Here is a 55,586-nt window from a genome sequence, read left to right as displayed (position 1 = left end):
GCGACATGAAATCAATAGCTTCGACTTCAGAAAAAATTCTCGACATCGCGCAGTCTCTTATCGTGGCCGGAGGCTATAACGGCTTCAGCTATGCCGACATCTCCGCCGCGATCGGTATCCGGAAGGCAAGCATCCACCATCACTTTCCGACAAAGGCCGAACTGGTTTCGGTGCTCGTGGGCCGTTACAGGCAGCAGACGGAAACGGGTCTGAAGTCTTTGCGCGAGGGGATCTCGAGCCCTGCGGAACAGCTGCAGGCCTATGTGAGCTACTGGCATTCATGCATTCGGGACGCCTCGCTGCCCTTCTGCGTCTGTGCGATGCTCGCCAGCGAGATGCAGATGCTGCCGGAGGATGTCGCATCCCAGGTACGTGGCCATTTTCATAACCTTGCAGGATGGCTTGCGTCGGTGCTGCAGGCTGGAACCGAGAATGGCCTCTTCAAGCTGGACAAGCGACCCGAGGAAGAGGCGCAAATCCTGATGGCTTCGGTTCATGGGGCAATGCTCTCGGCGAGAGCTTTCGGCGATCCAGGACTGTTCATCGCAATCGTTGCACCCCAGATCGCCAGGCTTCAAGCCCCGGATTGACGGAGAATTGCCGGGACCAAACTCAAAGCGACGACGGCTTACGCCCACCAGTCTCAGGCTTTCGTGGCGAAAACGGTCGCCCCGATACTCGCGGAAACGACGAGCGCGGTGCCGAACATCTGAGACACCGTCATCGGTTGCGACAGAATGACAAACCCGGCAACGGCGCCGATGGCGGGTTCGAGGCTCATGAGGATGCCGAAGGAAGATGTCGGCATGCGTTTAAGCGCCACCATTTCCAGCACATAGGGCAGCAGCGGCACGAGCAACGCCAAGCCGGCTATTTCAAGAAGGCCGAAGGCCGTCAGATTAGGGACCGCAGAGGCATAGCCGAAGGGCGTGGAGACGACCGCTGCGATCAGCAGGGACATGGAAAGACCCTCGAGTCCCTCGAAGGCATTGCCGACCTTCTTCGTCAAAAGAATGTAGCAGGCCCATCCCGCTCCGGCACCGATGGCAAAGAGGATGCCGGGAAGATTGCCGACCCACTCTTCGCCATCATAGGCCAGCAGCAGAACGCCGATTGCCGCAAGGATCGGCCAGAGAAGCTGGCGGCTGAGCCCGAAGCCGAGGGTCGCGACCAGCAACGGCCCGAGAAATTCGATAGCAACGGCAAGGCCCAAGGGAATGCGCGCGATTGCCGAAAAGAAGGAGGTCGTCATCAGCGCCGATACGGTGCCGAGCGCCAACACGCCGAGCCATTGCGAGCGGCTGTAGCTCATGATCTTGGGCCGAACGATGATTGCCAGCGCGATAGAGGCGAAGACGAGCCGCAGCCAGGTCGCGCCCGCCGGCCCATAGGCATGGATGATCGGGGAGGACAGTGCCGAGCCGAACTGGATTGACGACATGGACATGACGCACATCAGCACGCCGGCGGCAATGCCACCGGTCGATGGCGCAACATCCGGATGCGGCATCAAGGCCGCGCCGCCATCCGTGCCACGCTCGACAAGCTTCTGTTCCATAACCTCTCCCATCCGGCGAGGCTTTTTAGAAGCTTAGACTTATGCTGACAAATTCAAACTTTTCATCCTGCAATCAGGCAGTTTGATGCAAGCATCTCTCAAGCCTCGAGACCCTTCAGCATATTTGCAACGTTGAGGCCGATTTCGGGCACGCCATAACCGCCCTCCATGCAGACGAGGACGGGCAGCCCGGCGGCCGCGATGCGCTCACCCATGCGGACGAAATCCTGCGAGGTCAGCTTGAAGAAGGAAATCGGATCGCGCTCGAACGTATCGACGCCGAGCGAGAGCACGATCGCCTCCGCGCCGAATAGCTTGACGCGGGCGAGCGCATCATCGAGTGCCGCCGACCAGACTTCCCATGGCGTGCCGCGCGGCATGGGGTAATTGCGGTTGGCGCCCAACCCATTGCCCTCGCCCTTCTCATCGGCATGGCCGAGGAAATAGGGAAAGGCATGGATGGGATCGCCATGGAGCGACGCCGTGAAAACATCGCCGCGCCGGTAGAATATGTCCTGCGTGCCGTTGCCGTGATGGAAATCGACATCGAGCACGGCAACCTTGGCGGCGCCATGATCACGCAGGCGCTGCGCCGCGACGCCGGCATTGTTTATGAAGCAATAACCGCCGAAGAGATCGATGCCGGCGTGATGGCCGGGCGGGCGGCAGAGGGCGAAAGCGAAGCGATTGCCTGCATGAAGCCAGTCGGCGCCGGTCAGGGCGCAACGCATGGACGCGAGCGCAGCCTCATAGGAGCCTTTGGTGATGGAGGTATCGGCAGCATTGGCATAGTGGCCGATCATTCCGACGATATTGTCGGGCACGCGCTGGCTGGTGCGCCTGACGGGAAAGGAGTTGGCGATCGCTTCGCCCTTGTAGCCAGCGGCGACCCAGCGCTCCCAGACCACGCCGAGAAAATCGAGATAAGCGGGATCATGGACCTTGCGCGCCGTTTCCAGCCCATTGGCTTCAGGCGCGACGACATCGTTAAAGCCGGCTTCTTTTACGGCGGCGAGGATCCATTCGGCGCGGAAGGGTGCCTCGAAGGGCGTGACGAGCTGGCCATCATGCAGCTCGGTCTTGGCATCCCTCAGCTTGTGATCCTCCGAATAAATGACGCGCATCGTCCCCTCCTCCATCGCCGGCATTGTTTTGCTGATAACACGAAGGCTTACATGCATCGCGCCCCGGAAAAAAGAGCGGGATGTGGCCTTGAATGCTGCTGCAAACAACTGCACCTTCCGCCCACGTTCGAGGAATTGGAGGCGGCGCATGAAACTCCTGATGGTCGATGTCGACGGCGTGCTGGTGCATGGCCGCCCGGGTGACGGACTGCCGCTGTTCACCTATCTGGAGCGCGATCTCGGCGTGCGGCTTGAGGCGCTGCAAGAGACATTCTTCAAAACCTGTTGGCCTGACATCGTCACTGGTCGCGATGCGCTGGAGCCGAGGCTTGCGGAGGTTCTCGGGAAGATTGCGCCCCACGTTAGCGCCCGAACCCTGATCCACTACTGGTTCGAGAATGACTCTCGCCTCGACCACGGCCTGCTCGAGGACCTCGCCGCACTGAGGGTCGGAGGAACGAAGATGTTCCTCGCCACCAATCAGGAGCATATGCGTGCCGCCTATCTGATGGAGAATCTCAGGCTCTCCGACTATTTCGACGGCATCTTCTATTCTGCGATGCTAGGTTACCAGAAGCCGGCGCCGGAGTTCTTCCGGCTGGCGACCGAGCTCGTCGGCATCGCGCCCGGCGACATCGCCTTCATCGACGATTACCTCGCCAATATCGAAGCCGCCCGGCAATTCGGCTGGAAAGCAATGCATTGGGCGCCAGGCTCGAAGCTGGAAGATGCGCTCGCGGCCTTTTCGCGCTGAAATTACGCGGAAATCCGCTTGTAAAAGATGGTCGTGTCGCAGAACCCGCCCTGCGGCCACAAGGCGTAATCGGGGACGACGCCGACGCGCTCCCAGCCGAGGCGGGGGTAGATGGCTTCGGCGTCGCTGCCCGTCGCCGTGTCGAGCACCAGCAAGGTCTTGCCGATACGTGCGGCTTCGCGCTCAGCGGCTTCCATCAACAGCCGAGCAAGCCCCTTGCCTCGCGCGGAGCTGTGCACCAGCAGTTTTTTGAGATCGCCACGATGCGGCTGGTTCGGCATCTGTGCGGCGCCGACCTGCACCGTTCCGACCACTCTGCTTTCAATTGCGGCGGCGAAAAGCAGTGTCGCGCCACTTTCGACGCTGTCGGCCACGCCCTGCCAATACGGCAATGCGTCGGCCGCCCCATAAGGCTGCATGAAGCCGACGGAAGCGCCGCAATTGACGCAATCGGCGAGCACATCGCAAAGATCCGGCAGAGCAGCACGAGCCTCGGCGGCGGAGAGAAGACGAATATCAGGCATGAAGAGATCCTTGAATGTTATGAACGGCCGCGATCGAGGATGACGCTGTAGCGCGCCGGCACCTCGCCGGGATTGTGGAAAGCGTGGCCGTCGCCGACGCCCATGAACAGACAATCGCCTGGCATCAGGCGATGGGTAACATCACGATGCGTCACCTCCATCTCGCCCTCGAACAGCCAGACATGTTGGGTCATCTCGGCGCTTGCGGCATTCGGCGGGAAGATGACGGACGCGCCGGCGGGGAAGATGACCTCGACAACATCGACCTTCGAACCCGTTGCCGGCGGCGAGACGGCGCGTCTGACATAGCCGGTTCCCGGATCGCGCCAGATCGCCTGCTGCGCATGGCGGGAAAGCGGCGACACCTCCTCGTCCTCCTCGGCAAAGAAGGCCGAGAGCGAAAGGCCAAGCGCTGCGCAAAGCCGCGACAGCAGCGAGGCCGTCGGGCTGGCCTCCGCCCGCTCGATGCGCGAGATCATGGCACGGCTGACGGCCGAGGCGTTAGCAAGCTCCTCCAGCGTCAGGCCGCGGGCGATGCGCAGCTCCTTGATACGCGCGCCAATCGCCATTTCCAGATCATCATCCGCCATTGCCTGTGTCTCACGCTTCGTAATTCTACTATAAGAGAATTACACGATCTCATGATGGAATCAAGCATCCTGAGTCGTTGATTGCGAAGGCGACATGTTCCCGAGCGTGAGCACTACTTTTCAACTAATTTGCCGACGCCCTACAACTCAAGCTTGGCACAAGGTCGCTCGCTCATGAACGCATCAAAGAGTTGGGGGATTCAAATGAAATTGTTCTACGTAGTTTCACTGGCCGCACTGGCGGGGTTGTCCGGCTGCACAACAGTTCAAGACGATGTTAAAAATAATCGCGATGGAGCAATAGCCGGTTGCGTGAAGCGCGTCGAATTGTCGAACGCCAAGTTTAAAGAGCATGCTACGGCCTACATGAGCGTGACGAAGGAAAGACTTCCGGGCGCGTTGTGCAGCCGGTTGGCGGATGGAGTTGCAAGTGGCCGTATCAATCAAAGCGACATCAACGGTTTGATTGAGACCGGGCAGCTGACTGCGAAGTTCAGATTCCTCAAGGGACACTGAAGACATCTCAGGTACCAGCCGAAACGTTTGCAGGCGCAAGCCTAGCGATAGATAACCTCAGCAAAACCCCGCTTTTCCGCTTTGCGGCGCGGGGCGGCGCTGCTATATGGCGCGCATGAGCACCAATTCCACCACTCCGCTTTCGCACATCCGCAACTTCTCGATCGTGGCCCATATCGACCATGGCAAATCGACGCTGGCCGACCGCCTGATTCAGACGACGGGCGGCCTTGCCGAACGCGAGATGTCGGAGCAGGTGCTGGACAATATGGAGATCGAGCGCGAGCGCGGCATCACCATCAAGGCCCAGACGGTGCGCCTGCACTACAAGGCCAAAAATGGCGAGACCTATATCCTCAATCTGATCGACACGCCCGGACACGTCGACTTCGCCTATGAAGTCTCGCGCTCGCTGTCGGCCTGCGAGGGCTCGCTGCTTGTTGTCGACGCCTCTCAGGGCGTGGAAGCGCAGACGCTCGCCAACGTCTACCAGGCGATCGACAATAATCACGAGCTCGTCACCGTCCTCAACAAGATCGATCTGCCGGCGGCCGAACCCGACCGCATCAAGGACCAGATCGAAGAGGTCATCGGCATCGATGCCTCCGACGCCGTTTTGATCTCGGCCAAGACCGGCCTCGGCATTCCTGACGTTCTCGAAGCCATCGTCCACAAGCTGCCGGCGCCGAAGAGCCCGGGCGGCGAAAAGGCACCGCTGAAGGCGCTGCTGGTCGACAGCTGGTACGACACCTATCTCGGCGTCATGGTTCTCGTGCGCATCATCGACGGCACGCTGACCAAGGGCCAGACCATCCGCATGATGGGCACGGACGCGAAGTACCAGATCGAGCGCGTCGGCGTTCTCACGCCGAAGATGGTCGCCGTCGACAGCCTCGGCCCTGGCGAAATCGGCTTCATCACTGCCTCGATCAAGGAAGTGGCCGACACCCGCGTCGGCGATACCATCACCGAGGACAAGCGCCCGACCGCCGAGGCTCTTCCGGGCTTCAAGCCGGCACAGCCTGTCGTGTTCTGCGGCCTCTTCCCGGTCGATGCCGCCGATTTCGAGGACTTGCGCTCGGCCATGGGCAAGCTGCGCCTCAACGACGCCAGCTTCTCCTTCGAAATGGAATCGTCCGCCGCTCTCGGCTTCGGTTTCCGCTGCGGCTTCCTCGGCCTGCTGCACCTGGAAATCATCCAGGAGCGCCTCGAGCGCGAATTCAATCTCGACCTGATCGCGACGGCACCTTCCGTCGTCTACCAGCTCACCATGACCGACGGCACGGAGATCGAGCTGCATAATCCGGCGGACATGCCCGACGTCGTCAAGATTTCCGAATTCCGCGAGCCGTGGATCAAGGCGACGATCCTGACGCCGGACGATTATCTTGGCTCGATCCTGAAGCTCTGCCAGGACCGCCGCGGCATCCAGACCGAGCTGACCTATGTCGGCAACCGCGCCATGATCACCTACGACCTGCCGCTCAACGAAGTCGTCTTCGACTTCTATGACCGCCTGAAGTCGATCTCCAAGGGCTATGCCTCCTTCGACTACAGCCTGACCGACTATCGCGAGAGCGACCTCGTCAAGATGTCGATCCTCGTCAATGCCGAACCGGTCGATGCGCTGTCCATGCTCGTGCACCGCTCGGCCGCCGAAAAGCGCGGCCGCGTCATGTGCGAGAAGCTGAAGGACCTGATCCCGCAGCACATGTTCCAGATCCCGATCCAGGCCGCCATCGGCGGGCGCATCATCGCCCGCGAGACGGTGAAGGCCCTGCGCAAGGACGTGACCGCCAAGTGCTACGGCGGCGACGCCACCCGCAAGCGCAAGCTGCTCGACAAGCAGAAGGAAGGCAAGAAGCGCATGCGGCAGTTCGGCAAGGTCGAAATCCCGCAGGAAGCGTTTATCGCCGCGCTGAAGATGGGGGATGAGTGAGGCTCTTATCAAATACAAATTATGCGCATATAATTTGCGCATAATTTGAGGAGTTCCTCATGACCCAGACCGCACGAAAAGCTGCAAATTTATCTCTCGACGAGAAGCTCGTTTCAGAGGCACGTGGCCTGAAAATCAATATCTCACGTGCTGCAGAAGACGGCATAGCGCGCGCCATCAAGGTTGAGCGCGAACGACTATGGCTTATGGAAAATGCTGAGGCAATCGAACAAGCCAATTCCTACGTTGAAAAACATGGCCTGCCGTTTGGAAAATATCGGCAGTTCTGATGGCAAGATTCCGCGTCTATGGTCTGAGGCAAAGTCGAACTCTCGTACTCGATCTTCAAGCTGATTTACTGGATAGGCTAAGCACGCGGATAATGGCTCCATTGCTTCGCGCGGAAGATGTGTTGACGCCAATAGCGAGGCTCAACCCGCAATTCACTATCGACGACGAGACTTATATCATGGCGACCCAGCTTATGGCGGCGATACCGCTCGCCGAAATCGGAGAGTTGATTACTGATCTAAGTTCGCACGGCGATCAGATTACCGCCGCAACCGACTTTCTTTTTCAAGGTTTCTGATCTTAGTTCGCAGCCATATATTCCTTCGTCAAACCCTCATACTCTTCCATCGCCGGTAGTGCGGCGTAGCTGTGCTTGGCTGGCGTCGTCACCCAGGGCAGCTTTTCGCTCGTCCAGGTCTCCATGAAAGGCGTGAACCAGCTGACGTTATCAAGCATGGTGGCGCGGACGTTGACGAACCAATCGACCCCTTCGAGCTTCGTGAACATCCAGCTCATGCAATGCGGGCAGAAATAGTGATGGATGACATCGCCGTGCAAGCCGCCGATGACGGGTTCGCCCTCAGTCACCTCGAAACCCTCCGTGGGTATGGCGGCGCTCAGCGAATAGGGTCCGGCCGTCATGCGCTGGCAGCCGGTGCAATGGCAGGCCATGGTGAGTATCGGCTTGGCGCTGATCTTCAGCCGCACCTGTCCACAACGACAACCGCCTTCGCATGGTAATTCCAGTGCACTCATGATGTCATTTCCTCCTATTTCAAACTGCCAGTGTATAACACATCGCCATCTGATTGATCGGATGTGCCCGATCATCGCCGATGCTCAGGCCTCTGCCGCCTGCGGAAGCTCTGCTTGCACCTTGATCGTCCGCACCCAGGCGCGCGCGATCGCAAGGCCGGCCGTCTCAGCCGCTGCGGAATGCTTGGCGACGAGCTCCGGATAGCGGTCGAGCCAGCCCGGCTCCTTGCGCTCGATCGTTTCCCTGAATTCGCCGCGCCAGCGCTCCACCACGGCGGCATTGGCCTCGAAGTGGAACTGCGTGCCATAGGTGGCGCGGCCGATGCGGAAGGCCTGGTTCGGCGTGACGCCATTGGCGGCAAGGCGCGTGGCTCCATCAGGCAAGGTAAAGGTGTCGCCATGCCATTCGAAGATGGTGAATTCGTCGCCGACATCGGCCAGCAGCGGGTCTGCCTTACCCTCTTCCGTGAGGCCGACCGTCTTCCAGCCGAATTCATGGGCGGTGCCGAGACGGTTTTCCGCCTCATAGGCGCGCGCCAGGATCTGGCTGCCGAGGCAGATGCCGAGCACGGCCTTATCCTCACCCTCGAAACGGCGCATCAGCCCCGCCAGCTCCGGCAGATAGGGATGGGTGTCGTCATCGCGGGCGCTCTGCTCGCCACCGAGCACGGCCAGCGCATCCCAGGATGACGTTTCCTTCGGCAGGGCCTCGCCGCTCCAGGGGCGGAACCAACCGATCTCGGCTCCAGCCTCCTCCAGCGCAATGCCAAGCGCGCCGAGCGGGGTGTTCTTCATATTCTCGATGATGGCGACGCGCATACCGTTGATTCCCGAGCGATGTTACCACCGGAGATGAGCATGAGGCGGCGGGAGAGGCAAGTGGCCGGAGCGCGTCAACATTCCACGGAAATGCCGAACGACTCCGGCCGTCTAATCCTGGCGCAATTCCGAACGGAAAACCGCCTGTCACTTTTCCTGGAATTGCTTTGGCTTGCAGCAGACTAAAGTTGAGCCTAAATCTCAGCAAACAACGAAGGATCAGGACGATGAGCGACAAGCCCCGCATCACCATTCTCTATTGCACCCAATGCAACTGGCTGCTGCGCTCCGGCTGGATGGCGCAGGAGCTGCTGCAGACCTTTACCGACAGTCTCGGTGAAGTGGCGCTGATCCCCGGCACCGGCGGCGTCTTCGAAATCCGCATCGACGGCGAACTGTTGTGGGAGCGCAAGCGAGATGGCGGCTTCCCCGGACCGAAGGAGTTGAAGCAGCGGGTGCGGGACATCATCGACCCCGAGCGCGATCTCGGCCATACCGATCGCGGATCGCTGGAAAGCTAGGCCCCTGCTGCTCAGGCATCAGTCGAAGGGCGAACGGCAGGGCTTGGTTCCATTATTGATCGTCGTATAGCTGTTGGTGCCGGGATTATAGGTGCGATAGCGCTCGGCACACCAAGTCTGGTGCTGCCTCAGCTTCTGGGCCGGCGAAGGATAGAGTGCCCTTGGCGGCGGTGCAGAGGTCTCGCGCGGGAGGATATGAACGCGCGGGCTGTCATCGCGATTGAGGCCTCCGGTATAGGGCGGTGTGACGGGAAGCGGCTGGCCGGGCCGGGTGTAGAACTGCCGCTGTCCGAAACCAAAGCAGCCGCGGGAATCGCAGATGACGGTATTGGTGCGCGGCGGCGTAATCAGCTTCCGGGAATCTGAAGCGGCGCCAGCGAAATCCGCCTGCGACAGCGAGGCAAGCGCGAGGACGCAGCCAAACGCGATCCTATGAAAAACAGCCATGACATGCTCCTGTTCCGCACGCTGCTAACCTATGGCGGGCCGCCACACCTCTTATCTTAGTTGGGGTCATGACGATGGCAAAACCAGTGCCGCCGCAACCGGAACGCTTCGACCCACGATGAGTTGATCGCCGCCACCGCTTGCGCCATAACAGCCCAACCATTGCAAGGGAGATTGCCAGTGAGCAGCTTGAAATTCGGCACCAGCGGCCTTCGCGGCCTATCCGCAGATCTCACCGGTCGGGCATCGGCGCTCTACGCGACAGCCTTTGCCCGCCACCTGCTGAAAAACGGCCATGCCAAGCCGGGCGATCTCATCCTCATCGGCCGCGATTTCCGCGAATCGAGCCCGGCGATCTCCGCCACCTGCATCGGCGCGCTGAAGCGGGCTGGCCTGACGCCGATCGACTGCGGCACATTGCCGACGCCGGCGCTGGCGCTTTACGGCCTGCAGCTGAAGGCGGCCTCACTGATGATCACCGGCTCGCATATCCCAGCCGACCGCAATGGCATCAAATTCTACCGGCCGGACGGCGAGATCGACAAGCGCGACGAAGTGGCGATCAGCGAGGAGGCGCTTGCGATCGGCGATTCGGCGCTCGACGAAACCCCCGCCGAGGCGGAAAACCGCACGGCGGAGACGGAGGCGCTGTTCCTGGAGCGCAACAAGGGCCTGCTGCCATCAGGCAGCCTCGCCGGCCTCACCATCGGCGTCTATCAGCACAGCACGGTGGCGCGTGATCTCTTCGGTGAGGTGCTAACCCATTACGGCGCCCGCGTCGTGCCGCTCGGCCGCTCCGGGAGCTTCATTCCGGTGGATACGGAAGCGGTCTCAGCCGAGACCATCCGCCTGATGAAAGCCTGGGCACCGGAACACGGGCTGGATGCCATCGTTTCCGCCGATGGCGACGGCGATCGGCCGCTGGTCGCGGACGAAACCGGCGAGCCGCTGCGCGGCGATCTGCTCGGCCTCATCGCCGCAAATTTCCTCGGTGCACAAGTGGTCGTTACGCCTGTTACCTCCAATTCGGGCATTGAGGCCGCCGGCTCCTATGCCGTCACTCGTACCCGCGTCGGTTCCCCCTATGTGATCGCCGGCATGGACGAGGCCATTGCGGCGGGCAAGGCCAATGTCATGGGCTTTGAGGCCAATGGCGGCACGCTGACAGCCAGCCGCTTCACTGTCGAGGGAAAACCCTTCGAGCCGCTGCCGACACGCGACAGCTTCCTGCCGATTCTCGCTACGCTTTATGCCGCCGCCAAGGCAGGCAATCCGCTCTCGGCCGTCGCCGGTAGCTACCGCCTGCCCTTTGCAGCCGCCGACCGCCTGGAGAACTTCCCCGTGGAAACCAGCGCAGCGCTGATGGCCTATCTGCGCGCCTCCGATGCCAATCTCGCGGATTTCCTGAAGCCCGTCGCGGCGGTCGCCTCGAAAAGCGACATCGACGGCCTGCGGGTGACACTTGTGGATAACCGAATCATCCATTTCCGCCCCTCCGGCAATGCGCCTGAAATGCGCTGCTATGTGGAAGCATCGAGCGAAAGCGAGGCAAAGGCCCTGCTGGAACAGGGACTTGGCCTGATCAGCGCATGGGCCGCAGCCCGGGCTTGACCCGGGCTTCACCCGCTTTTTTCGCGATTGACACTAAAACTTCAAAAACCCTGTTGACACCGGACGGCCACCCCCTTACATGCGTGTCCGTCGCCCAGATGGCGGAATTGGTAGACGCGCAGGTTTCAGGTACCTGTGCCGCGAGGCGTGGAGGTTCGAGTCCTCTTCTGGGCACCATTTCCTTTCTTGAGAAACGTAGATTTCTCAAAAATTTCAAAACATAACAGATGCTTTCGATACGCATTCCGGTTCGCCGGAAGCGCGTTCGGCTGGTTTTGAAACATGGCGGCAGCCTCTCCGAAGCCATCTTTAAATCATTGACTACCGAGGAAGAGAGCGACCTAATGGGGCAAACCCTGAGGGATGTTCGATGGACCACAAGAGCGACTGGTACGATCTGATCGTCGGCAACGGCAACGTCAATGAAGGGCTCGGGAGGATAATAGGCTTCATCCTCGCCGTGATCGTGATTCTCAGCCTGATCTTTTGGATGATCTGAGCGCTCCCGCTTTGGGTGGCCTGGCCGTGTCGTCGCGCCCTCTGGTACATATCGATCTAATGAAGGCTTCCAAGATCCGGCCTGACGCTAAGCCCCGCCTCCTGCGCCGCCTCCAGAAAAGCCTTCCGCGATTCCTCGGCGAAGGCCATTCCAAGTACGGCATCGAGGCATACGAGCACAGCCTCATCCACAACAGGTCCGCTGACAACAGGCCATTCCTCACTCATGCAGTTCGCTGCATCGAGCGCGCTGGTTATGATCGCATAATGCCCGGCGCCGCCGAGATCGACTATGACGGGATTGTTCCAATCGCCATATTCCATCGTCACGCCTCCTAAATGTTGAGCGCGACCAATGCTGCAATCAGAAGCGATCCAGTACCGTCCCATGCGGCCGCTGTCCTAGAATAATGCATGAAATCAACTCCTCGCTGACGCCATGAGGCGATAACGGCAGCGGCGGCGAGATGTTCCCGGCCGCGGATCTGCCGCCAGTTTTTCTTGAGCCTCATCGGATCCGGCGCGCTCACCGAAAGCTTCTTGCCATGCATTGGCGCCGATCACTCCTCCTGCGCTTCGCGCTGTGCGCAAACCTCCATCCCATTACGGCGCTAGCTTCCCCGCTTCCAACTGGTTAACTTTTGAAGCAGGGAGGTGAGACGAATAAGGGGAACAACAAAATGGACCACGTCTACAATCTGCTCTGGCTTGCTTTCAGCGTCGCTCTTCTCTTCGCCGCATTGAACCGGCGGCTGGCCGGAGATTTCGTCACCATGTGGTATCTGCTCGTCATCACAGCTGTGACCGTGATGGCCTGGGCGGGCTTCTTCCCGACCGATATGGCGAACCTGCGGGCCGGCTGATCTGCAGGCCGCAATCCCATGCCGACCGCTCGCAGCACCACCTCAAAGCGTCCCAGACGCGAAAAAACCGCCGAAAATCTCTTTCGGCGGCTTGGAGCGTGATCGAAGGACGGAGCCGCGCGTCGCGATCTTTCAGATTCGCTTCCCGCGCTTTAGGTCTTTCATTTTGCGCATGCCGTTGTCGCAAAACCGCTGCACACTTTTGCGCGACATGCCCTAAAGCTTCGGGTTCAGCGGCACGATGGCGGCAAAGCGTAGCCAGTCCTTCTGTGCCTTCGGCGTCCAGGCCGCCTCGGCAATACCAGGCAGACGCGGGAAGACGAGGCGGTTGAAATAGTCGCGGGAGATGAAATTCTCCTGCCAGATGCAGGCCTGGACGCCTTTCATGAGATGCTTCAGCTCATCCGGGAAATCGCCCTCGGCCTCGTAGGCATAGGTATGTGCCGGCGGCACCGTGCCCGCCCAACTCGCGCCCGGCTCCTGCCAGGCATCGGCCTGCACCATGTCGAGATAATAGGCCTGGCCCGGGGTCATCACGACTTCATAGCCTTCGCGCGCCAGATCGATGCCGACCTCCGGCTTTTCCCAGGCCATGAGCAAAGTGCCTTCCGGATCGACGCCGCCGCCATGGGCGACCTCGTTCCAGCCGGCAAGCTTGCGCCCGCGCTCGGTAAGCATGGCCTTGATGCGCTTTAGGAAATAGGACTGCAGCGCGAACGTCCCCGATATGCCCTCCTGCTCCATGAGCTTGCGTGCAAGCGGTGAAGCAAGCCAGGAACCATTGGCGACCTCGTCGCCGCCGATATGGATATATTCGGACGGAAAGAGCTCGACCATTTCGTCGAAGACCTTGGCGAGAAACTCGTAGGTCAGCTCGATGGCGGGGTTCAGCGCATTGTTCGGGAAGCCTTGAACGGAATGATAGCTGTCAGGAGCCTCCTGCCCGTCCGTCAGGTCAGGCAGGGCGACGAGGGTGGCGGTGCTGTGGCCGGGAATGTCGATTTCCGGGATCACCTCGATGCCGAGCGCCGTGGCGTGGGCGACGATCTCGCGAACATCATCCTGCGAATAGAAGCCACCGACCGGCTCAGCAGCATTGCCGAGTTGCGGCAGCAGCGGCTCGTCCGGCCCGCGCAGCACGCCCGTGGTGGTCAGCTGCGGATAGGCGCGGATCTCCAGCCGCCAGGCCTCGTCATCGGTGAGATGCCAGTGGAAGATATTGAGCTTCAGCCAGGCGAGAATGTCGAGCAGCCGCAGGACGTCGTCCTTTGGCGTGAACTGCCGGGAGACGTCGAGGTGGCACCCACGCCAGCCATAGCGCGGCCGGTCGGCGATCGAGCCCGCGACCGGAAAGCGAAACTTGCCGGGCTCGCGCCGTGCGCCATCGAGAAGCTGTGCCAGCGTCGTCAGACCGTAGAGGCGGCCTGCCTCGGCAGAGAAGGAAAGTACCACTTCATCCCCGGAGAAGGAAAGCTCATAGGCTTCCCGGGCCAGTGCCGGCCGTTCGACAAACCGCAGCGCCCTGCCCTGTGGCGCCGCAATAAGGCTGAAGGGGATGTGATTGGACGGAAAGAGGCGGCGGAAGAGCGCCTGCGCCGCAGCCAGCGCCTTGATGCTCGCGGCATCAGAACCCTCGGCCGGGTAGAGCGCAACCGGAAAATCTTCGCCCGGCTTGACGTCGATCTCTGCCGGCCACGGCTGGATCGCGTAGGGAAGCTCAAGCCTGCCTTCCGGCAGCAGCACCGGCGGCGGCTCGCTGACGCGATCGGCGAGCAACAGATCCGAAGTGAAGACGGTGACATGAGTGCCGTCTTCGAGCGTTACATAGGCGGATTTGGCGCCGTCGGTGCAATGGCGCGCTATGCGGTGAAGTGCCGAGACGGTGAACGTCCAGCTTCCTCCGGGTGCGATGGAGAGGCCGGCCGGCGGCGCAAACTCATGAAAATTGGCATTGCGGCGGACGAAGACGGCGTTGTCGCAGGCTTGGGGATCAACGAGGCGCGTCAGGGTCGTATAGGCGAGACGGAAATTCTCAAGAGGCGCATCCGAGAAATTGAAGAGGGTCAGTGTCAATCGACCATGCTTCCCGCCTTCGGGCGACCAGGTGTTTTCGAGATGATAGGAGGACGGCTGCATGATGTTCCCCTTTTGCCAGCGTGCGTCAGTAATGTTCGGACTGAGAGAAGGTGTGGGCGAGCTCCGCCTGCCCCGCCGTCAGGCCGCAATCGACAGGCAGGCACACGCCCGTGATCGCCGCGGCGAGCGGGCTTGCGAGGAACGAGACGGCGTTGGCGACATCGACGGGATCGACGACGCGCCGCAGCGCATACCAGCGCTTCGCCTCTTCAAAGACATTGGGATTGGCTGCGGCGCGGGCTTCCCAGGCCTGAGTACGAACGGTGCCGGGCGCGACCGCATTCGAGCGGATGCCGAACTTGCCGTATTCGACGGCAACCAGCCGGGTGAAATGCAGGAGTCCGGCCTTGGCGGCGCTATAGGCCGGATGGCCGAAGACGGCCATGCCGTTGACGGAGGCGATATTGATGACCGACCCCTTCGACGCCTTCAGCATGTCCTCGACGGCGCGGAAGCAGAGGAAAGCCGCCTCTAGATTAAGGGCATTGTCGGCGCGCCATATGGCAGGCGTCGTATCATGAAGACTGACGGCGCGAGCAGCACCGGCGTTGTTGACCAGCGTCCTCAGTCCACCCAATCCCGATGCCGCCTTGGCCATGGCGGCAACATCGCCGTCGCTGGTGATATCCGCCTTGAATGGCACGAAACGTTCCACAGGACCGAGAGCCTGCGCCGCCGTCTGCACTGCCGCCTCATCTATATCAACGAGCAGGATGACGTCATGGTCATCTGCCAGGCGTTTTGCGATGGTACGGCCGATATCGCCGGCCGCCCCTGTGACGATGGCAACGGATCTGCTCATATGGTTTCCTCTAGTTCGTTCCCGAGCGGAGGTTGCCGCTCATTGTTGTTTGCCGGTAGCTCCAGTCTAAAGCGCGTCGCGATCTTTCAGATTCGCTTTCCGCGCTTTAGGTCTTTGATTTTGCGCATGTCGTTGTCGCAAAATCGCTGCACACTTTTGCGCGACATCCTCTAGTCCCCCAGCAGCTGGCGATCGTCGCCGTCGCGGTGAGCGACGAGCTGCTGCTTGATGCGGCGCAGCGTCACCGTAGCCTGCGGCTGGATGCGATAGGCGACCAGACTGGCGAGAATGTCCACCACGGCGAGATAGGCGATGCGGGTCGATGTCGGCCGATAGATATTGTCACCTTCCGGAAGATCGACGGGCAACGTGATTTCCGCGGCCTGGGCGACCGGGCTGTTGCTCTGCGTCAGCGCTATGGTCGGAATCTTGGCTTCGCGCGCCAGCGTGAAGGCGCGCACCAGCTCGGCGTTACGGCCTGAGAAGGACGAGCCGATCAACACGTCCGTCGGCTTGGCGGCCGCCGCCATCATCAGCTGCATGCTGTGATCGGAGCTCGCGGTAATGCGGAGACCGAGCCGGAACAGGCGGTTCTGCAGCTCGGTCGCAATCATCGAGGAATTGCCGCCGGAACCGAAGGCATAGATCATCTCGGCGCCGGCAAGCCGGTTTGCCGCCCGTTCGATCGCCGCGACGTCCAGACCGCGATGCAGCAGGAAGAGTGCGTTCTGCGCCTTGGTAATAATGTCTTGTGCGACGTCGGCCGGGGCAATGCTCTTCGGCTCGGGCTTCAGATAGCGCATGCCCACATAGGCGGTACGCGCGAGCTGCACCTTGAAATCGGAAAAGCTCTCGCAGCCCAGACGCCGGCAGAAGCGCGTCACCGTCGGCGGCGAGACATCCGCCTTGCCCGCCAGCTCGATGATGGAAGCATTGACGGCGAATTCGAAATCATTGAGGACGATATCGGCGATGCGGATTTCCGATTGCGAAAGCCGCCCCCTCTCGTCCTGCATGGTCGTGAAGATATCCATCAGCCTCCCCTTTGTCGCTGGTTCACCCACGTTTGACACGTAGTCAGCGACGCGATCCATCTCAATCTTATCGAATCCGCCGGCGCCTGTGGACTGGCGTGGGCACAGATGGGGCTTGTCATTCGTTCCCATTTCGCCGGAACCGTGACATGCGATGGCCGCCATGCGGTTCCTGCAAATTATTTTCTTGATACGTTGACAAATGACCATAGAAAGCAGAATTTGACCAGTGAAAATCGCAAATTATGAAAAGAATTTAAATGACGGCGGATGCTATGCGTGATCCTTTCAAGAATCCCTTCCCTGCCAGCGATACCGCCAGGCATTCGATCTGGGAGATGCTTGTTCCGCGTGACATCGATGCCTTTCTTGCCGCCGACTGGTCGAAAGTCGCGGGTGATTTCGTCGAGGAAGGCTTCATCGGCATCGACGGAAAGCGCGAGGTCAGCCCTGATAAATGGCGTCTCGCCTTCCCAACCTTGTCGGCCTATCGTGACGAGTGGCTGCGCCAGGCGTGCGACTTCGCCACACAATCCTTTGCCGAAGATCCGCGCACGGCCATTTTCACCACCACGACGCTCGAAGACATCGAAATCGAAGGCGATATGGCGCTGGTGCGCAAGAAGTTCGACGGCAGCCTGAAGAAATCGGATGGCAGCATCGACGTGATGAAGTGGCAGACACTTTATTATTGCCGCCTGCATGAGGGACACTGGAAGATCTGCGGCTTTACCGGTTACCTGCCGAATCCCATGGAATAGAGGCGACAGCGTTGCGCATTTTCACCGCGGCCCTTGCGACCGAGACGAATACCTTCTCCCCCATCTGCGTTGATCGGCGCGCTTTCGAAGCCTCTCTCTATGCGCCGCCCGGCACGCACCCGGAAACGCCGACGCTGTGTACGGCGCCGATCACCGTCGGTCGTCGCATCGCGGCGGAAAAGGGCTGGGAGGTGATCGAGGGTACCGCCACCTGGGCTGACCCGGCCGGGCTTGTCAATCGCCGTACCTATGAGGAACTGCGCGACGAAATTCTCGAGCAATTGCGCGCGGCCACGCCTGTCGATGCCGTCGTTCTCGGGCTGCACGGCGCCATGGTTGCGGATGGTTATGAGGATACGGAAGGTGATTTCCTGTCGCACGTGCGCGAGATCGTCGGTCCGGATATCCTGGTGTGCGCCGAACTCGATCCCCACAGCCATCTGACGGCGAAGCGCCTCGCAGCCGCTGATTTCTTCGTCTATTTCAAGGAATTCCCGCATACGGATTTCGTCGATCGCGCCGAGGACCTCTGGCGTATCGCCATCGATACGCTGGAAGGCCGGGTCAAGCCGGTCATGTCCGTCTTCGACTGCCGCATGATCGATGTGTTTCCGACCTCGCGCGACCCCATGCGCTCCTTCGTCGACAAGATCATGACGATGGAAAAGAGCGATACGGACATTCTGTCCATCTCCGTCATTCACGGCTTCATGGCGGGCGACGTGCCCGAAATGGGCACAAAGCTGCTCGTCGTCACCGATAATAAGCCGGGTAAAGGCTCTGCAATCGCCCGCGATCTTGGCCTGGAACTCTTTTCGAAGCGCGGCACCTTCATCATGCCGCAGATCGATGAGAAGCAGGCGGTGAGCGAGGCGATGGCCGCTGCCTCAGGGCCCGTCGTCATCGCCGATCTCTGGGATAATCCCGGCGGCGGCACGGCAGGCGATGCTACGGTCATCCTGCAGGAATTGCTCGACTGCGGCGCTACCGATACGGCGATCGGCACGATCTGGGACCCGATGGCCGTCCAGATCTGCATGGCGGCCGGCGAAGGCGCGGAAATCCCGCTGCGCTTCGGTGCGAAATCGGCGCCGGGCACGGGTAATCCGATCGACGGTCTCGTCAAGATCGTTCGCCTCGTTCCCAATGCCGAGATGCGTTTCGGCGAGAGCTTCGCTCCCTTCGGCGATGCCGCGCACATTCAGCTCGACGGTATCGACATCATCCTGAATTCGACGCGCGCGCAGAGCTTCGATCCGAGCCTGTTTTCCGTTATGGGCATCGATCCCGGAACGAAGAAGATCCTGGTCATCAAATCGACCAATCACTTCTACGCATCCTTCTCCAAGATCGCATCGCAGATCCTTTACTGCTCCGCGGGAACGCCTTATCCCAACAATCCGGCGCGCACGCCCTACCGCCGCGCGCGAAAGGATATCTGGCCGATGGTGGCGGACCCCTTTGCAGAAGAACGGAAAGATGCCTGACATGGCTTCCAGTATCGCTCACGACATCGCCTTGGAAATCGGCCCCAAGCCCGGCGACACGATCGACAGCCTCTCCACGCCGCGCCCGATCATCGACGAAGACCGGCTGGCTGCGAACATTGCTCGCGTGCAGTCCTACATGGATGCGCATGGACTGAATTTCCGCCCGCATATCAAGACGCACAAGATCCCTGCACTGGCGCATGCCCAGGTCGCCGCCGGCGCAAAGGGCATCAACTGCCAGAAGATCACCGAGGCGGAAGTCTTCGCCAAGGCAGGCTTCGAGGATATCCTGATCACCTTCAATATCCTCGGGGCGGAAAAGCTGACACGGCTTTCGGCTTTGAACGACCGCATTGCCGGCCTCAAGGTGGTGGCGGATAGCATGGTGACGGTTGACGGACTCTCCGACTGGTTCGCCGTCCGCAAGCCGCTGACCGTGCTGGTGGAATGCGATACCGGCGGCGCGCGCTGCGGTGTGCAATCGCCCGCGCAGGCAGCCGCTCTCGGCAAGCATATAGCCGGCAAGCCCGGTCTCGTCTTCGGCGGCTTGATGAACTATCCGAAGCCGAACGACGCCGCCGCGACACAGGCTTTCCTCGTTGAAGCGGTAGCGCTGCTGAAGAATGATGGCATCGAATGCCCGATCGTCAGCAATGGCGGCACGCCGAGCCTTTTCGAGGCGCATCTCGTCACGGCCGCCACCGAGCACCGCGCCGGGACCTATATCTATAATGACCGCTCCATGGTGCGTGCGGGCCATTGCCGGGAAGAGGATTGCGCCATGCACATTCTCGCCACCGTCGTTTCGCGCCCGACCGAAGACCGTGCCGTCATCGATGCCGGCTCCAAGGCTCTGACCTCAGACCTTCTTGGTTTTGCCGATTATGGCCAAGTGGTCGGCTATCCCGATGCAATCATCAAAGGGCTATCGGAAGAGCACGGCGTCATCGACCTGTCGAACTGCGCCGGCCCTCGTCCTGAGATCGGCGACAAGATCAGCATTATCCCGAACCATACCTGCGTCGTTTCCAATCTCTTCGACCAGATGGTGTTCCATCGCGATGGCGTGGTGACGCGCGTAGAAGAGGTAGCGGCTCGCGGTCTGGTCTGGTAGGGCGATCCGCCACTCGCGGGTCGCATCGGGGCCACCCTCGTCCTTCGACGGGCTCAGGATGAGGGTGGAGCGAGTTCCGAGCATAAGCTGGGCGAGATTGATTAGCCCTCCTGGTGAGGAGGCCCAAAGGGCCGTCTCGAACCAAGAGGGCGGATGGGTTGCTTCCGGGCCTGCTCCCGTCAGGAGGCCGCCCGGTTCAGCAGGTCCATGTCGATTTCTGCCAGTTCCACCCGCCGCTCGAAGGCCTGGCCATTCTCGTCAAACAGGTGGCAATCGCCGAGGCGGATGCCGGTCTTGAGCGGGGCGTCCATGCGGATAGCCGCACTGCCCTCCAACGTCGCACAGAAATTCTCATCGATGCCATCGGCCGTGGCATAGGCGACCGTTTGAGCGCCGAGCCGCTCCACGACCGTCGGCACGATTGTCAACGTCAGATCGCCGTCCCCGAGCTGGACATGCTCCGGGCGGACGCCGAGTGTCAGCGGCTTGCCGGCAAAGCCGGGACGCGGCGTCACCGGCAGCAGGACCTTTTGTCCCTTGTAGTCCACCTCCACACCCGCATCGCTGACGCCAGTGCAAGTGACGGGCAGGAAATTCATCTTCGGGTTGCCGATGAAGCGGGCAACGAAGGTATTGGCCGGCTTATGATAGAGCTCCAGCGGCGCACCGACCTGCGATATCTCCCCGGCGTTCAAGACGACGATCCGGTCGGCCATGGTCATGGCCTCGACCTGATCATGCGTCACATAGATCATGGTTGCCTGCAGCTGGCGGTGCAGCTTCGCGAGCTCGATGCGCATATCGGCACGCAGCGCTGCATCGAGGTTCGACAGCGGCTCGTCAAAAAGGAAGATCTTCGGCTCGCGCACGATAGCACGGCCGATGGCGACACGCTGGCGCTGGCCGCCGGACAACTGGCCCGGCTTTTCCTGCAGGCGTTTATCGAGGTGCAGGATGCGGGCAGCATTCTCGACCTTGGCCTTGAGCTTGTCCTCCGCCATCTTCTCCACCCGCAGCGGGAAGGCGATGTTCTCGAACACCGACATGTGCGGATAGAGAGCATAGGACTGGAAGACCATGGCGATGCCGCGCTTGACGGGCGGCAGATCATTGACGCGGGCACCATCGATCTTGATGTCGCCGCTGGTCACATCGTCGAGACCGGCGATCATGCGCAGCAAGGTCGACTTGCCGCAGCCGGATGGGCCGACGAAAACGATGAATTCACCGTCATTGACGTCGAGCTCCACGCCCTTGATGACCTCGAAATGACCGTAAGATTTTTTGACCTGATTAAGGTGCAGCTTTCCCAAACTCTGTCTCCGCGCGGCGCCGCCAGGGGCGGGCAGGGCTCCAAAGGCCGCGCGCGATGCGCGCGGCCCGGTGACTTGCAAACTTATTTATACTGCTCGAGATCGGCCGCGGCCTTCTTCAGCGCATCCGCCGGCTGGGCCTGGCCGGTCACGACTGACTGGACCATGGCGATCATGGCGTTCTGGAAGCCCTTATAGTCCTTGAACAACGGCTCCGGACCACCATAGGCGATGCCGTCGATAAACGGCTTCCAGGAAGGGTCCTTCTTGACGAACTCGTCAACCATCGGAGACGGGCGTAGCGGCGTGAGGCCGGCACCGCCCTGGAGTTCGTATTCGCCCTGCGGGCCGGGAGAGGTGATGAATTTGGCAAATTCGATCGCCTTGTCCTCAACGCCAGACCCCTTGAAGACGGCAAGGCTGTCGGTGATGAGCAGCGTGCCCGGACCCTTGGCCGACGGGCCGAGCGGCAGCGGTGCCACACCCCAGTTGATCTTCGTTTCCTTGAGGCGGTAGGCAGCGCCGGAACCAGCCTGGAGCATGCCGACCTTGCCATCGAGGAAGATAGCGCGCATTTCGTTCTGCTCGTAGGCCGTCGGTCCTTCGACCGAATAAGGCGTGATGTCCTTGTAGGCCTGGAGAGCTGCCAGAACTTCGGGACTGTCGAGGGTGATCTTGTCGCCGTCGATCACCTTGCCATTGTTGGTGTAAACCCAATGCAGGAACTGGTGCATGGTGTTGTCGAAGGTTTTGGCCGAGAGGCCGTATCCGGGAATGCCGGTCTTTTCCTTGATCGCCTTGGCGTCGGCGATTTCCTCGGCCCATGTGGTCGGCGGCTTCTCGGGATCAAGGCCGGCCTTCTTGAAGAGGTCCTTATTCCAATAGAGCGCCTTGGTCGAGAAGGCGATCGGCGTGCCCCACTGCTGTCCATCGATGGTGACCGTATTCACGATCCCCGGATAATAGGCCTTCTTCTCGTCGTCCGTCATCGGGATCGGAACGATCAGATCGTTGTCAGCGAACTGCTTGAGCGTGCGCGAGCCGACATAGGCCATGGCGACCGGCGTGCCGGCTGCAGCCAGGGTTGTCGCCTTATCCTGGCACAATTCCCAGCCGACGAGCTCTGGCTTGACGGCCCAACCCGGATTCTTGTCTTCCCACTGCTTGATATACTTCACATGGATCGGATCGATGCTGTCGCCGCAATAGATCCAGCTGATTTCCTTGTCGGCCGCCTGGGCGTTCACGGCGCCAAGCGCGGTGGAGCCGAGCAAAGCAAGGGCGAGAAGCCCTGTCTTGAAATGGAATGTCACGTTTAAGCTCCCGTTCTCTCTGGTGGTTGATTTGATTTTATTGCTTCACCGCGCCGGCGGTCAGACCGCTGACGAGATACCGTTGCAGGAAGAAGATCACGACCAGAGCCGGCGCGATGCCGACGAAACTTGCGGCCATGAGTTCATTCCAGACGACCTCCTGCCGGCCGAAATAGGCGAAGAGCCCAACCGGCAGCGGCATGTATTCCGTCTTCGAATTGAAGGTAAGAGCATAGATAAACTGCTGCGCGTAGGCCTCGATGAACGAGGAAATCGCAACAACGACGATGCCGGGCATGGCGATCGGCAAGATGACACGCCGCAGCGTATAGAGCTGGCTTGCGCCATCCACATAGGCCGCCTCATCCAGCTCGCGCGGAATGCGGCGGATATAGGTGTGCAGCAGCCAGATTCCCGTGGGAATGATGAAGGCCACACCCGGCACGATCATGGCGAAATAGGTGTTCAGCACACCGAAGGAACGCATGAGCCGGAACAGCGGGATGAGCAGCACGGCGCCGGAAAACATCTTGACCGCAAGGAACGCGCCCAGCAGCAGGCCGGATCCCTTGAATTCAAAACGGGCGAAGGCGTAGGCGGCCGGCACGACGAGGATCAGCACGATGATGGTGATCGATCCGGAAACCAGAAACGAGTTGAAGATATACCAGCCGAAACCCGGCACGCTCGTCCACATCGTGCGATAGGCCGTAAAAGAGCCGTTCTCGGGGATGAAGCGGTAAGGCGACGAAAAGAGCTGGCTAAGCGGCTTCAGCGACACCAGGAACCCTTCGATGAAGGGCGCCAGCACGAAAGCCAGAAAGAGCAAGATTCCGGCATAGATGCCGATAAGCTCATACCACTTGTAGCGATGGATCATCGAAGGGTGGCTCATCGCTGCTTGGCTCCCGTGGAAAAGCGGCTGGTCAGGCGGAAATAGGCAAGGCAGAAGAGCGACAGGAAGATGCAGATCAGCACCGCACGCGCAGCGCCCTCGCCATATTTGTAGGAGCCGATCGCCGTTCGATACGTGTCGATGATCATCGTCGTCGTCTCGCCGTTCGGACCGCCGCGGGTCAGGATCCAGATGATGTCGAAGGAATTGAAGGTCGAGATCAGCGAGAGCATCGACATGGTGACCAGAGACGGCACCAGCAGCGGCAGCGTGATGCGGCGGAAGCGATAGAAGCGGCCGGCGCCATCAGTCCAGGCCGCCTCATAGAGATCGTGCGGAATCGCTTGCATGGCCGCCAGCATGTAAAGAGTAACCATGGGCACACCGATCCAGACGTCAGTGACAATCGTCGCCCAGAAGGCCGTACTGCCATAGGCCAGGAACGCGACGGGGCTGTCAACGATGCCGAAGCGCTGCAGCAGGCCGGAAATCATGCCGAACTGGCCATTATACATCCAGCCCCACATGAAGATGCCGATCGCCATAGGCACGATCCAGGGCGGCATGGTCAGCACGCGGAAGAGCGCGCGGCCCGAACGGCCGAGTTCAGGAGCGCGGCCCCTAAAGTGCCGATGATCATCTTGATCGACACGGAGAAGAAGGTCCAGATGAAGGTGCGGACGATGACGCCTGCGAAAGTGTCGTTGAAGATCTTCGCGTAGTTCTCGAACCCAACCCAATTCGTCACCTTCTTCAACGACGCATCGGTGAAGGACAGGATTATCGTGTCGACCAGCGGATAGGCGACGATGACGGTGACATAGAGGAGAGCCGGAAAAAGCAGGAGCCAGGCGAAGATGACCGTGCTGCGTTGAACACCCATCCCGCGCCCCTCCCTAGGCGGCTCTTGAATGAAGCGCTTCGTCGAACTCGTCCCAGATCGGTCGGAGATCGACGACAGCTCTCTTCATGCGCGCCTCGTCCATCGATAGCGCGAGAATGCCTGCCTCCAGCGCATTCTGGGTCGACACAGGCAGGTGCAGGCCCGTCTTGACGTGCGCGATGATATCGGCGGCCATCTGCTCGTCGGCGCCATAATGCTGCGAAAGCGTGGTGGCCGCGTAAGTGTTTTCGATCACCTTTTTGCCGGTCAGCATCTCGTGGACATTGAAGTAACCGCGGATGAAATCACCTTCGGCCATGCCGCGCGAGCCCATGATGGCAAAACGGCGGAACTGGTCCGGCACGTTCAGATTAGTGTGGAAGTTCATGCCGACGCCATTGGCATATTCGACGATCGCCACCTGGTAATCGATGATATCGCCGTCGCTGTCGAAGACCTTGTCCGATCCCATCCAGCCGCTCGGCTTGCGATGGAAGAGCTCAAGATCGTTGATACCTTCCCGTGCCGGATCGTTTTCCGGAATGAAACTCTTGCGGCCGCCGAAGCTTGCGACCCGCTCCGGCCGCGCACCGACCACACCATTGTAGAGATCGAGGTCGTGGCAGCATTTTTCCAGCATGAAGCTGCCGGAATAATGTTCGTAGCGGCGCCAGTCACGCATGAAAAAGGCGCCATGATAGGGCTCGATGTGCTCCGCCGCCTCGATCGAAACCACATGGCCGAGCTTTCCTTCGGCCTGAGCGGCCAGGAGATCGCGGTACATCGGCGAATAACGCAGCACCAGGCCCACGTTCAAGCGCTCATGGCCGAATTTCGCCATCAGGCGGGCGAGCTCGATGCTGTCCTTAATCGTCGTGACGATCGGCTTTTCGCAGAAGATCTTGAGGCCGGCTTCGAGGCCGACGCGAATGTGATCGAGATGCATGTGGTTCGGAGAGCCGATCATCAGGAGATCGATCTTCTCGTTGGCAATCAGCTCCTGGGGCGTCGCATAGGCCTTCCCCGCCGATATGCCCCGTTCGGTCAAACCGAGCAGGCCCGCCGGCGCCGGATCGACATAGCCGGCAATCTCGAAGCTCTCATCGATCGCCTTGAAGACATAGCCCAGGTAGCCCAGGCGGAATCCCAGCCCAATGATTCCAACGCGCATGCTTTTGAGTTCCCATTACGTAATTTATTTTCGTAAGCTTGGGACAAATTTTCGCATTCGTCAACGACGTTCGCGCATTTTACGAGAAACATGAAATTTATTTTCAGAAAATGACAAAACTTGCGCGACATTGACGCGCAAGCCACGCTCGCTTTGATTGCGATGGCGCTCAACGCTGCTGCTTAAATCGGCAAAGTGCCTGCGACCTATCTGTCCGGGCCGTTATACTGCCAATATTGGTAGTTCGGTTTTCTGGTGCTGCTGGAAATGACGCCATTCTGATCACAAACGTAACCGAGGCGCGGCAGGCCACGATAGAATGGTCCTTCGTGAAAATAATCCGCGTAGACAGTGGCAGTATGACATTGAAACTTCTCGTCATCAGCCATTTTGGGCGCAGTAACTCCGGGAAGGTCCTTGTAAGGATAGACGGGAGCGACATATGGCTTGGGCAGGAGCGGATTGTCGGCAAGGGCGACCGCCGGCATCAAGGCTGCAAAGGACAGGACAGCAATGGCGATTTTCGATTTGACCCACATGAACTGCTACGCTCCTTTGCAGATGCGAGCGCAACGATCATACGCCGCATACAATAGATATAGTGGGGCCGCAGTCATGCGCCAACGGGTTCTAGGACCAAAATCGCGCATAAGCGGCGGCTTCCCTCCAGCCGCGGCCGGCCATTCACGCTACGTTACACCAAAAAAAATGCTTTTATCTGCAAATACAACACAGACGTGCGGCAGCCGTTTGCGACAAGTCATAAGCATGTTATATAGTACGGAAATTGTCATCTCAGTTGCAGTCGCCGCGATTTCTGTTTGCAGGAGTAACAGTCATTCTCGAACAGACTAATCGTGTTCCTCCCTTCCCTGATCCCGGGACTGCTGACGATATCGCTCAGCAGGTTTCCATCTATGTCATCAACCTCGATCGCTCGCGTGATCGGTGGGAGCGGCTCTGCAAGCAGGCTGTCGAACTCGATCTGCATATTACCCGCATTCCCGCTGTCGACGGCCGCGTCATCGCTGACGCGGATCGCGTCGATTTCCACCCACCTTCATTCATGTATCATAACGGCCGTAAGCTCCTGCCGGGAGAATACGGATGCTATCGCAGCCATCTCATCGCCCTCGAGCAATTTGTCGCCAGCGGCGACAGGATGGCGATCATCATCGAAGATGATGTCGAGCTCAACGAGAGGCTGATACCGCGCGCGATCGCGGCGATGGACGGCGCTAAAGGCGCCCGTCTCGTCAAACTCGTTAACCATCGTCTCGTCGGCTTCAAACCGATCCACGGAACCAGTGAAAATGACGTTGTCGGCCGCTGCATGCATGGTCCGCAGGGCTCAGCTGCCTGTTACATCGTCAACCGCAAGGCTGCCAAGAAGCTGCTGACGACGCTGAAGCCCATGCTTCTTCCCTATGACGTCGCCCTGGAACGCGGTTGGTCCACCGGCGTCGAGACATTCACGACCTTTGAAAATCTTGTCGACTTCAGCCCCCATCGCGCCGATACCACGATCGGCAAGCGCGTACATTACCGCGCCGTAAAGCGGCACCCCCTGTTGCGGCTGACGGCACATTGGTTCCGCACCTGCGATCAGGTGCGCCGCTGGTACTACGCCATCGCGACGAAGCGGTAGCAGCGGCGCCAAGCCGGACCGGAAAATCGCTGCGCACTTTTCCTGGAATTGCTCCAGGAGGCGCCGGTATCGTGACAGGGCACGCGTCTATAGCTGCGCGACGTTATCAAGGTTCGGTTGGTCGACCGTCAGATCCGTCTCGCGCTCACGATAGACCAGATCGACCACTTCGCTGCTTGGCGTATAGCCGGAAACGAGATTTTGCAGCAGAGTTCTGGCCAGAGGAATGTCGTTTTCATCCAGCGCCGCCTCAAGTGCGGCAAGCCGCTTCGACAGCTCCGGCCATGGGAGAAAGTCTTCCTTGGCCTGCATGATGCGCGGATGACTGGTCGGCTGCGGGTTGTCGCCGATCAATAGCTCTTCATAGAGCTTCTCGCCCGGCCGCAGGCCGGTGATTTCGAGCTCGATATCGCCGTCAGGCTCGTCTTGATCCCGCACGGTCAGACCGGACAGTTCCACCATGCGGCGTGCGAGATCGGCAATGCGCACCGGTTCGCCCATGTCGAGCAGGAATACGTCGCCGCCGCCCGACATCGCGCCCGCCTGGATCACAAGCTGCGACGCCTCGGGAATTGTCATGAAATAACGGGTGATATCGGGATGCGTGAGCGTGATCGGTCCGCCGTCGCGGATTTGCTGACGAAAGAGGGGCACGACCGAACCGGAGGAGCCTAGCACGTTGCCGAAGCGCACCATGGCGAAATTGGTACTGTCGGTGCCGGGTTTGCGATCGGCGTCCATAGCCTGCAGCACCATTTCCGCCAGCCGCTTGCTCGCACCCATGATGTTGGTCGGGCGCACTGCCTTGTCGGTGCTGATGAGGACGAAATTTTCGACACCATGATCGCGCGCAGCCTCGGCCGCTATCTGCGTTCCCTGCACATTGTTACGGATGCCTTCGGCGGGATTGTATTCGACGAGCGGCACATGCTTGTAGGCGGCGGCATGATAGACGGTCTTCGGCCGCCAGGCCTGCATGATCTGCCTCATCCGCTGGCCATCCCGCACGGACGCCAGGAAGGGAATGATCCGTATATCGGCATAACCGGCGGAAGCGGCCGTCTTCTCCAGTTCGCCATGGATGGCATAAAGGGCGAACTCGCTCTGCTCGATCAGCAGCAGGGCGGACGGGCCGTTCTTCAGGATCTGGCGGCAGAGTTCGCTGCCGATCGAGCCGCCGGCGCCGGTGACCATGACGACCTTGCCGCGAATGTTCTTCTCGATCAGGCCGCGGTCGGGAGCGATCACGTTGCGGCCGAGCAGGTCTTCGATGTCAAGCTCACGCAGATCCGAAACCGCGACGCGGCCCTGCGCAAGCGCCGTCAGATCGGGCATGGTCCGCACGGTGACGCGGGCCTTGCGCATGTCTTCGAGGATTTCGTTGCGCCGCTGCCGCGTGGCGTTCGGCAGGGCGAGCAATACGCCCTTGATCTCGCCCGAGACAACGAGCGCCGGCAGATCGGCAGGATCGTAGATCGGCAGGCCGCCCATGATGCTGCCGTGCAGATTGCGATCGTCGTCGAGATAACCGACAACGTTCAGTTCGGCGCTGTTGGCAAGGGCGCCTGTAAGCTGGCGCCCGGAAGCACCCGCGCCGTAGACCAGCACCTTGCCAAGCTGATTGCGGTTGAGAAGGCGCTGATAGGCGTTACCGAGCCAGTAGCGCGTCCACATGCGCGACAGGCCGATCGCGATCAGCAATAGCAGCGGCTGCAAGATACCGACCGTGCGCGGCACGCCCGGCACGCTGATCGCGGTGAAAACCGTCATGAAGGCGAGCGCATAGATCGCCACCGCCTTGACGACCGTCACGAACGCCGAAAGACCGGCATAGCGGAAGATCGCACGATAAAGGCCGAGAACGATGAAGATCGGAATGGCGAGCAGAAGGGAGACGATGGCCGGCAGCCACTCGACGCCTTCGAGAATGACCCAATCGTCGAGGCGGAGACAGTAAGCAAACCAGACCGTCAGCACGCATAGGCTGGCATCGACCAGCAGCGCAAGCGCGCGCTTGGTAGAGCGCGGCAAAGCCAGAAACGGCAGAACGAGTTTATCCGCGGGCACCATCGGTCAGTTTTCCCTGGCGCCAGTCATCGGAGCAGCGCACCGCTTTTCTCGCATAGATTGTCTCACAAAGTATCATACAACGCGTAATGAGCAGATCGCGCTTCCATTAGCAAGATCCGATCATCTGCAGCGCCGATTTACATTTAGAACAGTCGGCGCGCAATTGCATCCTCAATGCTGAAAAAGCCGCCGAAACGAAAAGATGGAACGGCGGTCACTTGCCGAAATAGCTGCGGATAATCGGATGCCGAAACAGACCGATGAGAATGGCAAACGCCATGCCGAGACCGGCACCGAAGATCGCTCCGGCGATAAGACCGGCCACCATCATCACCTTGCGGCTCGGCCCATCGGCCTTCAGTGGCGCTTCCGCCTCGGAGATGACGCGGATATTGCTCTGCGACAGATCGTGAGCATCGCTCGCCTGTCCGGACCGTTTCAGAAGCGATTCATAAAGATCGCGCGCCGCGGTCGCCTTGCGCTGCAGCTCGTTCAGGCTGACGAGCTTGCCCGAGGTGTTGACCTGCGAGGCCTTCTGCACGGCAAGTTCCTTGGCGATATCCTGCTCGGCCTTCTGCGCCTGCTCGTAATCGGCGCGGGCCGATGTCATCTGCCGTTGCAGCTCCGCCCGGATTTCCGCGGCGAGGCTTTCCAGCGAGGACTTCGCGGCGAGCAGGCGCGGGTGGCGGGCGCCGAGCAGGCTTTGCAGGCTTCCGACATTGGCTGCCATCGTCGCATATTGCTGCCGCAGACTGCTCAATGCGGTCGACGTCACCCCCGACGAAGGATTGTTGGAGACGACTTCCTCGAAACTGAGCTTTCCGGCTGCATCGGCTCGGGCTTTCGCCTCGATCGTCTTCTGCTGGCTGGTGATAAGCAGGTCGTTCAGCGCGGTCAGGCGCTTGTCGGAAATCAGATTGCCCTCGACGGCCACCATATCGTTGTCGGCGCGGTAGGTCTCGACAGCCTTTTCGGCTGAGAGCACCTGCTGGCGCAAATCCTCAAGGCGGCTGTCCAACGCCGTATTGCTGCTCTTGAAGCTATTCGACGCCGCCTTGCTCTCTTCCTCCAGAAAGGAGGTGACGAGCTGATTGGCGATCCCAGCCGATTTCTGCGGATCGCCCGTCGTCACTTTCGCAGTCACGACATAGGTGCTGGATTCGCGGGCGATCTGAACGGCTTTCGCCAGGGCGGCCGTGGCCACATATTTTGCCGCCTCGCCGGTGGCGCCGCCATTGAATTTCGGGTCCTGATCGAGCCTCAATGCATCCACAACGCGCCCGAGCACCTTGCCCGAAGACAGGATCTGCGTCTGGCTTTCGATCATCGTGGTGATCAACTCAGGCGGCGTCGGCGCCTGCTGGGCGGAATCGGAGCCGCCGACCGGGCGGGGGTCGAAATAGAGGCTGGTCTCGGCGGTGAACTTCTGCGGAATAAGGGGAATGACAGCGCCGCCCAGTACCGCGCCGGCGCCTGCCAGGGCAAGAACCACAAGCTTCTTTGCCCAGATCGAAGCGATGGCCGATCGGAGATCGAGCAACGGCAACTTCACCGCCGGTACCGATGCCGTCGAAACAGCGGCAGACACCGGCGAAGCAGCAACCTGTTCGACGGTCGGGGTCGCCGCAGCAACAACCGGCTCGGCAATGGGGCCTGGTACCACCGGCTCCTCTGCATCGGATCGCTTCGGTGGGCTTTGCAGAACGCCGGCGTCCACGATAGGCGCTTTGGGCTCTTCGGAATGTGCTACGGGCTCGGCTGCGACAACGAAATCCCGAGGGCGCAAGACAGGACTGCGCGGGCGCACACCATCGCGCCGTCCATCAGACGGCTCGGTGTCGCGCCAACCCGCAAGTCGGTCCGATCGCTGGCTTCGTTCCATTGAGCTCATTACAGACTTTCAGTGCTTCGCAGGCGGATTCCACGCAGCAGACGCCTGAAGTTTAGAAAGGTTTGGCTAACGGAACATTAAGGACGCTTCCAGGAAATCGCGCCGCGGGCGTCAACGCAACCCATCCTTTCATCATTGCTCAACACCATGCTTCCTATGAAGAGCCATAGCCGCACGGAAGACAGGGACATGCCATGACCGCATCGATGAAGAAGTCTCTACGACGCCTGCTAGCGGCGGCCGTCATGCTTGCTTTCACGACGGACGCTGGAGGTGCATTCGCGGCCACGCAACTGTGTTATCGCGGCGTCAATCTCTCCGGAGCGGAATATGGCGAACGCGGTGGGGTCATCAATGTCAATTACACCTATCCGTCCGAACAGACCGTGCGCTACTTTGCCGAAAAGGGCATGAACACGATCCGCCTGCCCTTTCGCTGGGAACGGCTGCAGCCGGTGCTCGGGGCCTCGTTTGACGGTGACGAGCTGAAGCGCCTGAAGGATGCCGTCGACCTCATCCAGAAGCACGGAATGGCAGTCGTTCTCGACCCGCATAATTATGCCTATTACGACAAGACGCAGCTCAAGCAGCCTCCCGCGACGGATCTCGCATTCGGTGATTTCTGGGCGCGGCTCGCGGTCGAGTTCTCCAACCGCAAGGGCGTCGCTTTCGGCCTGATGAACGAACCGCACGACCTTAAGGCGCCCGATTGGCTCGAACTTGCCAATACCGCGATCCGCAGCATCCGTACCGTCGGCGCTCGCAATCTCGTTCTCGTGCCGGGCACGAACTGGACGGGCGCACACAGCTGGTCCGTCGATGTGCTTGGCGGTGGCGCAAATGGAACGGTCATGCTCGGCGTCAAGGATCCGCTCGATTTCTACGCCTTTGAATTTCACCAATATCTGGATTCCGACAGTTCCGGCACGCACCCGGTCTGCGATGGCACCGACAATGCCGTGAAGGGCATGAATGACGTCACCGACTGGCTGCGCAAGAACGGCAAACGCGGATTTCTGGGCGAATTCGGCGTCGCCGCCAATGATGGTTGCCTCGATGGCCTGGGGCAGATGCTCCACGTCATGGACGCCAACAGCGACGTCTGGCTCGGCTGGACCTATTGGGCTGCCGGTGATTGGTGGCCGCCTGAGGAACCACTCAACGTCCAGCCGCGCAATGGTCGCGACAAGCCGCAGATGAAGGTTCTTGCCGAGGACCTGAGCCGAAAGTCGCCCCTGGCGGCCTCATGCGCGCTGGTCAGGCCGGCGAAATGACCGCTGACGGGCAACCCGGCCCTTTGTCGCGAATCATCGGGCTGATATGTTGCCGCGGCCAGTGAAGACGCCACGACCTCGGATATCTCATGCAACGTTCAGGCGAAAAGCAGCCGATCAATTTCGTCATTCTCACGATTTCGCTGCTGGCGGTCTGCTATAACTGCATCCTGGCCTTCATCAATCACAATATCACGCCGTTGACGCCGAGCGCGGTCGTCTTGTCCGAAATATTGCTGCAGGTCGCCGCTTTCACCTATCTGCTGACGAAGGGCATATATGAGGAGGACATAGCGCCGCTCCTTTACCTGCTGCTGACGATCGTGCTGACGATCTTCGTCATCGCCATCAACAAGCAGGCCTATATCGATCATCTCCGCAATGTGATGATCATCTTCGCCTTTTCGATCATGGGGCGGCTGGCCAACGAGCGCACCGTCAAGCTCGCATTCAAGATTTCATGCTTCATCGTGCTTGCCGTGCTTGTCCTGGAAATCGTTTCGGTCAAGGAATATGTCGCGCTGTTCCATCCGGCCGAATATTTCCAGAATACGCGCGGCGTGCCGCCGGCGACCTATAGCGATATCGGCCTGTTTCGCGGCGCGCTCGGCTTCGAGGGCCGGTTCTCCTTCGGCCTGATCGACCACCGATCGTCCTCCATCTTCCTGGAGCAGGTCTCGCTTGCCAATTTCTGCGGCGTGATGGTGCTGTATCTGATCAGCTTTTCCAATCGCCTGGGATTATTCGACCGTCTGCTATTCTTCTCGACGGTCGTGCTGATCCTACTGACGAATGACACGCGCACGATGCTGATATTCAGCCTCGTCTGCGTTGCCGGCTATTTCATCTATCCATGGCTCCCGAAGACACTCGACCTACTGACGATGCCCGGGATCATCGTAGTCGGCTTCGTCATTCACGCGCTCGAGCCGAGCGTGACGGGCGATAATTTCGTCGGGCGCATCAATGGCACGGTGAAAGCGTTCCTCGGCATGGATCTGCAGAGCACGATCGGCCTGCAGCTCGATCAGGTCGGCATCTTCTTCGACAGCGGATATGTCTACATCATCTATGGCGCCACCATCTTCGGCCTGATCCTGTTCTGGCTCTACGCCTCGCTCTATCCGGGCGGTGAAACGGTCAACCAGCGACGCCTTGGCCATGCGCTTTCCCTTTTCCTCTTCCTCAATCTGATGATCGGCTCGACGGCGATCTTCTCCATGAAGACGGCCGGGCTCGTCTGGCTTCTTGTGGGATTCCTAAAATTCAACGAGGGAAGTCTGGCGAAACGGCCACAAGAGCTTTCGCTGGCAACCAGCGGCTGAGGCGGGGATACGCCGTTCGAAGACGCAACGGGAACGGCTTTTTGCCCGTCATCCTGCCTAAATATCCGTCGAAACATGACTGGGGGGAGGTATTTCCCAGACCTCCGATTTCATCTAAGCAGGCGGACATCCTCGGGATAGAAGAGAAGAGACATGACGAGCTATGTATTGACAGTTGCGTGCAAATCGACGCGCGGGATCGTTGCGGCGATCTCGAACTATCTGGCCGGGCAGGGCTGCAACATCGTCGACTCCAGCCAGTTCGACGATCTCGACACCGGCATGTTCTTCATGCGCGTCTCCTTCATCTCGGAAGAAGGTGTCGGTGAGACGGCGCTGGCCGAAGGCTTCAAGCCGATCGCCGAGAAGTTCGCCATGGACGTCGAGATCCACGATGCCAAGAAGCGCATGAAGGTGCTGCTGATGGTGTCGCGCTTCGGCCATTGCCTCAACGACCTGCTCTATCGCTGGAAGATCGGCGCCCTGCCGATCGACATCGTCGGCGTCATCTCCAACCATTTCGATTACCAGAAGGTGGTGGTCAATCATGACATCCCCTTCCACCATATTCCGGTGACCAAGGCCAACAAGCCGGAGGCGGAAGCCCGGATCATGGACGTGGTCGAGCAGACCGGCACCGAGCTGATCGTGCTGGCGCGCTACATGCAGATCCTGTCGGATTCCATGTGCCAGAAGATGTCGGGCCGGATCATCAACATCCACCATTCCTTCCTGCCGTCGTTCAAGGGCGCGAACCCCTACAAGCAGGCCTATGAGCGCGGGGTGAAGCTGATCGGGGCGACGGCGCATTATGTAACGGCCGATCTCGACGAGGGTCCGATCATCGAGCAGGATACGGCGCGCATCACGCATGCGCAGTCCGCAGAGGACTATGTCTCGATCGGCCGCGATGTGGAGAGCCAGGTTCTCGCCCGCGCCATCCATGCCCATATCCACTATCGCACCTTCCTCAATGGCAACCGCACCGTCGTCTTCCCGGCAAGCCCGGGTTCCTATGCCTCCGAGCGCATGGGGTGAGGCACCGAGGCTCGATTTGGGCCACCTTTCTTTCCTTTTCGCTCCGGCGCGCGATTTGATATCACCGTTCTCGAATCGCCCGGAGACTAAGGAGAGGACATGTCATTCTACCGCAATGGAACGCTGCTGCTCGCGGCGTTCCTTTTGAGCGCGCCAGCGTCGCATGCAGCAACAACGCAAGATGACCCTTCCAAGATCGATCTCGCCAAGCTGATCGAATGCACGACATACGACGTGCCCAGCTACAATAATTTCGCTCTATGGCTGACCGGGCCAGAAAGCGCCAAAGCCATGAAGCAGTTCGGTATGAGCGAGCTGCCGTCGGACAATCCCTTTCTGCGCGAATTCCAGCTTTCGTTGCCTGTGACCGTCTTCGGACGGCGGACGAACAGGATCGTCTTTACCTCCACAGGCCCCCTCGCCGTGCTCGATGAGGCAGATTCTCATTCGCTGGCCAAACAGCTTGGCGTGACAGCCTCGGTCGATCAGCCGAACAAGTTTCTTGGCGAGAAGGTCGTTCTGTCACACAAGGATCAGCAGGCAAATTCGGACACCGTGTTGGAAACGCGCATCTCGCTCAACGTCTCCACAGTCGATACCCATCCCGGTAAGACGCTGGCCGGTTGCAGCTATTCCATCGAGGTCGAATAGGCCCTTACGGCTAGCCGGCTGCATTCCGTGGCCTATCTTCCGTCCCATCGCTCGACAGCCCTATCTGCTTTGGGTAATTTTCTTTAATATGGAATGGTTTAGTGTCGATGCAAATGAACCATCCGGGGGGATGCCATGGCCGACGCCACGCTCGTGAACCGTATGCAACTGCCGAGACCGGACGTGACGCCGGACGAGGCGGCCGAAATCCTGCAGATGCATTACGGCCTGAGCGGGACGCTGACCGAGCTCGGCAGTCAGCAGGACCGCAACTACCGCATCGATGCCGGCGATAATGCCTATGTGCTGAAGATCTGCCGGGCGGAATACGAGCTGGTCGAGCTCGAGGCGCAGAACGCCGCGATCCGTCACCTGCACGCCAAGCCGGACGCGCCGCGCGTGCCTGAAATTGTGCCCTCTCTCAATGGCCGCGATATTCTCACCGTTACCCTTCGTGAACAGGATTATCTCGTTCGGCTGCTCGGCTTTCTTCCGGGCCAGACGCTGACGCGGCGCAGGCATCTGTCGCCTGCCGCAGCCGCAGGCTTAGGCGCACTTTCGGCCCGGCTTGCCCGAGATCTTGCCGATTTCGACCATCCCGGTCTTCATCGAAACCTGCAATGGGACCTGCGGCGCGCCGGGCCGGTCGCCGTGCAGCTGCTGTCGGCGATCACGGACCACGAGGCGCGCGACCGCATCGCCAAGGCAATGGTGGCGGCCGTCAAGCGCATCCAGCCGCTGGCAAGCGAATTGCGCGTGCAGCCCGTGCATCACGATGTCACCGACGACAACGTCGTCAGCCATCCGGATGCTCATGGACAGCTCGTCCCCGACGGCGTTATCGATTTCGGTGATATCATTCAGGGCTGGCTGGTCGGCGATCTCGCCGTCACCTGCGCATCATTGCTGCACCATGCGGACGGCAACCCCTTCTACATCCTTCCCGCCATCAAGGGCTATCATGCGGTCTATCCGCTGACAGAGGCAGAGGGCAAGGCGCTTTGGCCGCTGATCGTCGCGCGCGCCGTCATCCTTACTGCCAGCAGCGAACAACAGCTTGCCATCGACCCCGACAATGAGTATGTGCGCGGCAATCTCGATTTCGAACGTGAGATTTTCGATGTCGCGACCGGCGCACAGCCGGATGTGATGGAAGCCGCGATCCTCAAGGCGATCGGCTTCGATGTCGCGCCAATCGCGACTGACGGCTGGGCGCCGCTACTGCCCGACATCGATCCCTCGCAGATTGCCGCGATCGATCTTTCCGTCACCGGCCCCGACTTTATCGACGGCAACTGGCAGAAGCCGGATATGGACTGGCGGCTGCTTGCCCAAGCGGCAATCGCCTCCGGAACTGCGGCGACGCGCTACGGTGAATTCCGCCTGTCTCTCGCCGCGCCGCTTAACATGATACAGCCGCAGAATTTCGCCCTGCATTGCGATATCTGCCTACCGGCGGGCGCCGCTGTCGCCGCACCCTTTGCCGGCCTGCTGCAACGGCAAGGCCAGCATTTCGTGCTGGTCGGCGACGAAGTGAGCCTGCATCTCGACGGCATCGAGAGTGCTCTTGAGGATGGAGCGGCCGTCGAGCAAGGAGCTACAATCGGGACCATCGGCAGCGAGGGCTCGGCAATCGGGGGATTGCGCATCCAGCTTTGCCGCGTGCCCGGCCTTGTGCCGCCGCTCTTCGCGACAGCGGATCAGGCAGAGGGCTGGTCAGCCATCTCCCCCTCGCCTGCTGCTCTCTTGAACCCGGCCTGCGAAGCGCCGCGGCCGGATCCATCCACGCTGCTGTCATTGCGCAACGCCCGCTTCGCCAAGCCGCAGAAGCACTATTACGAGTTCCCGCCGCAAATCGAGCGCGGCTGGCGCGAATTCCTGTTCGATACGCAGGGACGCTGCTACCTCGACATGGTCAACAACGTGACGACGCTCGGACATGCCCATCCGCGCCTGACGGCAGCAATCGCCCAGCAATGGTCTCGCCTCAATACCAACTCTCGCTTCCACTATGCCGCTGTCGCGGAATTCTCCGAGCGGCTGGCGGCGCTGGCGCCTGATGGACTCGACAGCGTCTTCCTCGTCAATAGCGGCTCGGAAGCCAATGATCTTGCGATCCGCCTCGCCTGGGCGCACACGGGCAAGAGGAACATGCTCTGCCTGCTGGAGGCCTATCACGGGTGGACCGTTGCGAGCGATGCCGTCTCCACCTCGATTGCCGACAATCCGCAGGCGCTGACGACACGGCCGGAGTGGGTGCATCCTGTCCTGTCTCCCAATACCTATCGCGGCCCGTTCCGCGGCCCAGATTCGGGGATCGACTATCTCAACGATGTCACGGCCAAGTTGCAGGCCATCGATGAAAAGGGACAGGGGCTTGCCGGCTTCATCGCCGAGCCGGTCTATGGCAATGCCGGCGGTATCGCGCTGCCGCATGGCTATCTTGCCGGCGTCTACGATGCAGTACGGCAGTGTGGCGGCCTTTGCATAGCCGACGAAGTGCAGGTGGGCTACGGCCGGCTCGGCGAACACTTCTGGGGCTTCGAAACCCAGGGCGTCGTGCCCGATATCATCACAATCGCCAAAGGCATGGGCAACGGCCATCCGCTCGGCGCCGTCATCACCCGACGCGAGATCGCCGAATCGCTGGAAAAAGAAGGCTATTTCTTTTCTTCCGCCGGCGGCAGCCCGGTCAGCTGCGTCGTCGGCCTCACCGTGCTCGATATCCTTAGGGATGAGAATCTACAGGAAAATGCCCGCGTCATCGGCGACCGGCTGAAGGCCGGGCTGATCGCTCTCATGGATCGCTTCCCGCTGATCGGCGCCGTGCATGGCACGGGGCTTTATCTCGGCGTCGAATTCGTGCGCGACCGCGAAAGCCTGACGCCGGCCACCGAGGAGACGGCTGCGATCTGCGAGCGCCTGCTCGATCTCGGAGTCCTCATGCAGCCGACTGGCGATCACCTAAACGTGTTGAAGATCAAACCGCCGCTATGCCTCGCACCGGAGAGCGCCGATTTCTTTGTGACGGCCCTGGAAAAGGTGCTGGAAGATGGATTTTGACGATCCCGGCGCGCCATTAACCATTTAGGTGTTTTAGCGGCAGGTGAATTTTAATGCGCCGGGGCATTGTCGAATCTCGCGGCAGCTCCTATCTCTGTCCCGGTGATCGGCGAGCCTTACCGGGCACGGGTGGCAATGAGAAGGCAATTAAGACAACCTTCCCTGCAACCTCCGGAGCTCGGAATTTTATTTTCCCGATCGTCGATATTTTGACATCTTTCGGAATATGTTTCTGAAGATGCGGCTGCTATTATCTACTAATACAGTGGATAATGGTGCACTCACCGGGTCTCTGCTACTGGGGCCCTAACAAGTACAACGCCAATTGAGGAAGTGACATGCTGAATAGAAAAGTCATTGCTTCGTTCCTTGGGCGGCCCGTGCTTGGCAATGACCGTTCGGGCGCGCTCTCCCGCCCGTGCTGTCGAATGTGACGTTCGTCCTCCTTCCCGGAATAAGACAGTCAATTCGCCATGTCTGCGCCGTGCGTGCGCAGAGGGAGTCTATTTATGAAGAAGCAAGTCATCGAATACGCCGGCGTTCCCGTCGGCATCGTCGTTCCTGATCAGGATCGGCTCAAGTTCATCGCCGTAAAATATCATGTCCATGATCTGGACGAGCAGCATTTCAGAAATGCGGACGAAGTGAAGCTTGCGATCCGCGATCTCCTTTCCCGCCAGCAGGCCAAGCCGATCCATGTTTGATGGGTCGGATTACCTGCGCTTTTACTCAATCCCATCCCCAGCCCTCACCCTTTGATAGAATCAGGGTGGGGGCTTTTTCTTGCGCGCAAGTCGCCGTACCGGCTTATGTCTCATGCCCGCGTTCATATGCGAATGCCCGTAGCCCTAGCTTAAAAGGCGCATGGTGACACGCCTCTCGACCAAACCCATCTTGTCTTTTCACCCTCTTTACGGTCCTATCGCCATGACGACCTCGCGTTGTAAGCGGCGAAGGATTTTTTATTGGCTGACCTCCTCAATCTCCTGACCGATATCGAAGGCGTTGCCGTCGGTCACTCCACCGATCTTGCACTCGGCTCGGGCGTCACCGCCATCGTCTTCGATGAGCCGGCTATCGCCTCCTGTACCGTTCTCGGCGGCGCGCCAGGCGGGCGAGATACCGCATTGCTGGACCCTGCAATGACGGTCGGCACAGTGGATGCTCTCGTGCTCTCGGGTGGATCGGCCTTCGGGCTCGATGCCGCAGGCGGCGTGCAGGCAGGCTTGCGGGAGATCGGCCGCGGTCTGCAGGTCGGCGATGCGCTGGTGCCGATCGTGCCGCAAGCGATCCTGTTCGATCTCATCAACGGCGGCAACAAGGATTGGGGACTGCACTCGCCCTATCGCGATCTCGGCTATGCTGCCTTCAAGGCCGCAGATAAAGGACCGTTTGCACTTGGAAGCGTCGGCGCCGGTACAGGCGCCACCACGGCAACGGTCAAAGGCGGCCTCGGCTCGGCAAGCGCCGTCAGCAGCAGGGGATACAGGATCGCCGCCATCGTCGCCGTCAATGCACTCGGTTCCGCGACCATCGGCGAGGGTCCGCATTTCTGGGCAGCTCCCTTCGAGCAAAATGGCGAATTCGGCGGCCTCGGCATGCCGCAGGTGGCCGATTCGCGCTTGCGGCTGAAGGGCACGAACATCACCGCCACGACCATCGGCACAGTCATCACCGACGCCCAGTTGACCAAGGCGGAGGCGCATCGCCTCTCCATCTCAGCCCATGACGGCTTCGCCCGGGCACTCCTGCCGACGCATCTGCCGCTCGACGGCGATACCGTGTTTGCCGCCTCTACCGGCAAGCATTCCCGCGACGATATGCCTGGTTTCATGGAGCTCTGCCACCTTGCCACTATCGTCATGGCGCGCGCCATCGCCCGCGGCGTCTATGAGGCGACGGCGCTGCCGGTCGAAAGTGGGCAAGCGGCGTGGCCGGATCGCTTCGCCAAGCCCGCCGTCTAAAGGGAGATCCCGCGCATGCAGATCCGCGCGTTGATCTATTTCGACGAGCTGGTGCGCACCAATTCGATGCGCCAGGCGGCTGAAAACCTGAACGTGGCGCCGACGGCCATCAGCCGCCAAATCGAGAACCTCGAATATCACTTCGGCACGCAGCTGGTCGAGCGCAGCGCCCGCGGCATCAAATTGACGGCTGCCGGCGAATTGCTGGCGGAGCGCGCCGGCCGGACGCTGCGCGAGCTCGACCACGTTCACCAGCTGATCGAAGATCTCAAAGGCCTGCAGCGCGGAACCGTCAGCATCTATGCTAACGGCGCGTCGGTCGCCAATATCCTTGCTCCGGCGCTGGCCGAGTTCAGCCTGCGCTATCCGCATCTGCGCTTCGAAGTGACGATCACCAGCGCCCGCGGCGCCATCGAAGCCGTCAGCAATGCCGAGGCCGACATCGCAGTGACGCTGTTTGCCCCGCCGCTTTCCGGCACAAAGGTACGCCTGCGTTCCGAGCTGATTTATGACGTGATCGCTGCCGCCTCTCATCCGCTTGCGAGCGTCAGCGAGATCACGCTTGCGGAAATCGCGTCACACGCGCTTGCCGTCCCCGATCGCTCCTTCGGCGCAAGGCAGGCCTTCGACGCGCTGTTCGAACGTGAGGGGCTGAGGCTCGATCCAGTCTTTGAGACCGGCTCGCTGGAAATGCAGAAGGAGCTGGTGCTGCGCGGGGCGGCAATCACCATGCTGCCGGCACTCACCGTTCAAAGGGAGATCAAGGCGGGGCAGCTCGTCGCACGGCCCGTTGCGGGCGGCATGGGGGTGCGGACGCCAGTCGATCTCTGTGTCGCGCCCGATCGCCAGCTCTCCTTTGCGGCCGGCAAGCTGCTCGACTTCATCGAGCGCTTCATGCGTCAGCAACTTTCCGCCAAGGGGAGGCAGGATTGAATCCAACATTGTAGAAGACAAACCAGTGTAGCGATTTCGGCTACACCGAGCACACATCTTCGGAATTGTGTGTGCGCCTATGAGATGACACTATCCTGAAAAAGACCGCAGCCGGAGGGAAGCCGGACATGCGGGCAAAAAGCAAGGGAACCGACATGACCAAGTTTTCACGCCCGAGCCTGGGCGACGTCGCGCGCCGGCTTGCCTATGGCGCCACAGTTTCCGCCGGCCTGCTGCTGATGATGGGCCTCACACAGGCTGAGGCCGCGAAGACGACACTCAATCTCGGCATGAGCGTCGAGCCGACAGGTCTCGACCCGACGATCGCCGCGCCCGTCGCGATCGGCCAGGTCACCTGGCAGAACATTTTCGAGGGCCTGGTTGCCATCGACCAAAACGGCAAGATCGTGCCGCAGCTTGCCAAGAGCTGGGAAATCTCGCCTGACGGCCTGACCTATACGTTCAAGCTGCAGACCGGCGTGAAATTCCACGACGGCGAAGCCTTCGATTCAGCTGCCGCCAAGTTCACGCTCGATCGCGCTCGCGGCGCCGATTCCGTCAATCCGCAGAAGCGCTTCTTCTCAACCATCGCCTCGATCGACACGCCGAATGCGGAAACGCTTGTACTGCATCTGTCCTCGCCGACCGGCAGCCTGCTCTATTGGCTTGGCTGGCCGAGCTCCGTCATGGTCGGGCCGAAATCCTCGGCCAACGACAAGACGACACCCGTCGGCACTGGTCCGTTCAAATTCTCCTCCTGGACGAAGGGCGACCACGTCGACCTTGTCAAGAACCCGGACTACTGGAACAAATCGGTCGACATGAAGCTCGAGAAGGTAACCTTCCGCTTCATTTCCGATCCACAGGCCGAGGCCGCCGCGCTGAAGGCCGGCGATCTCGATGCCTTTCCGGAATTCGCCGCGCCAGAGCTCATGAGTTCCTTCGAGGGCGACGTCAGGCTGACGACCAAGATCGGCAATACCGAGCTCAAGGTCGTGGCCGGCATGAACAATACCCGCAAGCCCTTCGACGACAAGCGCGTGCGCCGGGCGCTGATGATGGCGCTCGACCGCAAGACGATCATCGAGGGCGCATGGTCGGGTTTCGGTACGGCGATCGGCAGCCACTATACGCCGAACGACCCCGGCTATAAGGATTTGACCGGCACGCTGCCCTATGACGCCGCCAAGGCCAAGGCGCTGCTTGCCGAAGCCGGCTATCCGAATGGTTTCACCTTTACCATCAAGACGCCGCAGATGGCCTATGCACCGCGCAGCGCCCAGGTCATGCAGGCCATGTTCGCCGATATCGGCGTGACGATGAACATCGAGCCGACGGAATTCCCGGCGAAATGGGTGCAGGACGTCTTCACCGGCCGCAATTACGACATGACCATCGTCGCCCATGCCGAGCCGCTGGATATCGATATCTATTCGCGCGACCCCTATTACTTCAACTACAAGAACCCGGCCTTCAACGAGTTGATGAAGAAGATCCAGCTGACCGCCGATCCCGCCGAGCAGAACAAGCTCTATGGCGAGGCGCAGAGCATTCTTGCCGAAGATGTGCCCGCCCTCTTCCTCTTCGTCATGCCGAAGCTAGGAGTGTGGGACAAGAAGCTGAAGGGTCTTTGGGAGAACGAACCGATCCCGTCCAACGTGCTGACCAACGTTTCCTGGGAAGATTGACCGCTCCGACAGTTTGATTGGGCATGATCTTGGTATTTCTTTCGCGCATGACCACCAACTCCTTCTCCCCAGCGGGGAGAAGGTGGCCCAAAGGGTCGGATGAGGGGGCTGCCACGCCGAAAATTGCCTTTTGCTTGCGCTCAAGGCACTCAGGATTTCATCCCTCGTCCCCCTCAACCGCCCTATCGGGCACCTTCTCCCCGGTGGGGAGAAGGAGGTTTCAAAGGTCGCACCAACTCTACATTCCTAGCCGGATTAGCCTGGCCATGGACTTGCTATGATCGTACTGCTCACCCGCCGGATTTTCGGACTTGTGCTGACGCTGATCGCGGTCTCGCTGCTGCTCTTTGCCGTCATGGCGCTGCTGCCGGGCGACCCGGCCGCCATCACGCTCGGCACCTCGGCGACGCCGGAAACGCTGGCCGCGCTCCGGCATAATATGGGGCTCGATCAACCGCTGATCGTGCGCTACGGGCATTGGCTCGCCGGCGCGCTGGTGGGTGATCTTGGCACGTCCTATACCTATGGTGTTCCGGTCGCAGGTCTCATTGCCGAGCGGCTTGCCGTCACCCTGCCGCTTGCGCTGCTTGCCATACTGTTGTCGGTTCTTGTCGCCGTACCGCTCGGCGTTGCGGCAGCGGCAAGACGCGGCGGCGTCTTCGATATCATCGCCACACTGTTTTCGCAGATGGGCATTGCCGTGCCGGGCTTCTGGGTCGGCCTCCTGCTGGTGCTTGTGTTTGCCACATCGCTCGGCTGGATGCCGGCCGGCGGTTTTCCCGGTTGGGAGAGTGGATTCTGGCCTGCCGCAAAGTCGCTGGTGCTCCCGGCCGCTGCCCTTGCTCTGCCGCAGGCGGCGGTGCTGACCCGTGTGACGCGCTCGGCCGTGCTCGACACGCTGCATGAGGATTTTGCCCGCACGGCGATCGCCAAGGGCCTGTCGCGCAGCCGCGTGCTCTGGGGTCATGTGGTGCCGAATGCGCTGGTGCCAGTGCTGACCATTCTCGGACTGCAATTCACCTTTCTCGTCGCCGGCGCCGTGCTGATCGAAAATGTCTTCACCCTGCCCGGCCTTGGCCGCCTCGCCTATCAGGCACTCAGCCAGCGCGACGTCATCGTGCTTCAGGATGTCGTGCTGTTCTTCGCCGCCCTCGTCATCGTCGTGAATTTTCTGGTCGATCTCTCCTATCTCGTCATCGATCCGCGATTGCGAGCAGGAGGTGCGCGATGACTGCAGTCGAGACCAAAATTGCCGCGCCGTCTTCTCGCCGTCGTTTTCGGGCGCTGCGGCGGATGAATCTCATCGTCGGTGCCATCATCATCCTTGCACTCTTCTGCGTCGCTCTCGTCTCGCAGTTCTGGACGCCAGTGCCGCCGGCGAAGATGCAAATCCTCCACAAGCTGCAGCCGCCCTTCGGCTTCGGGCTCCTCGGCACCGACCAGATCGGCCGCGACGTCCTGTCGATGCTGATGGCGGGCTGCTGGAATTCGCTTTCCATTTCCGTATCATCGGTCACGATCGGCGGGACGATCGGAACGATCATCGGTGTCGCCGCCGCCGCCCAACGAGGGTTATTCGAGGCGCTAGTGATGCGGGCCTGCGACGTGATCTTCGCCCTGCCGCCAATCCTTTCGGCCATGATCCTCGGCGCATTTCTTGGGACGGGGCGCTCAACGGCAATTATCGCCATTGCCGTCTTCATGGTGCCGGTCTTTGCCCGTGTCGCGCTCGGTGCGGCCTTGCAGGCGTGGAGCCGCGACTATGTGCTGGCGGCGCGCGCCATCGGCAATACGCAGCTCTCCATCACGCGCCGCCATGTCCTGCCAAACATCATGGGCAGCATCATCGTCCAGGCGACGATCCAGCTCGGCCTTGCGATCCTCACGGAAGCCGGGCTCGCCTTCCTGGGTCTCAGCGTGCCGCCGCCGGCACCGACCTGGGGGCGGATGCTGGCCGATGCGCAGACCTATTTCCACGTTGCGCCTTGGCTCGCCCTGCTGCCGGGGCTTGCCATCGCGCTCTCCGTGCTCGGCTTCAACCTGCTCGGCGACGGGCTGCGCGATCTCCTCGACCCCCGTGAGGCGACGCGCTGATTGCGACATAAAGAGTATAGATCATGACCGAACCTACCGATCTTTCCATCCGAGACCTCAGGCGCCAATTTGCCGACAAGAGCCTGTCCCCCAGCGAATACTGGCTGGCGCTCGAGACGCATATCGAGGCATGGGAGCCGACTATCGCTGCTCTCTATGCCTATGATCCCGAGGATGCCTGCAAACAGGCCGCGGCCTCCACGGAACGCTGGGCCAAGGGTGCGCCGCTTGGGACCTTGGACGGGATTCCGGTGACATTGAAGGAGCTGATCGCCACCAAGGGCCAGCCCGTGCCGCTCGGTACGGCGGCCGTCGAGCTCATTCCCGCTGCCGAAGACGCCCCGATCGCCGCCCGCATGCGCGAGGACGGAGCAGTGATTTTCGCGAAAACCACCTGCCCCGATTACGGCATGCTCTCCTCCGGCCTTTCAAGCTTTCACAAGCTCAGCCGCAATCCTTGGGACCCCAGCCAGAATCCGGGCGGCTCCAGCGCCGGCGCATCGGCGGCGGCGGCAGCCGGCTACGGACCGCTGCATATCGGGACCGATATCGGCGGCTCGATACGCCTGCCAGCTGGCTGGACCGGCATTTTTGGCTTCAAGCCGAGCAATGGCCGTATTCCGATCGATCCCTATTATCTCGGGCGATGCGCCGGACCGATGACCCGCACGGTCGAGGATGCCGCCTTTTCCATGGCGACGCTCTCGCGCCCCGACTGGCGCGACAGTACCAGCCTGCCGCCGAATGAGATCGACTGGATGGATCTCGATATCGACGTCCAGGGCATGAAGATCGGCCTGATGCTGGATGCCGGCTGCGGGCTGCCTGTCGAGGACGAGATACGCGATGCCGTCGCTGCTGCCGCCAAGCGCTTCGAGGAAGCGGGCGCCATCATCATCGATGTCGCGCCGGTGCTGACGAGGCAGATGCTGGATGGGCTCGACGCCTTCTGGCGCGCCCGCTTCTGGGGCGACATGACGGCACTGAGCGAGGAGCGCCGCAACAGCATTCTGCCCTATATCTATAGCTGGGCGAAGGGCGGCGCAGAGATCAGCGGCGTCGATGCCGTTCGCGGCTTCAACCAGACCTACGAGATGCGCAAGAGCTGCGCCAAGCTCTTCGCAGAGGTGGATGCCGTGCTTTCGCCGACCAATCCGATCGTCTCCTATCCCGCCGAATGGGCTTCCCCTACCAACGACCCGGCGCGACCTTTCGAGCACATCGCCTTCACCGTTCCGTGGAACATGTCGGAGCAGCCGGCCGCCTCGATCAACTGCGGCTTTTCCCGCTCCGGCATGCCGATCGGCATGCAGATCGTCGGCCCGCGCTTCGACGACATGCTGGTGCTTCGTCTCTCGAAGGTCTTCGAGGACTGGAGCGGCGGCGTGACGAACTGGCCGAAGCGGCCGAGTTGACACCGTTGGCCTGTGAATAAAGACCAGACTGGAGCGAGGAGGCTCTGAAATTGCAGAATACAACTGTAGCCGCGCTTCTGTATGAGTTCTTGTTTGAGGTTAACCGGAAAATAGACAACGACCAAGAACACGCCGACATTTACTCATTCCCCGACGAGAATGGCGTCCTTCGTGAAGCATTCAGCCATGAATATATGGGCAATTGGGAGTGGCCAGCTGGAGCGCTTGAAGACGTTGGTGTCCTCAAGCCTATCAAATCAAATTCGCACTTTCCGGGACCGTACTTCCACCCAGTCATGACCTTGGACGAATGTGCAACGGCCGACTTTTCGCAATATGAAACATTCGACAATTATTGTGTTGCAATGTTCTCCTTTGAATACCTGCACAGTCACTTTTCCTATAACTTGAACAAACGGTCGCCGCGCTTTCTAGAAGCTGTTGTTTTCAAGGATGATATTTTTCGGACCCAGGACGACGGAGAAGTCATCTTTGACAACGCGCGCTTTCAAGAGAAAGTCATGGCGCATTGGGATGCAATAGATGTTCGTCGCATCCTTCCCAGAAGCGGCGCTTAGCCTCGCTGGATGCACGCTCCAACTAATCGCGCCGCAAAGGCACGGAAAGACCGACCTTCACCCGATCCATCGTGACGAGCGACTTGAATTTCGTGACATTCGGATTGTCATAAAAAAGGCGCCGGGCGACGTCCTCATAGGCAGACATGCTGGTGACGACGACGATCAACACGAAGTCTGCCTCGCCGGTGACACCGTAGCATTGCTGGACTTCGGGCGCTTCGAGGAAGCTGCGCTTGATCGCATTGATGAGGTCGTAGCGTTCGTTTGCGATATGCACCTCGACGACGATGGTGATCGGCAAGCCCACGGCCGCCGGATCGACGACGGCGATATTGGCCTGAATGACGCCGCTTTGCTGCATCCGCTTGATACGCCGCTGCACGGCGGGGGCCGACAGATTGACCCGTTCACCGATCTCGCGTTGCGGAACGGTATTGTCCTTCTGAAGAATCTCAAGAATTGCCAGGTCGAACTCATCGAGATCGGCGGGTTTGCGCATTTCAATACATCCTTACCGCAATGAGGAAACAAAATTGCATGAAAGCCGTCAAAATGGAGCCAAATCCTCTTTCCTTATGTACTAGCTTTGCGCCACACATCATCTGACTTGCAAAGGCACGAGAATGTCACAGCCGGACACCGAATACGATATGCGCAGCCAGAGCCTCGGTGAAAGCGACGATACGAAGGGCTTTCTCCTTGGTCTCGTGGCGATGATTCTCGCGGCGCTGGCCATGAGCATTTCTCCGAGCCTCGTGCGTCTTGCCGATGTCGGGCCTTTCGCCAGCGCCTTCTGGCGTGTCTTTCTGGCGCTGCCGATCCTTTGGATATGGATGCGATACGCGGAGGTCGCGGAGCCCAATGCGCCTCGCGCCAGCTTTACGATACCGACGATTCTCGCCGGCATTGCCTTCACGGGCGACCTGTTCTTCTGGCATCTCTCGATCATGCGGACGACGATTGCCAACGCCACCTTCTTCGCGACGATGGCGCCGCTATGGGTCGTGATCTTCGGCTGGCTCCTGCTGAGGCAAAGGGTCGGTCGCGCCACGCTTCTTGGCCTCCTCGTCTGCCTTGCGGGCGGCACGGCGCTCGTCGTCCAAAGCCTGGCATTCAATCCGGACCGAGCCGTTGGCGATGCACTCGCGATCATCACCGGCGCGTTCTTCGGCCTTTATTTCCTGGCGGTCGGCGCAGCGCGGCCAGGGACCAATGCCGCGCGCGTCACTTTCGAATTGAGCGTCATAACCTCGGCGATCCTGTTCCTGATCGCCTTCTTCTTCGAGCCGCGCATATTGCCGCAGTCGATCTCGGGATGGTGCGTGCTTCTGGCGCTTGGCCTCATCAGCCACGCCGGCGGACAAGGCCTGCTTTCGGTCGCGCTCGGAAGACTGCCGACCGTATTCTCCTCGCTCGTCATTTTCCTGGAATCGATCGCGGCCGCTCTTTTCGCCTGGTTCCTGTTCGGGGAAAATGTCACGCTGCTGCAGGCTCTTGGCGGCATCGTCATCGTTGCCGGCATCTGGATAGCACGCCCTCGCACGCCGTAAGACCGCCGCCACGGCAAATGCCGGATGGGTTGTCGCAACAGGGTTTCGGAGCGCAGTCAGTCGATGAAACGGCGATAGCCTGTCGGTCTTTCATAAAGCCAGCCGATGCGCTCGATGGCGGCGGCGAAATTCTCACGGGCGACGGTCATGGTATGGCCGTTGGCGTGGACGATGGTTTCGGGATCTTCCATGATCGCGACATGCCCCTTCCAGAAGACGAAATCGCCGCGCTTCAACTCCTCGCGCTCGATTGGCTGGCCGAGGCCGGCGGCCTGCATGTCGGTATCGCGCGGTGCGACGCGGCCCGTCATCGACAGTGCCAGCTGTACCAGCCCTGAGCAATCGATGCCGAGGCCCGAGCGGCCGCCCCAGAGATAGGGTGTCTCGATGAAGCGTAAGGCGACATCAACGAAGTCGCCGCCCTTGTTGTAACCAATCGGCTGGACGTGCTTTGCGAAGATCGCGGTTCCATCCTCCAGGACGACATAGTGATTGCCCCGCGCCTCTGCCGGGCCGGTCACATGTACGAGACTGCCCATGGAGAGGATCGCAGCATGTGGCTTGCGCAGCTCCGGCTCGGGATAGAGGAAAGTGCGCTGCGGGACGACGATATGGGTCGGAGCCGCCGCGCCCTCCTTGATCGCCGTTTCCGGAAGATAGCCGACATAGCCGTCAGACAGAGCCTTGATCCAGCACCAGCCGTCGCGGCGCTCGAATATCGTCACCTCTTCGCCCATCAAGAGCTCGGTATCGATGCCCGAGGCGAGATCTGGCTTCGGCCGGAGCGCAACGACCGGCACGGCAACGCGCGCGCCAATACCCTCGACGAAACGCTCGGCCTCAACCTTGCCTTTGAGAGAAACCTCGGCAAGATCGGGTCTGAAAGCATTGAGACGGCGGTCGAGCATCATGGTGAAATTCCTGAGGTTACAATTTTCGACCGTGCTCGATGATGAGATCGCCGAGTTTTTCAAGATAGAGCGCGCCGGTGACTGTTCGCTTAATGATGACATTGCGGCGATCGCGATCGTCGCGTACGCGGTCGACCAATCCCATCACTCCCATGGTGTCAAGCGCCCGGGTGATGACCGGCTTGGTGACGCCGAGCGTAGCGGCCAGGCCGCGTACGGTATGCGGCGGCGGCACAAGATAGATCTGCAGCAGAATCGCCGTCTGCCGCAGCGTCAAATCATGATCCTCGCGGCGCACCTGAGCGAGCGTCACGCCATGCCAGAGGCCGAGAGCCTGCGAGGCGGTGAGTTCAAGCGGCAAGAGCAACCCCGAAATTCGTTACGCTGCCGTTCCAGTCTCGACCAAGATCGTGGCGGTTTCAAGGGGAATTCACCGCCCTTCCCCGTAACGCGCGGAGAAGGACCGGCAGCCACCTACCGTACGCTCTGCCTGATATAGTGATAGAGCGCCCGGATCGCCTGAGCCTCGCCGCCGCCGGGCGAATGCGGACGTTCGCTCGGTGCCCAGCCAAAGATGTCGAAATGCACCCAGCTCGGTGTCTTCGTCACGAAGCGCTTGAGAAACAGGGCGGCCGTAATGGCGCCGGCCATGCCGCCTGATGGAGCATTGGTGATATCGGCAAATTTGGTGCGGATATCCTTATCGTAGCCCATATAGAGCGGCATGCGCCACAGCGGATCATCCGTCTCCAGGCTCGCCTCGGTCAGATCGCTGGCAAGTTCGCTATCGTCGGTGAAGAAGGGCGGCAGGTCGGGGCCGAGCGCGACGCGGGCAGCACCCGTCAGCGTCGCCATGTCGATCATCAGGTCCGGCGCGTCCTCGTCGGCATAGGCAAGCGCATCGGCGAGGATCAGCCGCCCCTCGGCATCGGTATTGTCGATCTGCACGGTCAGGCCCTTGCGGCTCTTGTAAATATCGCCAGGGCGGAAGGCATTGGCCGATATCGAATTCTCGACGACCGGAATGATGACGCGCAGGTCGACCTTGAGCTTGGCGTCCATGATCATCAGCGCTAGGCCCATGACGTTGGCGGCACCGCCCATGTCCTTCTTCATCAGCAGCATCGAGGATGCCGGCTTGATATCGAGGCCGCCGGTGTCGAAGCACACGCCCTTGCCGACCAGGGTGATGCGGCGATGACCCTTCTTGCCCCAGCGCAGCTCCAGAAGGCGCGGCGCATCGGCGCTCGCACGCCCCACCGTATGGACCAGCGGGAAATTCTCCTTCAGGAGATCATCGCCGATGATGACGGACATCTCAGCCTTGTAGTGCTCGGCCAGCGCCCGGAAGGCGGCTTCGAGCTGTTCCGGACCCATGTCATTGGTCGGCGTGTTGATGAGATCGCGGGCGAGAAAGACGCCTGCAAGCTGGCGCTTGATATCGGCGGCATCGGCATCGCGCGGGATCATCAATGTCGGCGCCGCAGCTTTTTCGGATTTGTAGCGGTCGAAGCGATAGCTGCCGAGACCGAAACCAAGCGAGAGCCGGTTCGCCGTCAGCGGCGCCGTCTCAATATGCCAGGCGCCGGCCGGCAGGCTGCGTGCCAGCTTGCCTGTGAGGAAGGGTTGTTCGGACGGATTGGAGCCGAGACCGAACAGAGCTCCGCCAAGATGCCCTTCAGCGGTCGGGATCAACAACAGCGAGCCGCTCTCTGCCTTGTAGCCCGCCTTGCGTGCCCAATCGAGCGCGATGGGATCGATGGTACCCGTCTCGATATGCGCCGGGGTGACGGCAAAGATCGGCAGGGTCGCGCCACCCTTCGAATTGAAAGGCGTCGCGCGCTCGATGAATTGAAAGGGGGCCATGACTATCCTTTGGCGGTGACTGAGAGGAATCGAGAGTTAACTGTCTGTTAGGGTTAACAGATTATTGCTGGAGCGAACATTGCGTCGAACCTTTCCCTGTTCCGATTCTAGGCCGGGCGCAAGACTATAGGAATTCAGGGATCAGCGTCATGCCCGCCGTCTCAGCCGCGTCTTCATTCAGAACCTTTCTTTTGCAGGGAGCTTCCATCGCACTTCTGGCGCTCGCGCTCGCAAGCTGCTCGACGACCGGACAGGACAGGATGACGACGGGCTCGATCCCCAAGACTTCGAAATCTGTCGATACGATGAACAGCACCGAGCTGGCTCAGGCGACCGCGACGTTTGGCAAGGCCTATGATGCCAATCCCAAGGATCGCGATGCCGGCGTCAACTACGCCAATGCGCTGCGCTTGAGCGGCCGCAACAATCAGGCGCTTGCGGTCATGCAGCAGGTTGCAATCGCCAATCCGACCGACCGCGGCGTGCTGGCGGCCTATGGCAAGGCCCAGGCGGCGGCAGGCCAGCTCGACGAGGCGCTTTCGACAATTGACCGCGCCCAGCTTCCGGATCGGCCGGACTGGCGCCTGGTTTCGGCGCAGGGCGCTATCCTCGATCAGCTTGGGCGCTCCCAAGATGCGCGCGCCAAATATCGGGATGCGCTGGTGTTGGCTCCAAACGAGCCGACCATCCTTTCCAATCTCGGCATGTCCTATGTGCTGACCGGCGATCTTAAAAATGCGGAAAACTATCTCCGCACAGCCATCTCGCAGCCGGGCTCCGATAGCCGCGTACGACAGAATCTGGCGCTGGTCGTCGGTCTGCAGGGCCGGTTTGCGGAAGCCGAACAAATTGCGCGGCAGGAACTGACGCCGCAACAGGCGAACGCCAACGTTGCCTATCTGCGCGGCATGCTGGCGCAGCAGAACTCCTGGCAGAAGCTTGCCGCCAGCGGCAACGGCAGGAAAGTCGCCCAACAATAGGGCCAGCGCGAGCGGCCATAACGGCTTGCCTGCGCACCTTTCGCACAGATAAACCGGCCGCGCGCCAATTCAGGCGGATACCCGGCAGCTCGAGGCACTTAACGCCAGATCTGGCGCGGCAGCCCCTCGGCCACAAGCCGCGCTCCAAGGGCACCGATGACGGCACCCGCCACCCTGTCGATCCAGAGCTTTGATCCGACATAAAGTGCACGTGGGCGGTTCGAGGAGAAGGCAAGCGTCACCACGGTATACCAGCCAGCCTCGACCAGAAAGACTGCGGGCGGAACCGTAAAGAGCAGCCACGGAGGCGGAGCAGCCGGCAGGAGCGCGGCGAAGATACTGCCGTAGAAAATGGCTGTCTTTGGATTGCTGAGCTGCGTGCCGAGCGCAAAGAGGAAGTTGCGCATCACACCGCCCTCCGCCGGCGTTGCCGGGGCATCGATGGGAAGATCATCCGCCGCGCTGCGCCAGATCCGGATGCCGACGTAGATCAGATAAAGGCCGCCGCCGATTTTCAGCGCGAGATACAGCCATTCGACCTTCATCAGCAGCGCGCTCAAGCCAAACAGGGCCAAGGTCGCGAAAATGACGCTGCCGGTTCCCATGCCGAAAGCCGCGGCAAGCCCCGCCTTGCGAGAGCGCGAAATGGCGATGCGCGAAACGAGCACGAAGCTCGGACCGGGACTGACGGCTCCGATGAAGACAGCCGCCATGACGCTGAAAAATATAGCCAGGGATGACATACGAGACCTCCAAGGACGCTCGGTACGAACGACTTGCGCTTGCCGCAACACACGCCAGACGCACTCGACGACATTACATACAACTAACCATGTCTCCGCGTGGCGGGCAAGCAGGCAATTTAGAACTTGTCCATGGCTTGGATGATCGCCGGGCCGAGAATGACAGCCATCAGGACCGGCAGGAAGAAGATGATCATCGGCACGGTCAGCTTCGGCGGCAGCGCGGCGGCTTTCTTTTCCGCCTCGTTCATGCGTTCGTCGCGGCCCTCCTGCGCCATGACGCGCAGCGCCTGCGAGAGCGGCGTACCATAGCGTTCTGCCTGGATGAGCGCTTGCGTCACCGATTTGACGAGATCGATCTGCGTGCGGGCGGCGAGATTGTCAAAGGCGGTACGGCGATCCTGCAGGAAGGAAAGCTCGGCCGTGGTCAGCACCATTTCCTCGGCAAGCGCCGGGGATTGCTCCGCCATTTCCTCGGACACGCGATGCATGCCTGCCTCGATTGAAATGCCCGACTCCACGCAGATCAGCATCAGGTCGAGAGCATCGGGCCAGGCGCGCTTGATCGATTTCTGGCGCTTGCTCACCAGATTGGAGATGTAAATGTTCGGCGTATAGAAGCCCAGATAGGCGAAAGCGATGACCCCGAGCAGGCGGATCGGCAGGGGCTTTGCGGCGAACCAGCCGAGAACGAAGACGACGACGATCGCAACCGCGAGAAACAGGAACGGCAGCAGGAATCGCGCCACCAGGAACATGTTGAGCGCATTTTCCGATCGCAGGCCGGCGGCCCGCAAGCGATTGACGGTATTGGCGTCGACCAGCGCGTTGCGCAGGTTGAACCGCTCGACGATCTGCCTGACGTTTCGATTGTTGTGGCTGCGCAGCGATGTCTTGCCGCCTTCCGCACTCAGCCGTGCCCGCTCGCGCGCACGGATCTGTTCACGCTCCGTCGATACGGCCTTCATGCGCTTGCTGAGATCGCCGCGTTCCAAAAGCGGTATCGCAATCGTGTAGAAAGTCGCGAAGACGGCAATGGCGACCACGACGGCAAGAAGAGTGCCGGGATCGGTTAAACGGGCAGCGAGATCGGTCATGGGCTACGCGGCTCCTTCCCGCTCAGATCTCGAAATTGACCATGTTGCGCATGATGAAGATGCCGATCGACATCCAGATGCCGGCTCCGAGCAAGATCAGATGGCCGCGCGGATCGGCGAATAGGATCATCATGTATTGCGGCGAGGTCAGATAGACCAGCAGCATCACCACGAAGGGCAGAGTGCCAATGATGACGGCGGATGCCTTGGCTTCCATCGACAATGCCTTGACCTTCGCCTTCATCTTCTTGCGCTCGCGCAGCACCTTCGAGAGATTGCCGAGAGCTTCCGACAGGTTACCGCCCGCCTGGGCCTGGATTGCGATAACGATCGCGAAGAAATTTACCTCCTGCAGGGGCATATGGTTCGAGATGCGCGCGCAGGCATCCGCCATGCTGAAACCGACTTGTTGCGCTTCGACCACCCGGCGGAACTCGGTCTTGACGGGCTCCCGTGCCTCGCCGGCCACCAGCCGAACCGCATCATTGAGCGGCAGGCCCGAGCGAAGGGAACGCGTGATGACATCGAGTGCGTTCGGAAACTCTTCCAGAAATTTGCTTTGCCGGCGCTTGATGAGAAAGCGGACGACCCAGCGCGGCAGACCGAAAGCAGCCGCAAAGAATATGCCCAGAATGGCCAGCGGCGGGGCGCCGACAATGAAAAGAACCAATGTGACGAAAAGGCCGAACAGCACGCTGAAGATGTAGAAGCGCGCCGGCGTCAACGACAGACCGGCCTGGGCGAGGCGCGCTTTCAGCGACTGTCTCTTTTTCGTGTTTTCGGACTGGCGCCGTTCCAGATCCTTCAGAGAATCCTGCACGGATTTGCGCCGCTTCGACATTTCCTGGACGCGGTCACGCGCTGCCTTGACCTTGACGCGATCGGTTTCGGCCTGCTTGACGCGATTGACACGGCCTTCCGCCTTCTTCTGGGTCTCGATCCGAGAATAGAGAACGCTATAGCAGACCGCCCCGGCGGAAACCGCCGCCAGCAGCACAATCAACAGCACTATTGGATCGATACCAAACATCGTAAATCCTATTGCGCCTTCTGTTCCATTTCATCCAAGGCGGCCGCCAGG

At 60.5% G+C, this 55,586-nt stretch carries 56 protein-coding genes, 1 tRNA gene and 1 pseudogene (1 of these 58 cut by a window edge); 30 read left to right on the top strand and 28 right to left on the bottom strand.

Annotation, left to right across the window (positions count from 1 at the left end):
• The first annotated feature begins 5 nt into the window (after positions 1 to 5).
• Positions 6 to 590: a TetR/AcrR family transcriptional regulator gene (locus ACK83U_RS18285; protein WP_112609217.1), complete on the top strand. Its 585-nt coding sequence runs from the start codon at positions 6 to 8 to the stop codon at positions 588 to 590.
• Positions 591 to 643: 53 nt separating this feature from the next.
• On the opposite strand, the gene ACK83U_RS18280 is transcribed toward ACK83U_RS18285, so the two are convergent.
• Both ACK83U_RS18280 and ACK83U_RS18275 read right to left on the bottom strand, forming a co-directional pair.
• Positions 644 to 1,558, bottom strand: a complete 915-nt coding sequence (locus ACK83U_RS18280) for an EamA family transporter (RefSeq protein ID WP_412474693.1) — start codon at positions 1,556 to 1,558, stop codon at positions 644 to 646.
• A 98-nt stretch (positions 1,559 to 1,656) separates the two neighbouring features.
• On the bottom strand, positions 1,657 to 2,682 hold the full coding sequence (locus ACK83U_RS18275; RefSeq protein ID WP_112609457.1) for a histone deacetylase family protein: 1,026 nt from the start codon (positions 2,680 to 2,682) through the stop codon (positions 1,657 to 1,659).
• A 148-nt stretch (positions 2,683 to 2,830) separates the two neighbouring features.
• Between ACK83U_RS18275 and ACK83U_RS18270 the strand changes: the two genes are divergently transcribed.
• Positions 2,831 to 3,436 (top strand): HAD-IA family hydrolase, encoded by a 606-nt coding sequence (locus ACK83U_RS18270; protein WP_112609215.1) that lies wholly within the window; start codon positions 2,831 to 2,833, stop codon positions 3,434 to 3,436.
• Between the two features lie 2 nt (positions 3,437 to 3,438).
• Here ACK83U_RS18270 and ACK83U_RS18265 read toward each other — a convergent pair whose 3' ends face one another.
• Entirely contained in the window at positions 3,439 to 3,960 is a 522-nt protein-coding gene (locus ACK83U_RS18265) for a GNAT family N-acetyltransferase (protein ID WP_112609213.1), read from the bottom strand.
• A 17-nt stretch (positions 3,961 to 3,977) separates the two neighbouring features.
• Positions 3,978 to 4,550, bottom strand: a complete 573-nt coding sequence (locus tag ACK83U_RS18260) for an XRE family transcriptional regulator (protein WP_112609211.1) — start codon at positions 4,548 to 4,550, stop codon at positions 3,978 to 3,980.
• 204 nt (positions 4,551 to 4,754) lie between these two features.
• Between ACK83U_RS18260 and ACK83U_RS18255 the strand changes: the two genes are divergently transcribed.
• The 4 genes from ACK83U_RS18255 (at position 4,755) to ACK83U_RS18240 (ending at position 7,594) form a co-directional block, all read left to right on the top strand.
• Positions 4,755 to 5,066 (top strand): hypothetical protein, encoded by a 312-nt coding sequence (locus tag ACK83U_RS18255; RefSeq protein ID WP_112609209.1) that lies wholly within the window; start codon positions 4,755 to 4,757, stop codon positions 5,064 to 5,066.
• 106 nt (positions 5,067 to 5,172) lie between these two features.
• On the top strand, positions 5,173 to 7,005 hold the full coding sequence (lepA, locus tag ACK83U_RS18250) for a translation elongation factor 4 (RefSeq protein ID WP_112609207.1): 1,833 nt from the start codon (positions 5,173 to 5,175) through the stop codon (positions 7,003 to 7,005).
• 59 nt (positions 7,006 to 7,064) lie between these two features.
• Positions 7,065 to 7,295: a type II toxin-antitoxin system CcdA family antitoxin gene (locus tag ACK83U_RS18245; RefSeq protein WP_112609205.1), complete on the top strand. Its 231-nt coding sequence runs from the start codon at positions 7,065 to 7,067 to the stop codon at positions 7,293 to 7,295.
• On the top strand, positions 7,295 to 7,594 hold the full coding sequence (locus ACK83U_RS18240; RefSeq protein WP_112609203.1) for a CcdB family protein: 300 nt from the start codon (positions 7,295 to 7,297) through the stop codon (positions 7,592 to 7,594). Before ACK83U_RS18245 ends, ACK83U_RS18240 begins: the two co-directional genes overlap by 1 nt.
• A 2-nt stretch (positions 7,595 to 7,596) precedes the next feature.
• Here the strand turns inward: ACK83U_RS18240 and ACK83U_RS18235 are convergent, their stop codons facing one another.
• Together ACK83U_RS18235 and ACK83U_RS18230 are read right to left on the bottom strand one after the other, a co-directional pair.
• Positions 7,597 to 8,052 (bottom strand): GFA family protein, encoded by a 456-nt coding sequence (locus ACK83U_RS18235; protein ID WP_112609201.1) that lies wholly within the window; start codon positions 8,050 to 8,052, stop codon positions 7,597 to 7,599.
• A gap of 84 nt (positions 8,053 to 8,136) precedes the next feature.
• Positions 8,137 to 8,871, bottom strand: coding sequence for a type 1 glutamine amidotransferase (locus tag ACK83U_RS18230; RefSeq protein ID WP_112609199.1), 735 nt, complete (start codon positions 8,869 to 8,871; stop codon positions 8,137 to 8,139).
• Between the two features lie 227 nt (positions 8,872 to 9,098).
• Here ACK83U_RS18230 and ACK83U_RS18225 point away from each other — a divergent pair, with 227 nt between their 5' ends.
• A complete protein-coding gene (locus ACK83U_RS18225; RefSeq protein ID WP_015338465.1) occupies positions 9,099 to 9,392 on the top strand; it encodes a SelT/SelW/SelH family protein in 294 nt (97 codons plus the stop codon).
• A gap of 18 nt (positions 9,393 to 9,410) precedes the next feature.
• On the opposite strand, the gene ACK83U_RS18220 is transcribed toward ACK83U_RS18225, so the two are convergent.
• The gene (locus tag ACK83U_RS18220; RefSeq protein WP_112609197.1) at positions 9,411 to 9,839 is read right to left on the bottom strand and encodes a BA14K family protein; all 429 of its coding nucleotides are present in this window, start codon (positions 9,837 to 9,839) and stop codon (positions 9,411 to 9,413) included.
• Between the two features lie 189 nt (positions 9,840 to 10,028).
• Between ACK83U_RS18220 and ACK83U_RS18215 the strand changes: the two genes are divergently transcribed.
• The 3 genes from ACK83U_RS18215 to ACK83U_RS18205 all read left to right on the top strand — a co-directional run bounded on the left by ACK83U_RS18215 (position 10,029) and on the right by ACK83U_RS18205 (position 11,949).
• Positions 10,029 to 11,450 carry a phosphomannomutase gene (locus ACK83U_RS18215; RefSeq protein ID WP_412474869.1) on the top strand — a complete coding sequence of 474 codons (1,422 nt, stop codon included), beginning with the start codon at positions 10,029 to 10,031 and terminating at the stop codon, positions 11,448 to 11,450.
• A 92-nt stretch (positions 11,451 to 11,542) separates the two neighbouring features.
• Positions 11,543 to 11,627 (top strand) — tRNA-Leu (locus tag ACK83U_RS18210).
• Positions 11,628 to 11,820: 193 nt separating this feature from the next.
• Positions 11,821 to 11,949 carry a hypothetical protein gene (locus ACK83U_RS18205; RefSeq protein ID WP_015338462.1) on the top strand — a complete coding sequence of 43 codons (129 nt, stop codon included), beginning with the start codon at positions 11,821 to 11,823 and terminating at the stop codon, positions 11,947 to 11,949.
• A 56-nt stretch (positions 11,950 to 12,005) separates the two neighbouring features.
• Here the strand turns inward: ACK83U_RS18205 and ACK83U_RS18200 are convergent, their stop codons facing one another.
• On the bottom strand, positions 12,006 to 12,272 hold the full coding sequence (locus ACK83U_RS18200) for a DUF982 domain-containing protein (RefSeq protein ID WP_112609193.1): 267 nt from the start codon (positions 12,270 to 12,272) through the stop codon (positions 12,006 to 12,008).
• 11 nt (positions 12,273 to 12,283) lie between these two features.
• The gene (locus tag ACK83U_RS18195; RefSeq protein ID WP_112609191.1) at positions 12,284 to 12,499 is read right to left on the bottom strand and encodes a hypothetical protein; all 216 of its coding nucleotides are present in this window, start codon (positions 12,497 to 12,499) and stop codon (positions 12,284 to 12,286) included.
• Between the two features lie 129 nt (positions 12,500 to 12,628).
• Between ACK83U_RS18195 and ACK83U_RS18190 the strand changes: the two genes are divergently transcribed.
• The gene (locus tag ACK83U_RS18190) at positions 12,629 to 12,811 is read left to right on the top strand and encodes a hypothetical protein (RefSeq protein WP_112336816.1); all 183 of its coding nucleotides are present in this window, start codon (positions 12,629 to 12,631) and stop codon (positions 12,809 to 12,811) included.
• Between the two features lie 216 nt (positions 12,812 to 13,027).
• Here ACK83U_RS18190 and ACK83U_RS18185 read toward each other — a convergent pair whose 3' ends face one another.
• The 3 genes from ACK83U_RS18185 to ACK83U_RS18175 all read right to left on the bottom strand — a co-directional run bounded on the left by ACK83U_RS18185 (position 13,028) and on the right by ACK83U_RS18175 (position 16,783).
• Positions 13,028 to 14,947 carry a beta-N-acetylhexosaminidase gene (locus ACK83U_RS18185; protein ID WP_112609189.1) on the bottom strand — a complete coding sequence of 640 codons (1,920 nt, stop codon included), beginning with the start codon at positions 14,945 to 14,947 and terminating at the stop codon, positions 13,028 to 13,030.
• Between the two features lie 25 nt (positions 14,948 to 14,972).
• On the bottom strand, positions 14,973 to 15,749 hold the full coding sequence (locus tag ACK83U_RS18180; RefSeq protein ID WP_112609187.1) for an SDR family oxidoreductase: 777 nt from the start codon (positions 15,747 to 15,749) through the stop codon (positions 14,973 to 14,975).
• A gap of 170 nt (positions 15,750 to 15,919) precedes the next feature.
• Positions 15,920 to 16,783, bottom strand: coding sequence for a MurR/RpiR family transcriptional regulator (locus ACK83U_RS18175; protein ID WP_015338456.1), 864 nt, complete (start codon positions 16,781 to 16,783; stop codon positions 15,920 to 15,922).
• A 275-nt stretch (positions 16,784 to 17,058) separates the two neighbouring features.
• Between ACK83U_RS18175 and ACK83U_RS18170 the strand changes: the two genes are divergently transcribed.
• From ACK83U_RS18170 to ACK83U_RS18160, 3 genes are read left to right on the top strand one after another with little or no spacing between them, the layout of a single operon-like run.
• Positions 17,059 to 17,544, top strand: coding sequence for a hypothetical protein (locus ACK83U_RS18170; RefSeq protein ID WP_112609456.1), 486 nt, complete (start codon positions 17,059 to 17,061; stop codon positions 17,542 to 17,544).
• Between the two features lie 11 nt (positions 17,545 to 17,555).
• Positions 17,556 to 19,031, top strand: coding sequence for a M81 family metallopeptidase (locus ACK83U_RS18165; protein WP_112609185.1), 1,476 nt, complete (start codon positions 17,556 to 17,558; stop codon positions 19,029 to 19,031).
• 1 nt (position 19,032) lies between these two features.
• A complete protein-coding gene (locus ACK83U_RS18160; RefSeq protein WP_412474692.1) occupies positions 19,033 to 20,148 on the top strand; it encodes a D-TA family PLP-dependent enzyme in 1,116 nt (371 codons plus the stop codon).
• Positions 20,149 to 20,327: 179 nt separating this feature from the next.
• Here ACK83U_RS18160 and ACK83U_RS18155 read toward each other — a convergent pair whose 3' ends face one another.
• The 6 genes and pseudogenes from ACK83U_RS18155 to ACK83U_RS18130 all read right to left on the bottom strand — a co-directional run bounded on the left by ACK83U_RS18155 (position 20,328) and on the right by ACK83U_RS18130 (position 26,262).
• A complete protein-coding gene (locus ACK83U_RS18155) occupies positions 20,328 to 21,461 on the bottom strand; it encodes a sn-glycerol-3-phosphate ABC transporter ATP-binding protein UgpC (RefSeq protein WP_112609183.1) in 1,134 nt (377 codons plus the stop codon).
• Between the two features lie 83 nt (positions 21,462 to 21,544).
• On the bottom strand, positions 21,545 to 22,774 hold the full coding sequence (locus ACK83U_RS18150) for an extracellular solute-binding protein (RefSeq protein WP_112336821.1): 1,230 nt from the start codon (positions 22,772 to 22,774) through the stop codon (positions 21,545 to 21,547).
• A 37-nt stretch (positions 22,775 to 22,811) separates the two neighbouring features.
• Positions 22,812 to 23,669 carry a carbohydrate ABC transporter permease gene (locus ACK83U_RS18145; RefSeq protein ID WP_041677164.1) on the bottom strand — a complete coding sequence of 286 codons (858 nt, stop codon included), beginning with the start codon at positions 23,667 to 23,669 and terminating at the stop codon, positions 22,812 to 22,814.
• A pseudogene (locus ACK83U_RS18140) lies at positions 23,666 to 24,552 on the bottom strand (carbohydrate ABC transporter permease). The gene ACK83U_RS18145 and the pseudogene ACK83U_RS18140 overlap by 4 nt, the downstream one beginning before the upstream one ends.
• Positions 24,553 to 24,565: 13 nt before the next feature.
• Positions 24,566 to 25,723, bottom strand: a complete 1,158-nt coding sequence (locus tag ACK83U_RS18135) for a Gfo/Idh/MocA family protein (protein ID WP_112609181.1) — start codon at positions 25,721 to 25,723, stop codon at positions 24,566 to 24,568.
• Between the two features lie 206 nt (positions 25,724 to 25,929).
• Complete coding sequence (locus tag ACK83U_RS18130; protein ID WP_112609179.1) at positions 25,930 to 26,262, bottom strand: hypothetical protein; 333 nt, start codon at positions 26,260 to 26,262, stop codon at positions 25,930 to 25,932.
• 260 nt (positions 26,263 to 26,522) lie between these two features.
• Between ACK83U_RS18130 and ACK83U_RS18125 the strand changes: the two genes are divergently transcribed.
• Positions 26,523 to 27,371, top strand: a complete 849-nt coding sequence (locus ACK83U_RS18125; RefSeq protein WP_210290398.1) for a glycosyltransferase family 25 protein — start codon at positions 26,523 to 26,525, stop codon at positions 27,369 to 27,371.
• Between the two features lie 87 nt (positions 27,372 to 27,458).
• On the opposite strand, the gene ACK83U_RS18120 is transcribed toward ACK83U_RS18125, so the two are convergent.
• On the bottom strand, positions 27,459 to 29,441 hold the full coding sequence (locus ACK83U_RS18120; protein WP_112609177.1) for a polysaccharide biosynthesis protein: 1,983 nt from the start codon (positions 29,439 to 29,441) through the stop codon (positions 27,459 to 27,461).
• A gap of 214 nt (positions 29,442 to 29,655) precedes the next feature.
• Positions 29,656 to 31,332, bottom strand: a complete 1,677-nt coding sequence (locus ACK83U_RS18115) for a GNVR domain-containing protein (protein ID WP_112609175.1) — start codon at positions 31,330 to 31,332, stop codon at positions 29,656 to 29,658.
• 194 nt (positions 31,333 to 31,526) lie between these two features.
• Here ACK83U_RS18115 and ACK83U_RS18110 point away from each other — a divergent pair, with 194 nt between their 5' ends.
• The 13 genes from ACK83U_RS18110 to ACK83U_RS18050 all read left to right on the top strand — a co-directional run bounded on the left by ACK83U_RS18110 (position 31,527) and on the right by ACK83U_RS18050 (position 47,355).
• Positions 31,527 to 32,606, top strand: coding sequence for a glycoside hydrolase family 5 protein (locus ACK83U_RS18110; RefSeq protein ID WP_112609173.1), 1,080 nt, complete (start codon positions 31,527 to 31,529; stop codon positions 32,604 to 32,606).
• 89 nt (positions 32,607 to 32,695) lie between these two features.
• The gene (locus tag ACK83U_RS18105) at positions 32,696 to 33,931 is read left to right on the top strand and encodes a hypothetical protein (protein ID WP_112336827.1); all 1,236 of its coding nucleotides are present in this window, start codon (positions 32,696 to 32,698) and stop codon (positions 33,929 to 33,931) included.
• A 153-nt stretch (positions 33,932 to 34,084) separates the two neighbouring features.
• Positions 34,085 to 34,969, top strand: coding sequence for a formyltetrahydrofolate deformylase (gene purU, locus ACK83U_RS18100; RefSeq protein ID WP_183871302.1), 885 nt, complete (start codon positions 34,085 to 34,087; stop codon positions 34,967 to 34,969).
• A gap of 99 nt (positions 34,970 to 35,068) precedes the next feature.
• A complete protein-coding gene (locus ACK83U_RS18095) occupies positions 35,069 to 35,620 on the top strand; it encodes a hypothetical protein (RefSeq protein ID WP_112338418.1) in 552 nt (183 codons plus the stop codon).
• Positions 35,621 to 35,755: 135 nt separating this feature from the next.
• Positions 35,756 to 38,683, top strand: coding sequence for an aminotransferase (locus ACK83U_RS18090; RefSeq protein ID WP_112610826.1), 2,928 nt, complete (start codon positions 35,756 to 35,758; stop codon positions 38,681 to 38,683).
• A gap of 509 nt (positions 38,684 to 39,192) precedes the next feature.
• Entirely contained in the window at positions 39,193 to 39,387 is a 195-nt protein-coding gene (locus ACK83U_RS18085; protein WP_015338438.1) for a hypothetical protein, read from the top strand.
• Between the two features lie 261 nt (positions 39,388 to 39,648).
• The gene (locus tag ACK83U_RS18080) at positions 39,649 to 40,647 is read left to right on the top strand and encodes a P1 family peptidase (protein ID WP_112610824.1); all 999 of its coding nucleotides are present in this window, start codon (positions 39,649 to 39,651) and stop codon (positions 40,645 to 40,647) included.
• Between the two features lie 15 nt (positions 40,648 to 40,662).
• On the top strand, positions 40,663 to 41,580 hold the full coding sequence (locus tag ACK83U_RS18075; protein ID WP_112610822.1) for a LysR family transcriptional regulator: 918 nt from the start codon (positions 40,663 to 40,665) through the stop codon (positions 41,578 to 41,580).
• Positions 41,581 to 41,735: 155 nt separating this feature from the next.
• Positions 41,736 to 43,268: an ABC transporter substrate-binding protein gene (locus tag ACK83U_RS18070; RefSeq protein WP_112610856.1), complete on the top strand. Its 1,533-nt coding sequence runs from the start codon at positions 41,736 to 41,738 to the stop codon at positions 43,266 to 43,268.
• Positions 43,269 to 43,545: 277 nt separating this feature from the next.
• Positions 43,546 to 44,499, top strand: a complete 954-nt coding sequence (locus ACK83U_RS18065; RefSeq protein WP_112610820.1) for an ABC transporter permease — start codon at positions 43,546 to 43,548, stop codon at positions 44,497 to 44,499.
• Positions 44,496 to 45,362, top strand: a complete 867-nt coding sequence (locus ACK83U_RS18060; protein ID WP_112610818.1) for an ABC transporter permease — start codon at positions 44,496 to 44,498, stop codon at positions 45,360 to 45,362. Before ACK83U_RS18065 ends, ACK83U_RS18060 begins: the two co-directional genes overlap by 4 nt.
• 23 nt (positions 45,363 to 45,385) lie before the next feature.
• Positions 45,386 to 46,777, top strand: a complete 1,392-nt coding sequence (locus tag ACK83U_RS18055; protein ID WP_112610816.1) for an amidase — start codon at positions 45,386 to 45,388, stop codon at positions 46,775 to 46,777.
• A 50-nt stretch (positions 46,778 to 46,827) separates the two neighbouring features.
• The gene (locus tag ACK83U_RS18050) at positions 46,828 to 47,355 is read left to right on the top strand and encodes a hypothetical protein (RefSeq protein ID WP_112610814.1); all 528 of its coding nucleotides are present in this window, start codon (positions 46,828 to 46,830) and stop codon (positions 47,353 to 47,355) included.
• Positions 47,356 to 47,377: 22 nt separating this feature from the next.
• Here ACK83U_RS18050 and ACK83U_RS18045 read toward each other — a convergent pair whose 3' ends face one another.
• Complete coding sequence (locus ACK83U_RS18045) at positions 47,378 to 47,857, bottom strand: Lrp/AsnC family transcriptional regulator (protein WP_112610812.1); 480 nt, start codon at positions 47,855 to 47,857, stop codon at positions 47,378 to 47,380.
• A gap of 124 nt (positions 47,858 to 47,981) precedes the next feature.
• On the opposite strand from ACK83U_RS18045, the gene ACK83U_RS18040 reads away from it, so the two are divergent.
• Positions 47,982 to 48,908, top strand: coding sequence for a DMT family transporter (locus tag ACK83U_RS18040; RefSeq protein WP_112338425.1), 927 nt, complete (start codon positions 47,982 to 47,984; stop codon positions 48,906 to 48,908).
• A gap of 56 nt (positions 48,909 to 48,964) precedes the next feature.
• Here the strand turns inward: ACK83U_RS18040 and ACK83U_RS18035 are convergent, their stop codons facing one another.
• The 3 genes from ACK83U_RS18035 to ACK83U_RS18025 all read right to left on the bottom strand — a co-directional run bounded on the left by ACK83U_RS18035 (position 48,965) and on the right by ACK83U_RS18025 (position 51,685).
• Complete coding sequence (locus tag ACK83U_RS18035) at positions 48,965 to 49,819, bottom strand: NlpC/P60 family protein (RefSeq protein ID WP_112610810.1); 855 nt, start codon at positions 49,817 to 49,819, stop codon at positions 48,965 to 48,967.
• Positions 49,820 to 49,835: 16 nt separating this feature from the next.
• On the bottom strand, positions 49,836 to 50,180 hold the full coding sequence (locus ACK83U_RS18030; protein WP_041677769.1) for a MarR family transcriptional regulator: 345 nt from the start codon (positions 50,178 to 50,180) through the stop codon (positions 49,836 to 49,838).
• 113 nt (positions 50,181 to 50,293) lie between these two features.
• Entirely contained in the window at positions 50,294 to 51,685 is a 1,392-nt protein-coding gene (locus tag ACK83U_RS18025; RefSeq protein WP_112610808.1) for a leucyl aminopeptidase family protein, read from the bottom strand.
• A 149-nt stretch (positions 51,686 to 51,834) separates the two neighbouring features.
• On the opposite strand from ACK83U_RS18025, the gene ACK83U_RS18020 reads away from it, so the two are divergent.
• The gene (locus ACK83U_RS18020) at positions 51,835 to 52,665 is read left to right on the top strand and encodes a tetratricopeptide repeat protein (RefSeq protein ID WP_112610806.1); all 831 of its coding nucleotides are present in this window, start codon (positions 51,835 to 51,837) and stop codon (positions 52,663 to 52,665) included.
• A gap of 98 nt (positions 52,666 to 52,763) precedes the next feature.
• Here ACK83U_RS18020 and ACK83U_RS18015 read toward each other — a convergent pair whose 3' ends face one another.
• The 4 genes from ACK83U_RS18015 to ACK83U_RS18000 all read right to left on the bottom strand — a co-directional run.
• Positions 52,764 to 53,408 (bottom strand): LysE family transporter, encoded by a 645-nt coding sequence (locus ACK83U_RS18015; RefSeq protein WP_112610804.1) that lies wholly within the window; start codon positions 53,406 to 53,408, stop codon positions 52,764 to 52,766.
• A gap of 119 nt (positions 53,409 to 53,527) precedes the next feature.
• Entirely contained in the window at positions 53,528 to 54,505 is a 978-nt protein-coding gene (locus tag ACK83U_RS18010; RefSeq protein WP_112610802.1) for a type II secretion system F family protein, read from the bottom strand.
• 22 nt (positions 54,506 to 54,527) lie between these two features.
• Entirely contained in the window at positions 54,528 to 55,535 is a 1,008-nt protein-coding gene (locus ACK83U_RS18005) for a type II secretion system F family protein (protein WP_112338431.1), read from the bottom strand.
• Between the two features lie 8 nt (positions 55,536 to 55,543).
• A protein-coding gene (locus tag ACK83U_RS18000) for a CpaF family protein (protein WP_112338432.1) crosses the window boundary here: on the bottom strand, positions 55,544 to 55,586 show its end. It continues 1,436 nt past the right edge of the window; the window shows 43 of its 1,479 coding nt (coding positions 1,437-1,479); its start codon lies beyond the right edge, outside the window — the gene reads right to left on this strand; its stop codon occupies positions 55,544 to 55,546.

The sequence above is a fragment of the Rhizobium sp. WW22 genome, from assembly GCF_047041135.1.
Classification (GTDB): domain Bacteria; phylum Pseudomonadota; class Alphaproteobacteria; order Rhizobiales; family Rhizobiaceae; genus Rhizobium.
The sequence above is the reverse complement of the archived record's forward strand: the minus strand, read 5'-3'. Positions and strand labels throughout refer to the sequence as shown.

Excerpts from the sequence above, each read along its gene's own strand:
- ACK83U_RS18285 (WP_112609217.1), top strand. The coding sequence starts at position 6 with ATGAAATCAATAGCTTCGACTTCAGAAAAAATTCTCGACATCGCGCAG.
- ACK83U_RS18280 (WP_412474693.1), bottom strand. The coding sequence starts at position 1,558 with ATGGAACAGAAGCTTGTCGAGCGTGGCACGGATGGCGGCGCGGCCTTG.
- ACK83U_RS18275 (WP_112609457.1), bottom strand. The coding sequence starts at position 2,682 with ATGCGCGTCATTTATTCGGAGGATCACAAGCTGAGGGATGCCAAGACC.
- ACK83U_RS18270 (WP_112609215.1), top strand. The coding sequence starts at position 2,831 with ATGAAACTCCTGATGGTCGATGTCGACGGCGTGCTGGTGCATGGCCGC.
- ACK83U_RS18265 (WP_112609213.1), bottom strand. The coding sequence starts at position 3,960 with ATGCCTGATATTCGTCTTCTCTCCGCCGCCGAGGCTCGTGCTGCTCTG.
- ACK83U_RS18260 (WP_112609211.1), bottom strand. The coding sequence starts at position 4,550 with ATGGCGGATGATGATCTGGAAATGGCGATTGGCGCGCGTATCAAGGAG.
- ACK83U_RS18255 (WP_112609209.1), top strand. The coding sequence starts at position 4,755 with ATGAAATTGTTCTACGTAGTTTCACTGGCCGCACTGGCGGGGTTGTCC.
- lepA (WP_112609207.1), top strand. The coding sequence starts at position 5,173 with ATGGCGCGCATGAGCACCAATTCCACCACTCCGCTTTCGCACATCCGC.
- ACK83U_RS18245 (WP_112609205.1), top strand. The coding sequence starts at position 7,065 with ATGACCCAGACCGCACGAAAAGCTGCAAATTTATCTCTCGACGAGAAG.
- ACK83U_RS18240 (WP_112609203.1), top strand. The coding sequence starts at position 7,295 with ATGGCAAGATTCCGCGTCTATGGTCTGAGGCAAAGTCGAACTCTCGTA.
- ACK83U_RS18235 (WP_112609201.1), bottom strand. The coding sequence starts at position 8,052 with ATGAGTGCACTGGAATTACCATGCGAAGGCGGTTGTCGTTGTGGACAG.
- ACK83U_RS18230 (WP_112609199.1), bottom strand. The coding sequence starts at position 8,871 with ATGCGCGTCGCCATCATCGAGAATATGAAGAACACCCCGCTCGGCGCG.
- ACK83U_RS18225 (WP_015338465.1), top strand. The coding sequence starts at position 9,099 with ATGAGCGACAAGCCCCGCATCACCATTCTCTATTGCACCCAATGCAAC.
- ACK83U_RS18220 (WP_112609197.1), bottom strand. The coding sequence starts at position 9,839 with ATGGCTGTTTTTCATAGGATCGCGTTTGGCTGCGTCCTCGCGCTTGCC.
- ACK83U_RS18205 (WP_015338462.1), top strand. The coding sequence starts at position 11,821 with ATGGACCACAAGAGCGACTGGTACGATCTGATCGTCGGCAACGGCAAC.
- ACK83U_RS18200 (WP_112609193.1), bottom strand. The coding sequence starts at position 12,272 with ATGGAATATGGCGATTGGAACAATCCCGTCATAGTCGATCTCGGCGGC.
- ACK83U_RS18195 (WP_112609191.1), bottom strand. The coding sequence starts at position 12,499 with ATGCATGGCAAGAAGCTTTCGGTGAGCGCGCCGGATCCGATGAGGCTC.
- ACK83U_RS18190 (WP_112336816.1), top strand. The coding sequence starts at position 12,629 with ATGGACCACGTCTACAATCTGCTCTGGCTTGCTTTCAGCGTCGCTCTT.
- ACK83U_RS18185 (WP_112609189.1), bottom strand. The coding sequence starts at position 14,947 with ATGCAGCCGTCCTCCTATCATCTCGAAAACACCTGGTCGCCCGAAGGC.
- ACK83U_RS18180 (WP_112609187.1), bottom strand. The coding sequence starts at position 15,749 with ATGAGCAGATCCGTTGCCATCGTCACAGGGGCGGCCGGCGATATCGGC.
- ACK83U_RS18175 (WP_015338456.1), bottom strand. The coding sequence starts at position 16,783 with ATGGATATCTTCACGACCATGCAGGACGAGAGGGGGCGGCTTTCGCAA.
- ACK83U_RS18170 (WP_112609456.1), top strand. The coding sequence starts at position 17,059 with ATGCGTGATCCTTTCAAGAATCCCTTCCCTGCCAGCGATACCGCCAGG.
- ACK83U_RS18160 (WP_412474692.1), top strand. The coding sequence starts at position 19,033 with ATGGCTTCCAGTATCGCTCACGACATCGCCTTGGAAATCGGCCCCAAG.
- ACK83U_RS18145 (WP_041677164.1), bottom strand. The coding sequence starts at position 23,669 with ATGAGCCACCCTTCGATGATCCATCGCTACAAGTGGTATGAGCTTATC.
- ACK83U_RS18135 (WP_112609181.1), bottom strand. The coding sequence starts at position 25,723 with ATGCGCGTTGGAATCATTGGGCTGGGATTCCGCCTGGGCTACCTGGGC.
- ACK83U_RS18130 (WP_112609179.1), bottom strand. The coding sequence starts at position 26,262 with ATGTGGGTCAAATCGAAAATCGCCATTGCTGTCCTGTCCTTTGCAGCC.
- ACK83U_RS18120 (WP_112609177.1), bottom strand. The coding sequence starts at position 29,441 with ATGGTGCCCGCGGATAAACTCGTTCTGCCGTTTCTGGCTTTGCCGCGC.
- ACK83U_RS18115 (WP_112609175.1), bottom strand. The coding sequence starts at position 31,332 with ATGAGCTCAATGGAACGAAGCCAGCGATCGGACCGACTTGCGGGTTGG.
- ACK83U_RS18110 (WP_112609173.1), top strand. The coding sequence starts at position 31,527 with ATGACCGCATCGATGAAGAAGTCTCTACGACGCCTGCTAGCGGCGGCC.
- ACK83U_RS18105 (WP_112336827.1), top strand. The coding sequence starts at position 32,696 with ATGCAACGTTCAGGCGAAAAGCAGCCGATCAATTTCGTCATTCTCACG.
- purU (WP_183871302.1), top strand. The coding sequence starts at position 34,085 with ATGACGAGCTATGTATTGACAGTTGCGTGCAAATCGACGCGCGGGATC.
- ACK83U_RS18095 (WP_112338418.1), top strand. The coding sequence starts at position 35,069 with ATGTCATTCTACCGCAATGGAACGCTGCTGCTCGCGGCGTTCCTTTTG.
- ACK83U_RS18090 (WP_112610826.1), top strand. The coding sequence starts at position 35,756 with ATGGCCGACGCCACGCTCGTGAACCGTATGCAACTGCCGAGACCGGAC.
- ACK83U_RS18085 (WP_015338438.1), top strand. The coding sequence starts at position 39,193 with ATGAAGAAGCAAGTCATCGAATACGCCGGCGTTCCCGTCGGCATCGTC.
- ACK83U_RS18075 (WP_112610822.1), top strand. The coding sequence starts at position 40,663 with ATGCAGATCCGCGCGTTGATCTATTTCGACGAGCTGGTGCGCACCAAT.
- ACK83U_RS18070 (WP_112610856.1), top strand. The coding sequence starts at position 41,736 with ATGACCAAGTTTTCACGCCCGAGCCTGGGCGACGTCGCGCGCCGGCTT.
- ACK83U_RS18065 (WP_112610820.1), top strand. The coding sequence starts at position 43,546 with ATGATCGTACTGCTCACCCGCCGGATTTTCGGACTTGTGCTGACGCTG.
- ACK83U_RS18060 (WP_112610818.1), top strand. The coding sequence starts at position 44,496 with ATGACTGCAGTCGAGACCAAAATTGCCGCGCCGTCTTCTCGCCGTCGT.
- ACK83U_RS18055 (WP_112610816.1), top strand. The coding sequence starts at position 45,386 with ATGACCGAACCTACCGATCTTTCCATCCGAGACCTCAGGCGCCAATTT.
- ACK83U_RS18045 (WP_112610812.1), bottom strand. The coding sequence starts at position 47,857 with ATGCGCAAACCCGCCGATCTCGATGAGTTCGACCTGGCAATTCTTGAG.
- ACK83U_RS18040 (WP_112338425.1), top strand. The coding sequence starts at position 47,982 with ATGTCACAGCCGGACACCGAATACGATATGCGCAGCCAGAGCCTCGGT.
- ACK83U_RS18035 (WP_112610810.1), bottom strand. The coding sequence starts at position 49,819 with ATGATGCTCGACCGCCGTCTCAATGCTTTCAGACCCGATCTTGCCGAG.
- ACK83U_RS18025 (WP_112610808.1), bottom strand. The coding sequence starts at position 51,685 with ATGGCCCCCTTTCAATTCATCGAGCGCGCGACGCCTTTCAATTCGAAG.
- ACK83U_RS18020 (WP_112610806.1), top strand. The coding sequence starts at position 51,835 with ATGCCCGCCGTCTCAGCCGCGTCTTCATTCAGAACCTTTCTTTTGCAG.
- ACK83U_RS18015 (WP_112610804.1), bottom strand. The coding sequence starts at position 53,408 with ATGTCATCCCTGGCTATATTTTTCAGCGTCATGGCGGCTGTCTTCATC.
- ACK83U_RS18010 (WP_112610802.1), bottom strand. The coding sequence starts at position 54,505 with ATGACCGATCTCGCTGCCCGTTTAACCGATCCCGGCACTCTTCTTGCC.
- ACK83U_RS18005 (WP_112338431.1), bottom strand. The coding sequence starts at position 55,535 with ATGTTTGGTATCGATCCAATAGTGCTGTTGATTGTGCTGCTGGCGGCG.